General features: G+C 64.7%; 47 protein-coding genes, 1 tRNA gene, 1 rRNA gene and 1 riboswitch. Of the genes, 33 read left to right on the top strand and 16 right to left on the bottom strand.

The genetic code is table 11. The features are described from left to right. The 8 genes from rrf to cbl form a co-directional block, all read left to right on the top strand. Positions 1-111: ribosomal RNA gene (rrf, locus tag AC1IN8_RS20055) — 5S ribosomal RNA — on the top strand; the annotation flags it as partial. Between the two features lie 95 nt (positions 112-206). Beyond that, positions 207-283: transfer RNA gene (locus AC1IN8_RS20060), tRNA-Asp, on the top strand. Positions 284-570: 287 nt separating this feature from the next. After that, positions 571-1,572, top strand: coding sequence for a sulfate ABC transporter substrate-binding protein (locus AC1IN8_RS20065; protein ID WP_429110455.1), 1,002 nt, complete (start codon positions 571-573; stop codon positions 1,570-1,572). Between the two features lie 38 nt (positions 1,573-1,610). Further along, positions 1,611-2,186 carry an RBBP9/YdeN family alpha/beta hydrolase gene (locus tag AC1IN8_RS20070; RefSeq protein WP_479760341.1) on the top strand — a complete coding sequence of 192 codons (576 nt, stop codon included), beginning with the start codon at positions 1,611-1,613 and terminating at the stop codon, positions 2,184-2,186. A 279-nt stretch (positions 2,187-2,465) separates the two neighbouring features. Next, positions 2,466-3,305: a sulfate ABC transporter permease subunit CysT gene (cysT, locus tag AC1IN8_RS20075; protein ID WP_265437018.1), complete on the top strand. Its 840-nt coding sequence runs from the start codon at positions 2,466-2,468 to the stop codon at positions 3,303-3,305. Beyond that, positions 3,302-4,195: a sulfate ABC transporter permease subunit CysW gene (gene cysW / locus AC1IN8_RS20080; protein WP_139439618.1), complete on the top strand. Its 894-nt coding sequence runs from the start codon at positions 3,302-3,304 to the stop codon at positions 4,193-4,195. The genes cysT and cysW overlap by 4 nt, the downstream gene beginning before the upstream one ends. 74 nt (positions 4,196-4,269) lie before the next feature. After that, a complete protein-coding gene (locus tag AC1IN8_RS20085; protein WP_202047812.1) occupies positions 4,270-5,337 on the top strand; it encodes a sulfate/molybdate ABC transporter ATP-binding protein in 1,068 nt (355 codons plus the stop codon). Positions 5,338-5,453: 116 nt separating this feature from the next. After that, a complete protein-coding gene (cbl, locus tag AC1IN8_RS20090; RefSeq protein ID WP_025325756.1) occupies positions 5,454-6,401 on the top strand; it encodes an HTH-type transcriptional regulator Cbl in 948 nt (315 codons plus the stop codon). Between the two features lie 90 nt (positions 6,402-6,491). Here cbl and AC1IN8_RS20095 read toward each other — a convergent pair whose 3' ends face one another. The 3 genes from AC1IN8_RS20095 to AC1IN8_RS20105 form a co-directional block, all read right to left on the bottom strand. After that, positions 6,492-7,022 (bottom strand): cytochrome b, encoded by a 531-nt coding sequence (locus AC1IN8_RS20095; RefSeq protein WP_479760343.1) that lies wholly within the window; start codon positions 7,020-7,022, stop codon positions 6,492-6,494. Positions 7,023-7,122: 100 nt separating this feature from the next. Next, positions 7,123-8,547: an N-acetylglucosamine-binding protein GbpA gene (gene gbpA / locus AC1IN8_RS20100; protein ID WP_247627879.1), complete on the bottom strand. Its 1,425-nt coding sequence runs from the start codon at positions 8,545-8,547 to the stop codon at positions 7,123-7,125. A 65-nt stretch (positions 8,548-8,612) separates the two neighbouring features. Then, positions 8,613-8,698, bottom strand: a riboswitch (cyclic di-GMP riboswitch). A 262-nt stretch (positions 8,699-8,960) separates the two neighbouring features. Continuing rightward, complete coding sequence (locus tag AC1IN8_RS20105) at positions 8,961-10,646, bottom strand: methyl-accepting chemotaxis protein (protein WP_479760345.1); 1,686 nt, start codon at positions 10,644-10,646, stop codon at positions 8,961-8,963. 293 nt (positions 10,647-10,939) lie between these two features. Between AC1IN8_RS20105 and AC1IN8_RS20110 the strand changes: the two genes are divergently transcribed. From AC1IN8_RS20110 to AC1IN8_RS20140, 7 genes are all read left to right on the top strand, one after another. Continuing rightward, positions 10,940-12,790 carry a M3 family metallopeptidase gene (locus AC1IN8_RS20110; RefSeq protein ID WP_479760347.1) on the top strand — a complete coding sequence of 617 codons (1,851 nt, stop codon included), beginning with the start codon at positions 10,940-10,942 and terminating at the stop codon, positions 12,788-12,790. 352 nt (positions 12,791-13,142) lie between these two features. Further along, entirely contained in the window at positions 13,143-13,598 is a 456-nt protein-coding gene (locus AC1IN8_RS20115) for a L,D-transpeptidase family protein (RefSeq protein ID WP_049828098.1), read from the top strand. Positions 13,599-13,718: 120 nt separating this feature from the next. Further along, positions 13,719-14,432, top strand: coding sequence for an AzlC family ABC transporter permease (locus tag AC1IN8_RS20120; protein WP_479760349.1), 714 nt, complete (start codon positions 13,719-13,721; stop codon positions 14,430-14,432). 2 nt (positions 14,433-14,434) lie between these two features. Next, positions 14,435-14,776 (top strand): AzlD domain-containing protein, encoded by a 342-nt coding sequence (locus tag AC1IN8_RS20125; protein ID WP_139439610.1) that lies wholly within the window; start codon positions 14,435-14,437, stop codon positions 14,774-14,776. 115 nt (positions 14,777-14,891) lie between these two features. Beyond that, positions 14,892-16,418: a YjjI family glycine radical enzyme gene (locus AC1IN8_RS20130; protein WP_479760351.1), complete on the top strand. Its 1,527-nt coding sequence runs from the start codon at positions 14,892-14,894 to the stop codon at positions 16,416-16,418. Further along, the gene (locus tag AC1IN8_RS20135; protein WP_479760352.1) at positions 16,408-17,310 is read left to right on the top strand and encodes a YjjW family glycine radical enzyme activase; all 903 of its coding nucleotides are present in this window, start codon (positions 16,408-16,410) and stop codon (positions 17,308-17,310) included. The genes AC1IN8_RS20130 and AC1IN8_RS20135 overlap by 11 nt, the downstream gene beginning before the upstream one ends. A gap of 118 nt (positions 17,311-17,428) precedes the next feature. Further along, positions 17,429-17,752, top strand: coding sequence for a DUF1820 family protein (locus AC1IN8_RS20140; RefSeq protein WP_139439607.1), 324 nt, complete (start codon positions 17,429-17,431; stop codon positions 17,750-17,752). Positions 17,753-17,766: 14 nt separating this feature from the next. Here the strand turns inward: AC1IN8_RS20140 and AC1IN8_RS20145 are convergent, their stop codons facing one another. After that, positions 17,767-18,693 carry a LysR family transcriptional regulator gene (locus AC1IN8_RS20145; RefSeq protein WP_479760353.1) on the bottom strand — a complete coding sequence of 309 codons (927 nt, stop codon included), beginning with the start codon at positions 18,691-18,693 and terminating at the stop codon, positions 17,767-17,769. 100 nt (positions 18,694-18,793) lie between these two features. Next, a complete protein-coding gene (locus AC1IN8_RS20150) occupies positions 18,794-19,990 on the bottom strand; it encodes an amino acid aminotransferase (protein WP_479760355.1) in 1,197 nt (398 codons plus the stop codon). Positions 19,991-20,386: 396 nt separating this feature from the next. Here AC1IN8_RS20150 and bcsG point away from each other — a divergent pair, with 396 nt between their 5' ends. From bcsG to bcsC, 7 genes are read left to right on the top strand one after another with little or no spacing between them, the layout of a single operon-like run. Continuing rightward, entirely contained in the window at positions 20,387-22,039 is a 1,653-nt protein-coding gene (gene bcsG / locus AC1IN8_RS20155) for a cellulose biosynthesis protein BcsG (RefSeq protein ID WP_479760357.1), read from the top strand. A 14-nt stretch (positions 22,040-22,053) separates the two neighbouring features. After that, the gene (gene bcsR, locus AC1IN8_RS20160; protein ID WP_041998134.1) at positions 22,054-22,254 is read left to right on the top strand and encodes a cellulose biosynthesis protein BcsR; all 201 of its coding nucleotides are present in this window, start codon (positions 22,054-22,056) and stop codon (positions 22,252-22,254) included. After that, complete coding sequence (gene bcsQ, locus AC1IN8_RS20165; RefSeq protein ID WP_479760359.1) at positions 22,251-22,919, top strand: cellulose biosynthesis protein BcsQ; 669 nt, start codon at positions 22,251-22,253, stop codon at positions 22,917-22,919. Before bcsR ends, bcsQ begins: the two co-directional genes overlap by 4 nt. Next, positions 22,913-25,480: a UDP-forming cellulose synthase catalytic subunit gene (bcsA, locus tag AC1IN8_RS20170; protein WP_342058991.1), complete on the top strand. Its 2,568-nt coding sequence runs from the start codon at positions 22,913-22,915 to the stop codon at positions 25,478-25,480. Before bcsQ ends, bcsA begins: the two co-directional genes overlap by 7 nt. Next, positions 25,480-27,702, top strand: a complete 2,223-nt coding sequence (gene bcsB / locus AC1IN8_RS20175) for a cellulose biosynthesis cyclic di-GMP-binding regulatory protein BcsB (protein WP_479760361.1) — start codon at positions 25,480-25,482, stop codon at positions 27,700-27,702. Before bcsA ends, bcsB begins: the two co-directional genes overlap by 1 nt. Positions 27,703-27,705: 3 nt before the next feature. Then, positions 27,706-28,815, top strand: coding sequence for a cellulose synthase complex periplasmic endoglucanase BcsZ (gene bcsZ / locus AC1IN8_RS20180; protein WP_479760363.1), 1,110 nt, complete (start codon positions 27,706-27,708; stop codon positions 28,813-28,815). Next, a complete protein-coding gene (gene bcsC, locus AC1IN8_RS20185) occupies positions 28,800-32,243 on the top strand; it encodes a cellulose synthase complex outer membrane protein BcsC (RefSeq protein WP_479760365.1) in 3,444 nt (1,147 codons plus the stop codon). Before bcsZ ends, bcsC begins: the two co-directional genes overlap by 16 nt. 28 nt (positions 32,244-32,271) lie before the next feature. Here bcsC and AC1IN8_RS20190 read toward each other — a convergent pair whose 3' ends face one another. Further along, entirely contained in the window at positions 32,272-32,547 is a 276-nt protein-coding gene (locus tag AC1IN8_RS20190; RefSeq protein ID WP_106884936.1) for a metal/formaldehyde-sensitive transcriptional repressor, read from the bottom strand. Between the two features lie 71 nt (positions 32,548-32,618). On the opposite strand from AC1IN8_RS20190, the gene dmeF reads away from it, so the two are divergent. After that, the gene (gene dmeF, locus AC1IN8_RS20195; protein ID WP_479760367.1) at positions 32,619-33,593 is read left to right on the top strand and encodes a CDF family Co(II)/Ni(II) efflux transporter DmeF; all 975 of its coding nucleotides are present in this window, start codon (positions 32,619-32,621) and stop codon (positions 33,591-33,593) included. 22 nt (positions 33,594-33,615) lie between these two features. Here the strand turns inward: dmeF and AC1IN8_RS20200 are convergent, their stop codons facing one another. After that, entirely contained in the window at positions 33,616-34,029 is a 414-nt protein-coding gene (locus AC1IN8_RS20200) for a hypothetical protein (RefSeq protein WP_319918065.1), read from the bottom strand. A 266-nt stretch (positions 34,030-34,295) separates the two neighbouring features. On the opposite strand from AC1IN8_RS20200, the gene pulA reads away from it, so the two are divergent. Continuing rightward, the gene (pulA, locus tag AC1IN8_RS20205) at positions 34,296-38,360 is read left to right on the top strand and encodes a pullulanase-type alpha-1,6-glucosidase (protein ID WP_479760369.1); all 4,065 of its coding nucleotides are present in this window, start codon (positions 34,296-34,298) and stop codon (positions 38,358-38,360) included. Positions 38,361-38,557: 197 nt separating this feature from the next. Here pulA and AC1IN8_RS20210 read toward each other — a convergent pair whose 3' ends face one another. Continuing rightward, positions 38,558-40,954 (bottom strand): zinc/cadmium/mercury/lead-transporting ATPase, encoded by a 2,397-nt coding sequence (locus tag AC1IN8_RS20210; protein WP_479760371.1) that lies wholly within the window; start codon positions 40,952-40,954, stop codon positions 38,558-38,560. A 223-nt stretch (positions 40,955-41,177) separates the two neighbouring features. Between AC1IN8_RS20210 and tpx the strand changes: the two genes are divergently transcribed. Continuing rightward, a complete protein-coding gene (gene tpx, locus AC1IN8_RS20215; RefSeq protein WP_025325781.1) occupies positions 41,178-41,678 on the top strand; it encodes a thiol peroxidase in 501 nt (166 codons plus the stop codon). A 188-nt stretch (positions 41,679-41,866) separates the two neighbouring features. Then, positions 41,867-43,087: a DEAD/DEAH box helicase gene (locus AC1IN8_RS20220; RefSeq protein WP_479760373.1), complete on the top strand. Its 1,221-nt coding sequence runs from the start codon at positions 41,867-41,869 to the stop codon at positions 43,085-43,087. A gap of 60 nt (positions 43,088-43,147) precedes the next feature. Here AC1IN8_RS20220 and AC1IN8_RS20225 read toward each other — a convergent pair whose 3' ends face one another. The 4 genes from AC1IN8_RS20225 to AC1IN8_RS20240 form a co-directional block, all read right to left on the bottom strand. After that, entirely contained in the window at positions 43,148-43,486 is a 339-nt protein-coding gene (locus AC1IN8_RS20225) for a hypothetical protein (protein ID WP_479760375.1), read from the bottom strand. A 150-nt stretch (positions 43,487-43,636) separates the two neighbouring features. Then, positions 43,637-45,196 (bottom strand): methyl-accepting chemotaxis protein, encoded by a 1,560-nt coding sequence (locus AC1IN8_RS20230; RefSeq protein ID WP_479760380.1) that lies wholly within the window; start codon positions 45,194-45,196, stop codon positions 43,637-43,639. Between the two features lie 167 nt (positions 45,197-45,363). After that, the gene (locus AC1IN8_RS20235) at positions 45,364-45,663 is read right to left on the bottom strand and encodes a hypothetical protein (RefSeq protein WP_139439058.1); all 300 of its coding nucleotides are present in this window, start codon (positions 45,661-45,663) and stop codon (positions 45,364-45,366) included. Between the two features lie 108 nt (positions 45,664-45,771). Continuing rightward, positions 45,772-47,376 carry a peptide ABC transporter substrate-binding protein gene (locus tag AC1IN8_RS20240; RefSeq protein ID WP_247627861.1) on the bottom strand — a complete coding sequence of 535 codons (1,605 nt, stop codon included), beginning with the start codon at positions 47,374-47,376 and terminating at the stop codon, positions 45,772-45,774. Positions 47,377-47,550: 174 nt separating this feature from the next. Here AC1IN8_RS20240 and AC1IN8_RS20245 point away from each other — a divergent pair, with 174 nt between their 5' ends. Further along, entirely contained in the window at positions 47,551-48,258 is a 708-nt protein-coding gene (locus AC1IN8_RS20245; protein ID WP_139439063.1) for a ParB-like protein, read from the top strand. 35 nt (positions 48,259-48,293) lie between these two features. On the opposite strand, the gene AC1IN8_RS20250 is transcribed toward AC1IN8_RS20245, so the two are convergent. After that, positions 48,294-48,959 carry a CatB-related O-acetyltransferase gene (locus tag AC1IN8_RS20250; RefSeq protein WP_479760382.1) on the bottom strand — a complete coding sequence of 222 codons (666 nt, stop codon included), beginning with the start codon at positions 48,957-48,959 and terminating at the stop codon, positions 48,294-48,296. Between the two features lie 291 nt (positions 48,960-49,250). Here AC1IN8_RS20250 and AC1IN8_RS20255 point away from each other — a divergent pair, with 291 nt between their 5' ends. Further along, positions 49,251-49,679 (top strand): DUF2753 family protein, encoded by a 429-nt coding sequence (locus AC1IN8_RS20255; protein ID WP_106884927.1) that lies wholly within the window; start codon positions 49,251-49,253, stop codon positions 49,677-49,679. Here the strand turns inward: AC1IN8_RS20255 and AC1IN8_RS20260 are convergent. Beyond that, positions 49,672-50,427 carry an enoyl-CoA hydratase-related protein gene (locus AC1IN8_RS20260; RefSeq protein WP_479760384.1) on the bottom strand — a complete coding sequence of 252 codons (756 nt, stop codon included), beginning with the start codon at positions 50,425-50,427 and terminating at the stop codon, positions 49,672-49,674. The genes AC1IN8_RS20255 and AC1IN8_RS20260 overlap by 8 nt on opposite strands. Before the next feature lie 89 nt (positions 50,428-50,516). On the opposite strand from AC1IN8_RS20260, the gene AC1IN8_RS20265 reads away from it, so the two are divergent. The 3 genes from AC1IN8_RS20265 (at position 50,517) to AC1IN8_RS20275 (ending at position 52,426) form a co-directional block, all read left to right on the top strand. Further along, on the top strand, positions 50,517-50,957 hold the full coding sequence (locus tag AC1IN8_RS20265) for a copper chaperone PCu(A)C (protein WP_479760386.1): 441 nt from the start codon (positions 50,517-50,519) through the stop codon (positions 50,955-50,957). A 92-nt stretch (positions 50,958-51,049) separates the two neighbouring features. Continuing rightward, complete coding sequence (locus tag AC1IN8_RS20270; protein WP_139439071.1) at positions 51,050-51,679, top strand: TIGR04219 family outer membrane beta-barrel protein; 630 nt, start codon at positions 51,050-51,052, stop codon at positions 51,677-51,679. Positions 51,680-51,745: 66 nt separating this feature from the next. Further along, positions 51,746-52,426, top strand: a complete 681-nt coding sequence (locus AC1IN8_RS20275) for an SDR family oxidoreductase (RefSeq protein ID WP_429110383.1) — start codon at positions 51,746-51,748, stop codon at positions 52,424-52,426. A gap of 200 nt (positions 52,427-52,626) precedes the next feature. On the opposite strand, the gene AC1IN8_RS20280 is transcribed toward AC1IN8_RS20275, so the two are convergent. Both AC1IN8_RS20280 and AC1IN8_RS20285 read right to left on the bottom strand, forming a co-directional pair. Beyond that, complete coding sequence (locus tag AC1IN8_RS20280; protein ID WP_479760388.1) at positions 52,627-53,256, bottom strand: 3'-5' exonuclease; 630 nt, start codon at positions 53,254-53,256, stop codon at positions 52,627-52,629. A gap of 196 nt (positions 53,257-53,452) precedes the next feature. After that, positions 53,453-55,177 carry a proline--tRNA ligase gene (locus AC1IN8_RS20285; RefSeq protein WP_479760390.1) on the bottom strand — a complete coding sequence of 575 codons (1,725 nt, stop codon included), beginning with the start codon at positions 55,175-55,177 and terminating at the stop codon, positions 53,453-53,455. Positions 55,178-55,433: 256 nt separating this feature from the next. Between AC1IN8_RS20285 and ruvA the strand changes: the two genes are divergently transcribed. Both ruvA and ruvB read left to right on the top strand, forming a co-directional pair. After that, a complete protein-coding gene (gene ruvA / locus AC1IN8_RS20290) occupies positions 55,434-56,048 on the top strand; it encodes a Holliday junction branch migration protein RuvA (RefSeq protein ID WP_043128860.1) in 615 nt (204 codons plus the stop codon). Positions 56,049-56,123: 75 nt separating this feature from the next. Beyond that, a complete protein-coding gene (ruvB, locus tag AC1IN8_RS20295; protein ID WP_043128861.1) occupies positions 56,124-57,134 on the top strand; it encodes a Holliday junction branch migration DNA helicase RuvB in 1,011 nt (336 codons plus the stop codon). Positions 57,135-57,439: the final 305 nt, after the last annotated feature.

Consider the following 57,439-nt stretch of genomic DNA (forward strand, 5'->3'; position numbering starts at 1 on the left):
GCGGCCATAGCGCCGTGGAACCACCTGATCCCATGCCGAACTCAGAAGTGAAACGCGGTAGCGCCGATGGTAGTGTGGCATTCGCCATGCGAGAGTAGGACACTGCCAGGCACCCAATTAAACAGCGCCGTGCACATCACGACGTTGGCCGAGAGGATGACACCTCAGATAAGCGGCACAAGATTTAGCGCAAGCTAACCGAATGCGGAGCGGTAGTTCAGTCGGTTAGAATACCGGCCTGTCACGCCGGGGGTCGCGGGTTCGAGTCCCGTCCGCTCCGCCACTAATTTGAAAGGCCTTCCCTCACGGGAAGGCCTTTTTGCTATGCACCTTCAGCACGCGAGTCAGCAAGCCCAGTCAACAGACTGGGCTTTTTCGTGCCTGCGATCTGACGGTGATGAGGGGCGAGTTGGGCGAGCAGGGGCATAGAGGGGGTTGAGCGAGGCTGTTAACGTGGGTTGGTGGTTGACCTAATATGCGTAAAAGAGATAAGCAAAGCGCTTTTTCTTTCTTCCTGATATATGTGGAAGGCGGCATTCTGTACTCAACCCAACGATATGGAGTATCACCATGAAATTGCGAATGACCGCCCTGACCCTGCTCTCTCTGCTGGCACTCGGCCAGGCCAATGCGGCCGAGGTGCGCCTGCTCAACGTCTCTTATGACCCGACCCGCGAGCTGTTCCAGGAATACAACAGCGCCTTTGCCAAGGAGTGGAAGGCCAAGACGGGCGATGATGTGGTGGTGAGCCAGTCACACGGTGGCTCCGGCAAGCAGGCCCGTGCCGTGGTGGATGGCCTGGAGGCGGACGTGGTCTCCCTGGCGCTGGCCTATGATGTCGATGCCGTGGCCAAGGCGGGTCTTACTGCCAGCGATTGGGAGGGGCGCCTTGCCAACAATGCGTCTCCCTATACCTCCACCATCGTCTTCCTGGTGCGCAAGGGCAACCCCAAGCAGATCAAGGACTGGGGCGATCTGGTTCGCAAGGATGTCGCCATCGTGACCCCCAACCCCAAGACCTCCGGCGGTGCGCGCTGGAATTATCTGGCTGCCTGGGGCTATGCCCTGAAGAAGAGCGGCACTGAAGAGGGTGCCAGGCAGTTTGTCGGCGATCTGTTCAAGAACGTGAAGGTGCTGGATTCCGGCGCCCGGGGTGCCACCACCAGCTTCATCGAGCGGGGCCTCGGCGACGTCTTGCTGGCCTGGGAGAACGAAGCCCTGCTGGTGCTCAATCAGCCGGGGACCAGCGACAAGTTCGAGCTCGTGGTGCCCTCGGTCTCCATCCTGGCCGAACCCCCCGTTGCCGTGGTGGACAAGGTAGCCAAGAAGCACGGCACCGAAGCGGTCGCCAAGGGCTATCTTGACTACCTCTATTCCGACGAGGGGCAGCGGATCATCGCCAAGTACCATTATCGCCCGAGCAACCCGGCGATCCTCAAGGAGACATCGGCCCAGTTCCCCCAGCTGGCGCTCTTTACCGTCAAGGATCTGGAAGGAGATTGGGACAAGGCACAGAAGAAACACTTCGCCCAGGGCGGGCTGTTCGACCAGATTTACCAACCGGGCCGCTAACGTGACGGGTCCCTGTGACAACAGATAGGAGCACCATGATGAACAAGATCCTTCTGGTTCCCGGTCTGCACAACAGTGGGCCGGATCACTGGCAGAGTCGCTGGCATCAGCAATTTCCCCAGTGGCAGCGGATGCTGGGTCTGCCTTGGGACAAGCCGGACCTCACGGTCTGGAGCGCCAAGCTGGCGAGCAAGCTCAGAAGCCGCCGCAGCCGGGTCCACCTGGTGGCCCACTCCTTCGGCGCTTTGACGGCGATTGCCGCCGCCCGGCTGCAACCGGACAAGGTCTCCTCCATCCTGATAGTGGCACCTGCGGATCCGGCCCGCTTCGGCATCCCGGACGAGGCGCTGGCGGGCTCCATCAAGGTGTCCGCCCAGCTCATCGCCAGCCGCAACGATCCCTGGATGAGCTTCGAACGTGCCGAATATTGGAGTCGCCAGTGGCAGGTGCCGCTGTTCGACGCCGGCGAGGTGGGCCACATCAATGCCCAGTCCGGTCACGGGGAGTGGCGTCAGGGGCTCAACCTGCTGAACACCCTTCATCACAGGGCCGAGATGGTGGTGGATCCCGCCTCGACCGAATGGGGCAGGCGGGCTGCCCTCAGCTTCCGCTGACCCGCTGCCCATATGACAAGGAGAGTTCCCGCAAGATATCAGACAGGCTCGCCACCCTGATCCCATAGTGACTGTCTCCACAGTTCAGGTTTCACCGCTCCGTTTGTTAGGTCTTTTATTTATATAAAAGACCTTTTTTTCTATTTATCGCTCTAAAGGCCCTGGTTTGCCGTTGTTAGATAAAAAAGTGCTTAGCAAAGGCGTTATTGGTGTTTGTTGTCACTGGCGGTCGTGAGCAGAATCAGCGTATCGAAAGTTTTTATAACAAACGGATGTGTTATGCGATTAAGTTCTTATTCCGTCCTCCCTGGTCTGGGGCCGACCCTGGGCTTCAGTCTGCTCTACCTGAGCATACTGGTGCTGTTGCCCCTCTCGGCACTGGTGCTGTTCGCGGTCAACAACCTGACGGCCGCCGAGTTCTGGCAGGTGATAAGTTCCCCCCGGGTGCTCGCCTCCTTTCGCCTCAGCTTCGGGGCCGCCTTTGTCGCCGCCCTGCTCAACAGCCTGTTCGGGCTGATCCTGGCCTGGGTACTGGTGCGTTACAGCTTCCCCGGTCGCCGCCTGGTGGATGCGCTCATCGACCTGCCGTTCGCCATGCCGACTGCTGTCTCCGGCATTGCCCTGTGCGCCATCTTCGCCCCCAACGGCTGGATAGGTCAGTGGGTTGCCCCCTTTGGCATCGAGCTCGCCTACAACCCCATAGGGGTGGTGATCGCCCTCACCTTCATCGGGCTGCCCTTCGTGGTGCGCACCCTGCAGCCCGTGCTGCGAGAGGCGGAGACCGAACAGGAGGAGGCCGCCGCCAGCCTGGGGGCCAATCGCTGGCAGACCTTCGCGCGAGTGTTGTGGCCGACCCTGATCCCGGCGCTGCTCACCGGCTTCGCCCTGGCGTTTGCCCGCGGGGTCGGGGAGTACGGCTCCGTCATCTTTATCGCCGGAAATTTGCCGATGGTGTCGGAAATCGCGCCGCTGATGATCATGAGCCACCTGGAGGAGTATGACTATGCCGGTGCCTCGGCCATCGCCTCCGTCATGCTGCTGATCTCGTTTGTTTTGCTGTTGATCATCAACAAGTTGCAGGCCTGGAGCTGGGCACGTATCGGAGGAAGCCGGATATGAACGCATCCAACGCAAGCCTGGATCTGGCCCTCGATGGAGTGCCTGCCACTCAGGTACGCCAGCCTGCCGTGACCCGTGAGCCCGCCTGGGTGAAGTGGCTGCTGATCAGCGTCGGGCTGGGCTGGTTCGCCGCCTTGCTGCTACTGCCGCTGGCCACCGTCTTTATCCAGGCCCTGAGCCCGGGCCTCGCCTTCTTCTGGCATGCCATCAGCGAGCCGGATGCCCTGAGCGCCCTCGGCCTGACCGCCCTGGTGACCCTCTGCTCCGTGCCCCTCAACCTGCTGTTCGGGCTGGCGGCCGCCTGGGCCATCGCCCGCTTCCGCTTCCCGGGCCGGCAACTGCTCATCACCCTCATCGATCTGCCGTTCTCGGTCTCGCCCGTGATAGCGGGCCTGATGTTCGTGCTGATGTTTGGCAGCCGCGGCTGGTTCGGCGACTGGCTGAGCGAGCACGACATCAAGATCATCTTCGCCACCCCGGGGATCATATTGGCGACCACCTTCATTACCGTGCCCTTCGTGGTGCGCGAGCTGCTGCCCCAGATGGAGGCCCGTGGTCCGGAAGAGGAGGAAGCCGCCATCATGCTGGGGGCGAGCGGCTTGCAGATGTTCTGGCGGGTCACCCTGCCCGGCATCCGCTGGAGCCTGATGTACGGCCTGCTGCTCTGTACCGCCCGGGCGGTGGGGGAGTTTGGCGCCGTCTCCGTGGTCTCCGGCCACATTCGCGGCCAGACCAACACCCTGCCGCTGCACATCGAGATCCTCTACAACGAGTACCAGACCGGCGCCGCCTTCGCGGTGGCGAGCCTGCTGGCCCTGTTCGGGATCTTCACCCTGCTGGGGGAGACCCTGCTGGCCCGGCTGCGCGCTCAGCCCACCCAGTCCCATTGATATGGCCTGGTCTGCCTGTTGGCAGGCCAGCCCGTATAACCATGAATCCGGTTTAACGGTTTAGAGAGGCAGCCATGAGCATTCAGGTACAAGGACTCAACAAGCATTTCAATCAGTACGCGGCCCTGGCCGACATCAACCTCGATTTTCACGACGGCGAGCTGGTCGCCCTGCTCGGCCCCTCCGGCTGCGGCAAGACCACGCTGCTGCGGATCATCGCCGGGCTGGAGCAGGCCGACAGTGGCAACGTCATCATCCGCGGCGAGGATGCCTCGGATCTCCACGTGCGCGAGCGCAACGTCGGCTTCGTGTTCCAGCACTATGCCCTGTTCAGGCACATGACGGTGTTCGAGAACGTGGCGTTTGGCCTGCGGGTCAAGCCACGTTCCGATCGGCCGAATGAAGCCAGCATCCGCGCCCGGGTCAAGGAGCTGCTGGATCTGGTGCAGCTCAGCCACGTGGCCGAGCGCTATCCGACCCAGCTCTCCGGTGGCCAGCGCCAGCGGGTCGCCCTGGCGCGCGCCCTGGCGGTGCAGCCCAAGGTACTGCTGCTGGACGAGCCGTTCGGCGCCCTCGATGCCCAGGTGCGCAAGGAGCTGCGCCGCTGGCTGCGGGAGCTGCACGACGAACTGCACGTCACCAGCCTGTTCGTAACCCACGATCAGGAGGAGGCGCTGGAGGTGGCGGATCGGGTGGTGCTGATGAACGCAGGGCGGGTCGAGCAGATCGGCACCCCGGCCGAGGTCTATGACCAGCCCGCCACCGCCTTCGTGCACAGCTTCCTCGGCAGCGTGAACCTGTTCCGCGGCCGGGTGGCCGGGCAGGGGCTTGGCATAGGTGAGCAGCAGCTGGGCGGCCCCATCAGCTCCCAGCTGGCACAGGGCAGTGCGGCCATCGCCTATGTGCGCCCCCACGAGCTGGAGATACTGCCGGCGGATGCACCGGGTGGCATCAGCGCCACCATCACCCGTCTGCTGCCCATGGGGCCGCGGATCCGGGTGGAGTTGCGCGGGGATGGCGAGACCAGGGGGGCTCACTACGAGGCCGAGCTGAGCAAGGAGGCGGCCCGTGCCTTCGCCCCCGGCCAGGGGGTGCGTCTGGTGGCCCGACATGCGCAGCTCTATCCCGACTACCAGATTTGAGGGCGAGCGCCCAAGACGAGACTCTTTTCAGGCTTGCAGCCGGACTCTGATCCGGCCACCCAATAACAAGAGGACGGTGGCAGCATCCACCGCCACTCAGCGCAGGAGGCGATGAGGTGAATTTTCAGCAATTACGCATTATCCGGGAAGCGGCGCGGCGGGATTACAACCTGACCGAGGTGGCCAATGCCCTCTTTACCTCCCAGTCCGGGGTCAGCCGCCATATCCGCGAGCTGGAGGAGGAGCTGGGGCTCGCGCTCTTCATCCGTTACGGCAAGCGGCTGCTCGGCATGACGGAGCCGGGCAAGGAGCTGCTGGTGATCGCCGAGCGCATCCTGGGGGACGCCGACAATATCCGCAAACTGGCCAGCACCTTCGCCAACCGGGATTCGGGGCGGCTGCTGGTAGCGACCACTCACACCCAGGCGCGCTATGCCCTGCCCCGTGTGGTGAAGGCGTTTCGCGAGCAGTTCCCCCTGGTGCAGCTGGAGCTGCGTCAGGGCAGCCCGGAGGAGATAGTGCGGCTGGTGCAGACCGGCGAAGTGGACATCGGCATCAGCAGCGAGCAGCTCGACAAGAGCGAAGGGGTGGTGGCGTTTCCCTACTACCGCTGGCACCACAACATAGTGGTGCCGGAGCAGCACCCCCTCACCGCCGAGCGGGAACTCACCCTGGCGGCCCTGGCCCATTGGCCCATAGTGACCTATCAGGCGGGCCTGACGGGGCGGGTGCGGGTGGATGAGGCCTTTGCCGAGGCTGGGATACATCCGCAGATCCTGCTGACCGCCCAGGACTCCGACGTCATCAAGACCTATGTCGAGCTGGAGATGGGGGTGGGCATACTGGCGGACATGGCGTTCGATCCCCAGCGGGACAAGGGGCTGGTGCAGCTCGACGGCAGCCGGCTGTTTGCGCCGCACACCGCCTGGATCGGCCTCAAGCAGGGGCAGTTCCAGCACAACTTCACCTGGCAGTTCATCCAGCTCTGCAACCCCGAGCTGGCGCTGGCGGAGATCCAGGCCAGGGCCATGAGCAACGAGCCCCTGCTCGACTACCAGATCTGAATGGGGCGCATGGTCTGAGAAAGCAGGGAGCCCTTGGCTCCCTGCTTGCTTATTCGATGCTTCAGCCAGGCCCAGAGCCTCGCTCATTGGTTAGCGCTCGCTCTGGGGGCCCAGCATGCGATACAGGGTGCGATCCCCCTTGATCCTGTGATGGTAGAGGGCGGCGGCCACGTGCAGCAGGACCAGCGCAGCCAGCGCCAGGCAGCCGAGGCGGTGGACGCCAAAGAAGAAGGCGTTGATCTCCGGTGAGCCGATCGGGTTGGCGACCGGGTAGAGCCAGAACAGGGAGTAGCCCTGCTCCAGCATCAGGAAGCCGCTCAGCAGCACCACAAACATCAGGCCGTAGAGCAGGGCGTGCGCCAGTCTGGCGGCGGGATGGTGAGGCTGGGACTGATCTTCGGGCAGGGGTGCGCGCCAGTGCCGCCAGCCCCAGCGCAGCAGGAAGAGCGGGGTGATCAGGGTCGCCATCGACATGTTCAACACCGACAGAAACTGAAACAGCCTGGGGTGGCTGTCGATCACCAGGTGCATCAGGTAGCCCGCCAGGGTGGCGTAGAGGATGACGGCGGCCATCAGCCAGTGCAGCAGGCGGCTCAGGGGGTCATAGTAGTGTTTCGTCATGGGATTTTTCCGACTGGGGCCCAGGGTGCAGAGAGGCACCGGGAGCCCGGATGACAGGCACAAAAAAGAGGCCGCTCGGGCCTCTTCTGCTTGCGGGGGATCAGTTCACCAGGGTCCAGGCATCCTGCCAGTTGGTGCCCACGCCGGGCTCATACTGGGTCGCCGTGCTGGTCCAGATGGTGCACCAGCCGCTGTAGGGGTAGGGCTTGCACTGATAGATCTTGCCATCTTTCGGCTGCAGCACCTTGGTGCCCGCAGCATAGGATTTGAGTCCCTCCGGGAAGCTGTACTGGTAGTCACCGCCGCTGGCGGGATCCTTGAACATCAGGTCCAGGGTCTGCTGCAGGGGGGCACCGCCCGCCTTCGGCTTGCCCTCGATCACCAGCTGGTGGTGGCCGGCGCTCAGACCGCCGACCGCCATGGTGAAGCTCTGGCTGCTGTCCTTGATGTCGGCGCCGGTCTGGCCCTTGGCGGCGCCGCCATGGTCATACAGGGTGTTGGTGACCGCGAGATCCCCCTCGGCCGTGACGGTGAAGTTGAGGGTGACCTTGCCGTTGTCGAGCAGGTATTCGCTCTCCAGCCCGCTTACGCTGATGCTGTTGCCCACCGGGGGTTGCTGCTGCTCGAGCTGGACCTCGACCCGCTGCAGGTTGCTGCCCGCCTTCAGGTAGACGGGGTTCTGGCCGTAGACCGGGTTGAACTGGCCATCGGTGCCCTGCTGGCCTGCGCGGATCTGGCTCTGCTCGGCGTTGATCCTGGCGGCCAGATCATGGGCCCAGTTGTTCTTCTGACCCTGCTCGGCGGAGCCTATGGTCAGCACTGTCTGCAGATCGGTGCGCTCGCCGTTGGCGTCGAATACCCGGGTCCTGGCCTTGTCGCCGACCACCAGATCGGTGGAGGGGTAGATGGTCCCGCCCTGGCTCCAGGTCAGCGGCGGCTGGGTGCCACCATCGAACTGGGCGTCGATGAGGTTGTAGAAGCTGTTGGCGGTATCGCCCACCTCCCAGACCCCGAGGATGACCTGGTAGCCGGTGCGCGCCGGCAGGGTGCACTGATGGGTGACCTGCTTGGGCGGTTGCACCATGCCCCCGTCGATGACGCAGAACGGATTGAGATCGAAGGAGTCCCTGGTCAGGGGCTGGTTCGGGTTCCACTCCTGCTTGGTGAGGTAGTAGCGCCAGTTGCGGGTCACGTGGTTGGCGGTGAAGGTCCAGCCGATGGCGAAGGGACCGGCCTGCACCTGGCGCTTGGTCCAGCGATCGCTGGTCTGGGCATTGAGTTCACCGAATTGCGGATGCCCGGCCGAGGCGATCTGGCCGTCGGCGGGGCCGCCATCGGGGAAGCCGGACGGCGCCTCCAGGCTCTGGGGCTCCCATTGAATGGCGCCACACTGGCTGTTGCCGCCGGTCTTGCACAGATAGTTGCGCCCTTCCGGCTGGCTGATGTAACCGTGGGCGAGCACGCCGCCGCTGGCCAGCAGCGCCAGCGCCGCGGCCACATGATTGAGTTGGATTTTTGCTGCCATACATTCCTCTGTTCGGTGATGTGGGCAGTCAAGTTGGCAGGGGAATTCCCCGTGACACACCTGGGTGTGGCAACCCCGCTATCCTGGACGACATGTCTTTAGACCGGAGGCTTTGCGTCCTGGCCTTTCAACCAGTTTGCCAAATGACTACATAAAGGGTCAGGGTGCCGCCCTTGAGGACGGCGCCACCATGATGGCTTCTTTTGATTAAATTATTAAGTGTAAATCTTTACAGCTTGACCTCATCGGAGTAGAGCAATCACTTAACACTCTGTTTTTAAAATTATATTTAATTCATCAAGTTGGGTTTTGCTTCGCCAGCTCTGTCAAAAGATGCAAAATCGCGACATTTTTCATCAATGAAAAAATCCCCTGCCGGCGAGGCCGGCAGGGGATGGGACTGTGTCAGACGGTCAGTGGTACGGGTACTGGTCTGGGCGGTGGGAGGGCGAGGGGCGCGGGGCCTGACCGGGCGCCAGATCCCGGGGGAGGCCATTGCCGAGCCTGAACACCGCCAGCCGCTCGTCCAGGCTGCGCGACAGCCCGGCCAGCAGCTCGCTCTCCTGGGCCAGCTGGGAGGCGGCCTGGGACATCTCGAGCGCCGAGTCATTGATGCCGTTGACGTTGCGGTTCATGTCTTCCGCCACCATGCTCTGCTGCTCCGCCGCCGTGGCTATCTGGGTCGCCATGTCGCTCACGTGCTGGATGTGGTTGACGATGAGGGAGAGATCCTGCCCCGCCTTCTCGGACTGGCCGACGCTGCTCTCCGCCAGCTTGCGGCTGGCATCCATGGCGCTGGCGGCGGTAACCGCCCGCTGCTGCAACTGGGTGATGGTGCTCTGGATCTCCTCGGTGGAGTGGCGGGTGCGGCTGGCCAGCTGGCGCACCTCGTCGGCCACCACGGCGAAGCCGCGACCCTGCTCGCCGGCCCGGGCCGCCTCTATGGCGGCGTTGAGGGCCAGCAGATTGGTCTGATCCGAGATGGCGCTGATGACGGCGGTCACCTCCCCTATCTGCATCACCCCCTCCTTGAGTCGATTGACCTGATGGGTGGCCTGCTCCACCTCGGTGGCGAGCGCCTGGATGCCGTGCACGCTGGCGTGGACGTCTTCGTTGCCGAGCCCGGCCTCGCTGGTGGCGTCCCGGGTGTCGCGGGCCGTGTTCTCGGCGTGGCCCGCCACATCCGAGATGGTGGCGCTCATCTCGTTCATGGCGGTGGCGAGCTGGGCCAGCTGATCCCGCTGGCTGTTGACCGCCTGGTTGGTCTGCTCGGCGGAGGCGGCGATGCGCAGGGCGGCATCCGCCACGTTGCGGGCCCCCTGGCTGGCTTCCAGCAGGGCGCGGCGAATGGCGTCCAGTCCCTGATTGGTGCTGGTGGCGACGGCCCCCAGCTCATCCTTGCCATGCACCGGGATGCTCACCACCAGATCCCCGGCCGCCACCTGGGCCATGGCCCCCTTGATCTCGGCGAGAGGCCTGACGATGGAGCGGCTGATGGCCACTCCAAGCCACCCCATCAGCAGGATCACCAGCAGGGTGGCCCCTCCCATCAGCTCATACTGGGACCAGATGGTGGCCTCTATGTCCTGCAGCAGCACGCCCGAGCCCAGGATCCAGCCCCAGGGCTGGTAGCCGGCCACCAGGGACATCTTCTGGGCCGCCTCGCCGGAGGGGGAGAGCCACTGGTACTCCAGGCGGCCCTGATGGCCGCCCTTGCCGAGATCCACCATGCGCTGCCAGTGGGATTCGGCGGGCGTCCCGCCCATCTGCTGGCCGACCAGCTCGGGCTTGGCAGGGTGCACCACCACCCTGCGATCCTCGTCCAGCACGAACAGATAGTTGTCCCCATCGAAGCGCATGCTGTCGAGCATGGCCTTGGCTTGTGCCTGGGCCTCTGGGGCGGGCAGGGTGGCGGCCAGGGTCTGGATCCGGCTCATGGCGAGATCCAGCACCGCCTGCAATCTGGCTTCCCGCTCACTCATCAGGTTGCGATGCAGGGCACTGGCGGAGATGAGCAGCAGTGCGATGAAGCCGACCAGCGCCACCGAGAGCAGCAGCATCAGTTTGCGACTCACGGCGATATCACCGAGCTTGAACATAGTCTTTTCCTTCTTTCCCGTGCGGATCTGGTGAGGGCCAGTCAGCTGGCTGGCCTTGATTGTTTTGTGTTTAACATTTATTTAACTTTCAAGAGGTTGTGATGGTTGATTGCCAATTGAGTGTGTTGGCAACCAGTATAGCCAGCAGACAGAAACCCTCGCTTTTGGTAGCGTGGTCTGGCGCATCCCGGCGCACCATTTGCCGGCTCTATTTGCAGGAAGTGTGAATGAGTTGGCATTTCACCAAAAAGGAGTGGGCGCCCCCGTGGCCGCCCCATAACAAGAGGGAATTTATGAGTTCCATTGCCAGGAATTACTTGAACCAGCTCAACGCCGACTACCTGCGAGTACACAGGCGCAAGGAGGATCTATTCTGGTCCACCTACATGGGCATCAGCGACGATCAGGCCGGCTTCACCGCCGCCGAGCAGGCCTACAAGGCGTTCTGCGCCGATCCTGCTCGTCTGCCGGTGCTGCGGGAGATGCTGCCCCAGGCCGAGGAAGAAGAGCTCAAGCGCGGTCTGGGAGGCTGGATAGCCTTCTTCGAATGCAACGTCATCGAAGATCCGGCCGCCGCCGCCCTGATGGACGAGCTGGTGGCCGCCGAGGCGGATCTGTTCGCCCGCCGCAAGGGGCTCAAGCTCACCCTGCTGGACGAACAGGGCCAACAAGTGGCCGGCAGCCTGCCCGCCGCCAGCACGGCGCTGGCCGCAAGTAGCGACGAGGCGGTGCGCCAGAGTGCGCTCGCCATGTTCCACACCCTGGAGCAGTGGGTGGTCGGCAACGGCTTTCTCGAGGTGGTGGCCCTGCGCAACCGCTTCGCCCGGGCCATGGGCTATCGGGACTACTTCGACTACAAGGTGCACAAGAACGAGCAGATGAGCCCGGAGCAGCTGTTCGCCGTGCTCGACGACTTCATCGCCCGCACCGAGCAGCGGGTGCACCAGAGCCTGGCGGAGCTGAAAGCCGCCAAGGGGGAGGCGGCGCTGCTGCCCCACAACCTGCGCTACAGCGTGAGCGGAGACGTGACCCGTCAGCTCGACCCCTATGTGCCCTTCTCCCGGGCGCTGAAGGATTGGGTCCAGAGCTTCCGCCGCCTCGGCATCCAGTATCGCGGCGCCACCCTGACCCTGGATCTGCTGACCCGGGAGGGAAAATACGAGAACGGCTTCTGCCATGGCCCGGTGCCAAGCTTCTGGCAGGAGGGGGAGTGGGTCCCGGCGGTGGTCAACTTCACCAGCCTGGCGGATCCGGCCCAGGTGGGCAGCGGCTGGAGCGGCCTCAACACCCTGTTCCACGAGGGGGGCCATGCGGCGCACTTTGCCAACGTCACCGGCAACGCCCCCTGCTTCTCCCAGGAGTTTCCGCCTACCTCCATGGCCTATGCCGAGACCCAGTCCATGTTCTGCGACAGCCTGCTGGACGACGCCGACTGGCTCAAGGGCTACGCCAGGAACGCGGTGGGGGAGGCGATCCCCGACGAGCTCATCAAGGGGATGATCGAGGCGCGCCAGCCGTTTCGGGCCTTCAACGAGCGCCAGATAGCGCTGGTGGCCTACTTCGAGCGGGATCTCTATGCCATGGCCGAGAGCGAGCGCACTCCAGAGGCTGTGCTGGCGCTGGCCCGCCGCTGGGAGCGCCAGATCCTGGGGGTGGAGAGTCCGCGTCCGCTGCTGGCCATTCCGCACCTGCTGAATCAGGAGTCGGCCTGCGCCTATCACGGCTACCTGCTGGCGCTGATGGCGGTGGAGCAGACCCGTGCCTACTTCCTCAAGCGCGACGGCTACCTCACCGACAACCCGCGCATAGGGCCGGATCTGGCCGCCCACTACTGGGGGCCGGGCAACGGCATGACCCACGATGAGACGCTCAGGAGCCTCACTGGGGAAGGCTTCAGCGCCGCTCCCCTGGCCAAGGCGTGCAACCAGAGCGTGGCGCAGGCGTGGGCGACGGCCGCAGCCTGCATGACGGCGGCGAGCCAGCGCCCGCCGGCAGGGGAGGGGACGCCCCTCGACGCCCATATCCGGGTGATGCACGGCGCCGAGCTGATAGCCGACAACCTCGAGTCGGAGACCCATATGCTGGCCGACTTCGAGGCCTGGATCCGCCAGCATCATCAGGGCGAGCCCGCTGCCGCCCGGTGAGGCGCGCCTCGACCAGCAAGCCCTGCCCATCGGCAGGGCTTGTTCATTTCAGCGGGAAGCAAGTTAGTTGAGGCGAGATCTTTGCCGCGGTTGTGGGCGGTGCGCAAGATGCGTCTGTTTTTTGCGCCATCTATCTGTTTTGGCTATTAATTATGGTGATGCGCAGAGGCTTTGGCTGAGCGCTGGCGAGGCGGGCCACAGATATGTTTCTCTGGATATATTGAGTATTCACGGCGATCCCATATCATGGCGCTCGCTCGCCGCCAGAGAGTGGCGACATTCAGATGATTAGCTAAATACAAAGCCCTGAAGGCTTGTCGAGGGATGGAAATTGAGAGCCGTATTGTTGTGTTTGCTGGGGCTGTGGCCCGCATTGAGTTTTGCCACCCTGTCCGCCGACATGGTGGTGGTCAAGAAGTCGAGCTATAGCCTGACCCTGATGAAGGATGGCAAGCCGGTCAAGCGCTATTGGGTCGCCCTGGGTCCTGCTCCCAAGGGGCACAAGCAGCAGGAAGGGGATCAGCGTACCCCGGAAGGGCGCTACACCCTCGACTACAAGAAGAGCAATTCCGGCTTCTACAAGGCTATCCACATCAACTACCCGAATCTGGACGACATCAAGCGTGCCAACGAGCTGGGCGTGCGCCCGGGCGGCATGATCATGATCCATGGTCAGCTCAACCGCATGGGGGATCGCAGGGTACAGCCGTCCAACTGGACCAATGGCTGCATCGCCGTGCTCAACCACGAGATGGACGAGATCTGGAACGCCGTCGAGCCTGGCACCCCCATCATCATCGAGCCCTGATCCTCGCCCCTCACGCCCGCTGCCCAGCGGGCGTTTTATTTCCGCCCTGGATGGCGTGACAGCCCATCCCGCGCCGTGCTAGTTTTTCCGGCTCGCGTTGGAAGTCACAAGGATGATCCCATGATGTCAGGAACGAGCCTCCCCGCGCCCGAGCGCACGGGTGTGCTCTGGTGGCGCGCCACCCTGGATATTCTCCCCCTCTCCATTTCCGTCATCCCCTGGGGGATATTGTGCGGCGCCCTGGCGTTGCAGGCGGGCCTGAGCCCGGTGCAGGCCCAGCTGATGTCGCTGCTGGTCTATGCCGGCGCCGCCCAGCTCTCGGCCACCACATTGTTCGGGGCGGGCACCCCCTTGCTGTCCATCATGGGTTCCACCATGGTCATTACCTCCCAGCATCTGCTCTACGGCTTCACCTTCCGCCGGGACGTGCTGCCGCTCTCCCTGCGCTGGCGTGCCAGCCTCGCCTTCTTCCTGACCGACGAGATGTTCGCGGTGGCACTCAAGGACAGGGAGCGCCACGGCGTCTTCAACCCCGCCTATGCCCTGATCGCGGGCTTCGTGTTCTACCTGTTCTGGAACCTGGCGACCCTGCTCGGCATCGCCGCCGGCCAGTACATCGAGGGGCTGGACAAGATGGGGCTGGACTTTGCCATCGCCGCCACCTTCATCGCCATGACCATACCCGCCATGAAGAACCTGCCCATGGTGGCGGCAACTGTGGTGAGCGGCGGCACTGCGCTGCTCACCAAGCCGCTGCTGGCGGAGATCCACATCATCATCTCGGCCCTGGCCGGCATGGTGGTGGGCTATGTATTGCACCGGATGAGGAGATGACCATGGGCTGGCTGATGATAGGCCTGCTGGCCCTGATCACCTTCTTCAACCGCTTCGCCTTCTTCTCGCGGCTGACCCGCTATCAGCCCGGTGCCGAGATGGGGGCCTTCCTCAGCTTCTCGGCCCAGTCGGTGCTGACCGCCATCTGGCTACCCATCGTCTTCAGCTATGAGCCGGGCAAGGGACTGGAGTGGGATCCGGACTACCTGGCCGCTACCCTGCTGGTGACGGTGCTGACCCTGCTGCGACTGCCGACCCTAGTGGTGGTGGTGGTCGGCATGGGGGGCTTCTTCCTGCTGCGCTGGCAGGGGGGGCTGGCGGCGCTGCTGCCCTGGTTGGGTTGAGCCGTGATCCCGCCTAACGGATGTCTCTATGAGACATCCGTTATGTTATGAATGTCACTTCAAAAAAGGCCTCTCGAGTGTGAGGATTTAGGAATCATCCGCCAAGGAGTTTCCTATGTCCCTCACCGCCAGCTGCCAGCGCATAGTGCGCGACCCCCTGCTCTCACCCGCTCAGAAGAGCCATGCCCTGGCGCTCGCCGCCGAGAATGCGCTGCCCTATCCCGCGCTCCCTGCCGAGGTGAGCGAGGCGATGGCGCAAGGGGTGCTGTGCGACATGTTCGAGGGACATGCCCCCTACAAGCCGCGCTATGTGCTGCCGGACTACCAGAAGTTCCTGCGCCAGGGCTCGGCCTGGCTGGAGCTGGCACCGCCGCAGGATTTCGACGAGGCGCTCGATGCCCTGCGCATCCTCTATCACCATGTGCCCTCGGTCACCGGCATGCCGGTCTGGCTGGGGCGCCTCGATCACCTGCTGCTGCCCTTCGTCGGGGAGCTGGATGACGAGACGCTGTATCGCAAGCTGAAAGGCTTCTGGATCTACCTGGACAGGGTGCTGCCGGATGCCTTCATGCACGTTAACATAGGCCCGGATGACAACAGGATCTGCCGCCTGATCCTGCGCATCGACGGCGAACTCAAGCAGGTGGCGCCGAACCTCAGCCTGTTTCACGATCCCGCATCGACCCCTGACAGCCTGCTGATGCAGGGGGTGCAGAACATAGCCCTGTGCGGCAAGCCCCACATAGTCAACTACCCGATCCACAGGGAGACCTTCGACGAGCGCGGCTTTGGCATCGTCAGCTGCTACAACGCCCTGCCGCTCGGGGGCGGCGCCAATACCCTGGTGCGCCTCTCCCTCAAGGGGATGGCCGAACAGAGCGCCGACCTCGAGGAGTTCATGACGCGCTGGCTCCCCCACTACTGCGAGCAGGCCTCCCGGCTCATCGAGGCAAGGGCCGCCTTCCTGCACGAAGAGTCCGGCTTCTTCGCCAGCTTCCTGGTGGAGGAGGGCTTGATCGAGGAGGCACGTTTCGTCCCCATGTTCGGCATCTTTGGCATGGCGGAGGCGGTGAACCTGCTGATGGGTAAAGAGGGGCTGCCCGGGCGCTATGGCCACGACGAGGGGGCCAACCAGCTCGGCCATCGCATCTCGGCCCGGCTCTCGGCCTGGGTGACGGCCCGGCCCCAGCCCCACGCCTGGGGCGGGCGTGCCCTGCTGCACTCCCAGGGCGGGCTCAGCCTGGACAAGGGGGTCACCCCCGGGGTGCGCATCCCTTATGGGGAGGAGCCGGATCCCGCCAGCCACCTGCTGGCCCTGGCCCCGCACCACGGTTTTTATCACTCCGGGATCAGCGAGATCCTGACCCTGGATCCTACCATACGCCAGAACCCGCAGGCGCTGCTGCAGCTCTGCAAGGGGGCCTTCGCCCTCGGCATGCGCGAATTCAGTGCCAACGTGGCGGACAGCGATTTGGTGCGGGTGACCGGCTACATGATCCGCAAGAGCGACCTGGCCCGCTTCGCCGCCGAAGGGTCGCGGTTGCAGACCACCTGCCTCGGCGCCGAGGCGAGCGAGCTGACCGGGATCCGCCAGCGGGCGCCGAGGGTGCTGGGCCTTGAGGCAAGCCTGTGTGACTACTGAGGATGACAAGGGGGCGCGCACCGCGAGGGTCAGCCGCTGGTTGCCCTTCTCCTGCGTGGACGGCCCGGGCAACCGGCTGGTGCTCTTCCTGCAAGGGTGCAACTTTCGCTGCCCTGGCTGCCACAACCCCCACACCATAGGGCTGTGCGATCACTGTGGCGACTGCGTGCCCGGCTGCCCGAGCGGCGCCCTGACGCTGGTCGAGGGCCGCCCTGGCGAGAGCCGAGTACGCTGGCAGGCGTCGCTCTGCACCCATTGCGATCGCTGCCTGGATGCCTGTCCCCGCAGCGCCAGCCCCAAGACCCACCCGATGTCGGTGGCCGAGGTGCTGGTCCTGCTGCGTCGCTACGGCCCGCTGCTCACCGGCATCACAGTCTCCGGCGGCGAGGCGACCACCCAGCTACCGTTCGTGATCGACCTGTTTGCGGCCATCAAGGGGGCGCCGGATCTGGCCCACCTGAGCTGCCTGCTCGACAGCAACGGATCCCTTGGCGAAACGGGCTGGCAGCGGCTGCTGCCGGTGCTGGACGGCGCCATGATCGATCTCAAGGGGTGGCGCGAGTCGGCGCACCAGGCGCTCACCGGTCAGGGCCGCGAGCGGGTGCTGGCGTCGCTGCAACTGCTTGCGCGGGCGGGCAAGCTGGCGGAAGTGCGGCTGCTCCAGGTGCCGGGGCGCACTGATTTCATCGATGCCGATGGCAAGCTGGAGGCGGGCCTGGCCAGCTTTCTGCAAAGCCTGGGGACCGTCCCCATTCGTCTCAACGGCTTTCGCCATCACGGGGTGCGCGGAGAGGCGACGCTCTGGCAGGAGGCCGCCATGGAGGAGCTTGAAAGGTTGTCCAACGCATTGAAGGTGAAAGGATTTGGCCCTGTTTCCCTGCCGCCGCTGTGACGGGCGCCGAATGTTCTGCCTCCTGAGACCCGATATGACGCAACTGTGAAGTCTGTCTATTTGGTGCGCGCAACGTGGCGGCTAGAATGGGAAAACCGCCCACCATCAACAGATACCCATGAGTGAAGCCAACGCCATATATCGAGTGCAGTTTATTTGTCACAACGAGCGTTACGAGGTCTATGTCAGGGACGTGAATCAGGGCCAGCTGTTTGGCTTCATCGAGATCGCGAACTTCGTGTGGGACAACCACACGGCGCTCATCGTCGATCCCAGCCACGAGAAGCTCAAGAGTGAGTTTGCCGACGTCAACCGCACCCTGATCCCCATGCACCAGGTGCTGCGCATCGATCAGGTGCGCAAGCAGGGGGCAGCCCGCATCACTGAGCTGGGCAACAACGTCGCCTCCTTCCCGAGCCCCATCTACACCAAGAAGCCCTGAGCCGCCCGGCACTCTCAGGCATCCAGCTCCCGTGCGAGCTGCAGGATCCGCTGGCGGAACCAGTGCAGGGCGGGATCTTCCCCCAGGGGGCCGTACCACACCAGGCTGTGGGTCACGGCGCCGTAATCGAAGGGGACGGGCCGGCTCACCAGCCCGGACGGCCTGGCCTGCCCGGCCCAGCCGTCGATGGCGGTGAGGATGAGATCGCTCTGGCGCAGCAGGGCGGCGGCACTGCCAAAGTCCGGCAGGGTGGCACCAATCTGGCGCCTTACCTGGCGCTGGGCCAGGCTCTGCTCGAAGAAGGGGTCGGCCAGCTCGCTGTCGCGAATGACGATATGGCGCCAGCTTAAGTAAGCATCCAGATCCCAGGGCTGATCCTGCGCCGGATGATCCGCGCGCAGTAGGCAGACCAGCTTGTCTTCCCGCAGCGTCTCCCATACCAGGCCAGGCTGGCTGGGCAGGGGCTGGCTCTGATCGTGGGGCAGGATCACGAAGTCGAGCTTGCCCGCCGCCAGCGCCGCCAGTCCCTGCTGATCCTTGTTCCAGATGACGGGCACCAGCCCGGGCACCTCCCGCATCAATTTCCCCAGCACGGGCCCCATGGGCCAGATCATGCTGCTTTCCCGCATCGCCAGATTCAGCTCCCCCTGCCAGCTGGCGGGGTTGAAGCCCTCCGGACTGGTGAGGCCGTTCAGCTCGCTCAGCAGCCGACGCAGGCTGGGGCCGAGCCGCTCGGCAAAGGGGGTCAGCAACAGCTGGTTGCCCTGGCGGTAGAGCAGCTGATCCCCCAGCAGCTCCCGCAGCTGGTTGAGGGTCTTGCTGACGGTGGAGGGGGTGGTGCAGAGGCGCTCGGCGCTGCGGGTGACGCTCTGGGTGTCCAGCAGCAGGTGCAGGGTCACCAGATGGCGTCCGCCGAGGCGTGAGAGCGCGATGAGATCCATGAAACCTCCCGGGATGAAGCCCGTGCGGGCGAGGATGAGGGGGGCGTCTGCCCCTCCAGCCGGAGCAAACAAAAAGCCCCGCCGAAGCGGGGCATGGGGCTTACCCCTTGAGCACGGCGGCCATGGCGTCCGCCACGTAGTCGACGTTGCGGCTGTTGAGGCCCGCCACGCACATGCGGCCTGAGCGCACCAGATAGACGGCGAACTCTTCGCGCAGGCGGTCCACCTGCTCCGGCGTGAAGCCGGTGTAGCTGAACATGCCGCGCTGGCTGATGAAGTAGCCGAAGTCGCGGCCCGGCACCTTGGCGCTCAGCACCTCGAACAGCTTCTGGCGCATGGCCTTGATGCGGGTGCGCATCTCGGTCACCTCGCCGACCCACATGGCGTGCAGCTCGGGCTGGCTCATCACGGCCGCGGCTACCTGGCCACCGTGAGTGGGGGGGCTGGAGTAGTTGCGGCGCACCGTGGCCTTCATCTGGCCCAGGACCCGGCTCGCCTCTTCGGCATCCTGGCAGATGACCGACAGGCCGCCGCAGCGCTCGCCGTAGAAGGAGAGGTTCTTGGAGAAGGAGTTGCTGACGAAGAAGCTGACGCCGGCGGCCACCATGGCGCGGATGGCGTAGGCATCCTCTTCCAGCCCGTCGCCGAAGCCCTGATAGGCGATATCCATAAAGGGGATCAGGCTCTTCTCGACCACCAGGGCGATCACCTGGTCCCACTGGGCGCGGGAGAGATCCACCCCGGTCGGGTTGTGACAGCAGGGGTGCAGCAGGACGATGCTTTTCGCCGGCAGGGTGCCGAGGCAGTCGATCATGGCGTCGAACTGCACGCCGCCAGTGGCCGCGTCGTAGTAGGGGTAGTCGTGCACCTTGATGCCGGCCCCCTCGAACATGGCCTTGTGGTTGTCCCAGGTCGGATTGCTGACCCACACCTCTGAGGTCGGGAAGTAGCGCTTGAGCAGATCGGCGCCGATCTTCAGGGCGCCGGAGCCGCCTATGGTCTGGATGGTGGCGATGCGACCCGCCTTGACAGCCTCGTGATCGGTGCCAAACAGCAGGTGCTGTACCGCGGTGCGGTAGTTGGCGGCCCCTTCCATCGGCTGATAGGGGCGCGGCGCCGGCGCGGCTGCGCGCTGGGCTTCGGCCTGCTGCACCGAGGGCAGCAGCGGAATGCGGCCCTGCTCGTCGTAATAGAGGCCGATCCCCAGGTTCACCTTCTGCTCGCGGGTGTCTTTGTGGAAGGTCTCGACGAGCGTGAGTATGGGGTCGCCAGCATAGGCATCGACGTGTTCAAACATGGGGGGTCCTTGAAGTTGACTGTCCAATTTTCGCCGGCCCTGGGCCGGGGCCGTTATCATGGCGTAATCTGGAAGTGGCCTCAAGTTGTTCGGCATGGCGGCAAGGATGACAGCTGTTGTCGTAGCAAGCGGGCGGTGTGGTTCCTGCAGAAAAGGCCAGCCATAAAATTAATCCCCCCATTTTGGTCGTTGAGGATGCCTTTTATAGTGTCACTTGGATAACATTATCCTGTATCTGGCGCTCAATCATGACGGTCACCCGGTTGCCCGCATCTTATGCAGGGCAACCTGAGACAAGTGATTAGTTGCATAATAAACCGAGAATTTTCTGACAACACATTGCAGTGTGCCTGGGTCCCGTTGCGGGGCCCCACCATAACGGGTGACCCATCGCCGATGACTCGACACGTTTCTAATGCCTCTTCCCCTTGGCTGGACTGGCACGGCCTGGGTGGCTGGAATATCTATTTCCTTGCCAAGTTTGCCCTGCTCTGGGCGGGCTACCTCAATTTCCATCCCCTGATCAATCTGGTGTTTGCCGCCTTCCTGATCTTCCCCCTGCCCCGGGCTGGGCTGCGGCGCATCCGGCACTGGCTGGCACTGCCTGTCGGGGTGGGGATCTTCTATCACGACACCTGGCTGCCGGGCATGGAGAGCATTCGCGCCCAGGGGGCGCAGGTCTTCTCCTTCACCCTGGATTACTGGCTTGAGCTGCTCGGCCGTTTCATCAACTGGGAGATGGTCGGCGCCGGCTTCGTGATGCTGACCCTCTATCTGTTCATCGCCCAGTGGCTGCGCTTTACCCCCTGGATCCTGCTGGCCCTGCTCTGGCTGTGGCTCTCGCCCCTGGTGGGGGATCCCTTTGCGTCGCAAGCAACCCAGGTCGCCAGCACCGACAAGGGCCGCGAGCCGACGGCTGAGCCTGTGGACAAGCAGGTATCCATGGCGGAGCAGCTGGATCAGAGCGCCCCGCCGACCAACCAGAATCTCAATGCCTACCTCGACAGCTTCTACGCGCAGGAGCGGGACAGGGTCGTGCATTTCCCGCAGCAGTTGCCGGCGGATGCGGCCCCCTTCGACGTGCTCATCATCAACATCTGCTCCCTGGCCTGGAGCGACGTGACGGCCAGCGATCTGATGGCTCACCCCATAGGTCGCCACCTGGACCTGATGTTCAAGCACTTCAACTCGGCCACCTCCTACAGCGGCCCGAGCTCCATCCGGCTGCTGCGGGCCAGTTGCGGACAGACCAGCCACCAGGGGCTCTACACGACAGCGCCCAGCCAGTGCCTGCTGTTCGACAACCTGGCCCAGCTCGGGTTTGAGAAGCAGGTCGCCATGGATCACTCGGGGGCATTCGGCAACTACCTCAAGGATCTGCAGCAGTATGCCAGCCTGGATGTCCCCCTCATGAGCAAGGAGGGGATGCCCCACGATCTCGCCTCCTTCGATGGGGAACCCATCTATCGGGATGATGCCCTGTTCGCCCGCTGGCTGAGTGAGCGGCAGAAGAGCAAGGCGGAACGCAATGTGACCTTCTTCAACCTCATCGCCCTGCACGACGGCAACCGCTACGCGGCCACCCGCCAGATTGCCCCCTACAAGGCGCGACTGCAGACCCTGCTCGATCAACTGGATCAGTTCCTCACCTCGCTGGAGCAGTCTGGTCGCAAGGTGGCGGTGATCCTGGTGCCGGAGCACGGGGCGGCCATAGCCGGCGACAAGATGCAGATGGCCGGTCTGCGGGACATCCCCAGTCCCAGCATCACCCAGGTGCCGGTCGGGGTTGCCCTGATCGGTGCCAAGGGCGGCCATGGAGCGACCAAGGCCATAGATACCCCCAGCAGCTTCCTGGCCATCTCTGAGCTCATCTCGCGCCTGGTCGGCGGCAACACCTTCGGCAGTGCCACCATAGATTGGGACGGGCTGCTCAAGGGATTGCCCGAGACGCCAGCGGTCTCGGAGAACCAGGGCTCGGTCGTGCTCGAATATCAGGGCAAGTACCACATCAAGCTGGGGGAGGGGGACTGGGTCCCCTATCCCCTATGACACCGGAGGCTGAGATGCAGAGTGAACGGCGACCCGTGACGCCCACCCCCTTCGGTGTGCCGGTCGAAGGCGGCATGATGAGCGATGTGGCCATGGTGCAGCAGGCCTTCGGCGTGAGCCTCTCCTATCAGGACATCGCCTTCAGGGAGCGGCTCGTCGCCTTGCGCGAGCGCTTCCCCCTGCTGGCGGAACTGGAGATGAGGGGGCCTGAATGAATTGCGTTGCCCTGCAAGGGATCCGTGGCGGCGTGGGCACCAGCTCCCTCGTCGCCGGCCTGGCGCTGGCGGCCCGGGAGCAGGGGGCCAGGGTGCTGGCGGTGGATCTGTGCCATGACAACCTGCTTGGCATCCATCTGGGGTTGCCCCATGCCGATGCCAGGGGCTGGAGCCGGATGGCGGATCCGGCCCGGGAGTGGCGCTCGGCACTCTATCACTATGAGGAGGGGCTGGATCTGCTGCCCCATGGCGGCCAGCCGGGGGCATCCGCAGGGGGGTGGCTGCAGGCCCTCGACGGTTATGATCTGGTGCTGCTGGATCTGCCCCTGGGCCCGGTTCCCGCGCTCCCTTGCCGGCTGCTGACCATAGTCAATGCCGATGCCAACTGCCATGTGCGACTCCATCGCCATGCCTGGGCGGCGGGGGAGCGATTGCTGGTGACCCAGTTCAGCAGCCGCCGGGCCCTGCAGCAGGATCTGCTGGATCTCTGGCAGGCGGCCGGCCTGCCCCTGCTCGGCCTGCGGCTGCACCGGGACGAGGCGATGGCCGAAGCCATGGCCGCCAAGCAGCCGGTGGGCCGCTATGCCCCCACCAGCCTGATCGCCCACGAGCTGGCCTCCCTGGCCAGCTGGTGCCTGGGCGCCGGGGGCGACGACCCATGCTAGCCCGGCTGTTGACGCCGACGGCGAGCCTCTGGTGCTCCCAGCGTTACCAGGGGCTGCGCCGCCAGGGCGGCTCCCGGCTGGGATCCGCCGGTCTGACCCTGGTGTGGCTGCTGGCCTGGACCCTGTTCCCCCTGGAGCGCCATGGCTGGCAGTGGGTGCTGAGCCATGCAGAGGGGCTCTATCCCCAGCTGGCTCGGCCCCGGGTCGGGGATCCCCTGCGCATCCTGTTGCAGAGTCTCTGGATCATAGTGCGCCGTCCCAGGCCGATTCCCCTGCGCTGGCCCGCCTCCTGGCAGCGCGCCTGGCAGTGGGGCACCCAGGCCCTCGGCCGCTTCCTGATCCGGCAGGAAGAGAAGGGGCTGGCGGCGGCCAGGGCCACCCCCAGGGAGGCGCGCTGGAAGAGCGTGCTGCTGTGCGCAGTGGCCGGCACCCTCTCCCTGCTCTGCATCACCCAGCCATTCACCCTCGAGGCCCAGCTGGTGTTCGTCATCATGCTGATGGGGATGGCCTTCATCCTGCGCGCCGTGCCGGGCCGCTACCCCATGCTGATGATGATGGTGCTCTCCCTCACCGTCTCCTGCCGCTACATCTGGTGGCGCTACACCTCCACCCTGGACTGGTTCGATCCCGTCAGCCTCACCTGCGGCCTCTTGCTGCTGGCCGCCGAGACCTATGCCTGGATAGTGCTGCTGCTCGGCTACTGGCAGACTGCCTGGCCGCTGAATCGCCCCCCGGCGCCCTTGCCGGCGGATCCGGCACAGTGGCCCAGCGTGGATCTGATGATCCCCACCTACAACGAGGATCTCGCCATCGTCAAGGGTACAGTCTATGCGGCCCTGGCCCTCGACTGGCCCGCCGACAAGCTGACCGTCTGGCTGCTCGATGACGGGGACAGAGCGTCGTTTCGCGCCTTCGCCGAAGAGGCGGGGATCCGCTATGTGGCGCGGCCGACCCACGAGCACGCCAAGGCCGGCAACATCAACTACGCGCTCAGGCAGGCGAGCGGGGATCTGGTCGCCATCTTCGACTGCGATCACCTGCCGACCCGCTCCTTCCTGCAGATGACGGTGGGCTGGTTCTACCGGGATCCCAGGCTGGGGGTGGTGCAGACTCCCCATCACTTCTTCTCCGCCGATCCGTTCGAGCACAACCTGCAGCGGTTTCGCAAGATGCCGAACGAGGGGGCGCTGTTCTACGGCCTGGTACAGGATGGCAACGACATGTGGGACGCCAGCTTCTTCTGCGGCTCCTGCGCCGTCATCAAGCGCTCTGCCCTGGACGAGATCGGCGGCATCGCGGTGGAGACGGTCACCGAGGATGCCCACACCTCGCTGCGGCTGCACCGCCTTGGCTACACCTCCGCCTATATCCGCATCCCCCTGGCGGCGGGGCTGGCTACCGAGAGCCTCTCCGCCCACATAGGGCAGCGTATCCGCTGGGCGCGCGGCATGGTGCAGATCCTGCGGCTGGACAACCCCCTGTTTGGCAAGGGGCTCAACCTGGGGCAGCGGCTCTGCTACTTCAACGCCATGCTGCACTTCCTGTCGGGCATACCGCGCCTCATCTTCCTGACGGCGCCACTCGCCTTCCTGATCCTGCACGCCTACATCATCTATGCCCCGGCGGCGGCCATCGCCCTCTACATGCTGCCGCACATCTTCCACAGCGCCCTGACCAACTCCCGGCTGCAGGGCAAGGTGCGCCACTCCTTCTGGGGGGAGGTCTACGAGACAGTGCTGGCCTGGTACATAGCCAGGCCGACCACGGTGGCGCTGTTTGCCCCCCACAAGGGCAAGTTCAACGTCACCGCCAAGGGGGGCATGACGGAGGAGGTGTATCTGGATCTGTCGGTCTCCAGGCCCTATCTGATCCTGATCCTGCTCAACCTGTGCGGGCTGGGCTTCGGCATCTGGCGCATCTGCACCGGCCCGGCCGACGAGGTGCTGACCCTGATCCTCAGCATGCTGTGGACCCTCTACAACATGACCATACTGGGCGGGGCGCTGGCGGTTGCGTTCGAGTCGCGCCAGGTGCGCACCAACCCCAGGGTGGAGATGGTGATGCCGGCGGCCATCAAGCTGGCCAACGGCCACCTCTACCCCTGCACCGTCAAGGACTACTCCAATGGCGGGGTCGGCGTCCTGCTCGAGGACGCCCTGCCCCTGGCCGACAAGGAGAGGGTCTGGCTGCTGCTGCGCCACGGCCAGCGGGAGCAGGCCTTCGCCGCCAAGGTACAGCGGGTGTTCGGCCGCAAGCTGGGGCTGGAGCTGGAGCCCATGGAGCAGGCCCAGCACATCGCCTTCATCCAGTGCACCTTCGCCCGGGCCGACACCTGGTCCCTGTGGCAGCAGCGCCTGGGCAAGGATCGCCCGCTCCACAGCCTGCTCGACATCACGCTGCTCGGCTGGGGAGCCTACTGGCGCCTGGCGCGCACCTCACCCATCGGCTTTGTTTGTATCCTGCTTGAGAAGCTGGCTCGCTGGCTGCTCTCTTTCGTTCCACGTCGCGTCTCGCCGGATTTCCGGTCCGGGGCTCCGACCACACAGACAGTGAAAGGATGATGAAACCACAACGCTACCTTATCCCTCTCCTGCTGATGACGCAGAGTGCGCTGGCCGCCGAGGCCAGCGGCCCCTTGCCGCCGGTGCCCGCACCGGTGCGCAGTCAGGACCTGAGTTTCGAACAGATGTCCTCCTCTCCGGGCACCCTCTCCCTGCGTGGCAATGCCCCTGACGGTCAGGCGGACTTCACGGTGCGGCGGGACGAGGTGGTCACCCGGGCCAGCCTGGATCTCGACTTCACTCCGTCCCCCTCCTTGCTGCCGCTGCTCTCCCAGATCAAGGTCTACCTCAATGACGAGCTGATGGGGGTCACCGCCCTCACCAAGGAGCAGATGGGGGAGCGTACCCATGCCCGCATCGAGCTGGATCCCCGCTACGCCAAGGACTTCAACCGGATCAAGGTGAGCTTCGTCGGCCACTACCAGAAGGTGTGCGAGAACCCGGCGAGCGATACCCTGTGGCTCAACGTCAACCGGGACAGCAAGCTGAGCCTGCAACTGCAGACCCTGCCGGTGCGCAACGAGCTCTCCTTCTTCCCCATGCCGTTCCTCGACGTGCGGGACAATGGCAAGCTGATCCTGCCCATGGTGTTCAGCGGCGCAGTTCCGCTCCTGCAACAGCAGGCGGCGGCCGTGCTGGCCTCCTGGTTCGGCACCAAGGCCCAGTGGCGGGGCCAGCACTTCCCGGTCCTCATCAACCAGCTGCCGGATCGCAACGGGGTGATCTTCGCCACCAACGACGCCCGTCCCGACTTCCTGGTCGACTACCCCAAGGTGAAGGGGCCCACCATCGACATGATCAGCTCTCCCGACAACCCCTATGTGAAGCTGCTGCTGATCCTGGGACGGGATCAGCAGGATCTGCTGACCGCGGCCAAGGGGCTGGCCCAGGGGGAGGTGCTGCTGCGCGGCCAGAGCGTGCTGGTGGACGAGGTGAAACCCCTGGCCCCGCGCCAGCCTTATGATGCTCCCAACTGGGTGCGGCTCGATCGCAAGATGCGGTTCGACGAGCTGACGGACTATCCGGGCCAGCTGCAGGCGACGGGCAGCCGGCTCTGGCCCATGAGCCTGACGCTGCGGCTGCCGCCGGATCTCTATCTGCTGGGCGCCAATGGCATCAAGGCGGATCTCAAGTACCACAACACGGCACCGATCCAGCGGGATGGCTCCCGCCTGGACGTGGCGGTCAACGGCCAGTTCATGAAGTCGTTCCCGCTCGAGCCGGGTGAGGCCAAGAGCGAGCAGTTGCTCACCCTGCCGCTCTGGTTCGCCGCCGATGACGACGCCACTGTGCTGCGCATGCCCGGGCTCAAGACTACCCAGTCCAACAGCCTGAGCTTCTCGTTTGAATATGCCAGGGAGATGAAGGGGGGCAATGAGAACGGTCGCTGCGATCTGGTGCTGCCCCCCGCCCATCAGGTGCGCATCGACGAGGGCTCCACCATCGACTTCAGCGGCTATCGCCACTTCATCGAGATGCCGAACCTCAAGGCGTTCGCCTATGCGGGCTTCCCGTTCAGCCGGATGGCGGATCTTGCCGACAGTCAGGTGGTCATGCCCGCCAGGGCGCACCCGGCGCAGATCACCACATTGCTCGATGCGGCGGGGGCCATCGGGGCCGAGACCGGTTATCCGGCCCTCTCCCTGCGAGTCCTGGATGACTGGGAGCAGGCCCGCACCGCCGATCTGGATACCCTGCTCATCGGCACCCTGCCCGAGGAGTTTCAGGGGGATCTGGCGCCAGACGCCCTGCTGCAGGCCACCCGCAGCTGGGTCAACGAGCCGACCCGCCAGCATCAGGGGGATCTGCTGCACAGCATGGCCGATCGCCAGCCCCAGGCCAGGGTCGGCATGACGGGCAACCGCGCCATCGCCGTCATCCTGGGCCTGCAGTCACCGACCCACGAACAGCGCAGCCTGGTGGCCCTGCTGGCCGACGGTCCGGCCGGGGTCAGGCTGCTCAACGACACCCTGCAAAACGCCACCCTGCGCGGCCAGGTCGCGGGCTCTGTGGCCATCATCCGTGAGTCCGGGGTGAAGAGCCTGGAGGTCGGGGAGCGTTATGAGGTGGGCTATCTGCCCTGGTGGGAGCGAGTCTGGCAGCTGTTTGCCGAGTACCCGCTGCGCCTCGCCGGACTGACGCTGCTCTGCATGCTGGTGCTGGGCTGGGGCCTGCGGGTGCTGCTGGCCGGTGCCAGCCGTAGCCGCCTGAAGGAAGATTAAGAGATGACTCAGATGAAAAAAGCCTGTGGTGCCCTGCTGCTCTGGGCCCTGTGTACCCTGCCTGCCCTGGCGGCCTGTGACTGGCCGGCGTGGCAGCATTTTCGCCAGCACTACATCAGCGAGGAGGGGAGGGTCATAGACCCGGCCGACGGTCGGCGGATCACCACCTCCGAGGGCCAGAGCTACGGCCTCTTCTTCGCCCTGGTCAACAACGACAGGGAGACCTTCGCCCGCCTGCTCGACTGGACCGAGCGGCGGCTCGCCCGGGGGGATCTGACCGGCTTCCTGCCATCCTGGCTGTGGGGCCTGAAGGAGGATGGCAGCTGGGGCGTGCTGGATGAGAACAGCGCGTCCGACTCGGATCTCTGGATAGCCTACAGCCTGCTCGAGGCGGGGCGCCTGTGGGACAACCACAGCTACGAGTCCATCGGCACCCTGCTGTTGCGGCGCATCGCCCGGGAAGAGGTCGCCACCGTCCCCGGTCTGGGCCCGGTGCTGCTGCCCGGCGCCCACGGCTATACGGGGGAGGGGCGCTGGACCCTGAACCCGAGCTACCTGCCGCCCCAGCTGCTGGCCCGTTTCGCGGCGCTGCAGGGGCCCTGGCGCGAGATGCGCGCACAACTGCCGAGGCTGCTGCAGGAGAGCGCTCCCCGTGGCTTTGCCCCCGACTGGGTGGACTGGCAGGGGGAAAAGGGGTGGCAGGTGACGGCCGACAAGGGGCCCCAGGGCAGCTACGACGCCATCCGCGTCTACCTCTGGCTCGGCATGCTGAACGACGAGGATCCCGCCAAGGGGCCCCTGGTGGCGCACTTCGCCCCCATGCTGGAGAGCACGGCGGCCCTTGGCGTCGTCCCCGAGCGGGTCGACACCCAGAGTGGCCAGACCCAGGGACGGGGACCGGTCGGCTTTGCCGCCGCCCTGCTGCCCCTCTCCCAGGGGCAGCCGATGCTGGCCAGCCTGCGTGAGCAGGTGAAACAGCATGGCGAGCAGGCCGACGCCTATTACGGCAGCGTCCTGACCCTGTTTGGCGCAGGCTGGGATCAGGGCCGCTATCGCTTCGCAGCGGACGGCACCCTGCAGCCAGGCTGGAGCGAGTCATGCCAAGCAGATTGACCCTGGCTTGCCTGCTCGCCTGCCTGATGAGCGGCAACCTGGCGCTGGGGGCGGTGCAGCCGGTGGACTGGCTGCTCGAGCAGGTCAGGATAGGGGAGGCCAGCGGGCGTGAGGATCTCGTCAGCAACAGCCTCTACTCCCTCTCCCTGGTGGAGCCCAATCACCCGGAGCTGCTGGCGGCCCAGGCGCGCCAGGCCCTGCGTCAGGGCAAGATCAGGGAGGCAAAGGCGCTGCTGGCCCGGCTCGGCAAGCTGGCGCCGGACTCCCCGATTTACCGCCAGGGCATGGCCAATCTCGCCCTGAGCGACTCGGCCCAGCGCCAGCAACTGCAACAGGCGCGGCTGCTGACCAATGCCGGCCGGCTGGAGGAGGCCGAGCGCCTCTATCGCTCCCTGTTCGTGGGGGATCTGCCCCCGAATCTCGACGTGGCGGTGGAATATGCCCTGCTGCAGATGCGCATGCCCGCCATGAAGGCGAAGGGCATGGCCTCGCTGGAGAGCCTGAACCGGCAATATCCGGGTGAGCCACGGGTGCGCAGCGGGCTGGCCCGCCACTACCTGGCCGACGGTCGGCGCCAGCAGGCCCTGGGGCTGCTGCGGGAGATGGCGAAGGATGACAACAGCCGCGGGGAGGCGGCGGAGATCTGGCTGGCGGACATCGAGGCCATGCCGGTCGGGCCCCGGAGCATCGACGAGTTGAAGCAATACATAGTCCTCTTCGGTACCGAGATGGAGGCCGACAAGGCCGAGGCGCTGCTCGCCACCCAGGAGGCGCAGTGGGCCTCTCCTGCCTATCGCTCCCGACAGCTGGCACTGGCCCGTACCGCCAGCGGCGGAGCCTCCATAGCCGAACTGCAGCGGGCCCTCGCCGCCAATCCCGGGGATCCCGAACTTATGGGGGCCCTGGGTCAGGCCTATTCCCGCAACGATCAGCGCGCGCTCGCCATCGCCCAGTTCGAGCGGGTGCTGCGCCATCCCGATGTGACCGACAAGGAGAAGTGGGCCAGCCTGCTGGCCACCAACCGCTACTGGCTGCTGGTCAACCAGGGCTCCCAGGCCCTGGAGCAGCAGCAATGGGAGGTGGCGGCGACCCGCTATCGCAGCGCCATCGCCCTGGATGGCAAGGAGCCGGAGGCCTGGCTCGGATTGGGGGACAGCGAGCGGGGTCGTCATCGCGACGGCGAGGCCGAGCTTGCCTATCAGAAGGCCTTCGCCATGCCGGGAGCTCGTGATCGGGCCCTGGCCCGGTTGTTCGATCTCTACAAGGGGCAGGATCCGGCGCGGGCGCTGGCCCTGCTGGATCAACACGGCACCCCGGCCATGCAGGCCGAGGGCAAGCGGCTCAAGGCCGAGCTGTTGCAGGAGCAGGCCGATCAGCTCGACCAGGCCGGCAAGCTGCCCCAGGCCCTGGCCCAGCGCCAGGAGGCGCTGCGGCTGATGCCGGATGATGTCTGGCTGGCCTACCGGGTGGCCACCACCCAGGCCCGACTCGGGGATGTTGCAGGCGGGGAGCGGCTGCTGCGGGGGCGGTTGGCGGCGCAGCCACAGAACGACAGCCTGCGCTACGCCACTGCCCTCTACCTGTCGGGGCAGGATCAGTCGCCCCAGGCCCGCGCCGTGCTGGCCGAGGTGCCGGCCACGCGCTGGTCGGCGGACATGCAGGCGCTGGATCGCCGCCTCGCCCGTGGTGAGCTGCTGGCCAACGCCAGGCAATTGCACCAGCAGGGGGATGAGGCGGGCGCCGAACGCCTGCTGCAGCCGTTACAGCCCGATGACGAGGTGACCCTGATGCTGGCCGAATGGGCCGCGGAGCGCGGGGACGTCACCGGGGCCGAGCGCCATTACCGCGCTGTGCTGGCGCACGCCCCCCAGCACCCCGAGGCCAGGCTCGGCATGGCAGAACTGGCGCAGGCCAGAGGCGATCCGGCAGAGGCTCGCCACTGGCTGCCGGCCTGGCCGGTCAGCCCCTTGCCCCCGGAGGAGTTCAACTACTACCGCCGGGTGGCAAACCTCTATCAGGCGCTGGGAGAGGGGGAGACGGCCCGGGCCATCTTCACCGGCTACGAGCCCCTGGTGTCGACACAGCCAGCCTCCCAGCAGACGGCCCTGTTCTGGCGGGATGCCGCCCGTCAGCGTTTCGCCAACGGCGACGCCGAGGGCGCCCTGGCGCGGGATCGCAAGGGACTGGTGGCGGCGGGCCTGGCCCCCGGGGAGGATCTGGATGGGGGCGCCCTGACCGCGCTTGCCCGCAGCCGCGACGGCGAGGAGTGGCTGGCCTCCGGGCTGCGCGGTGATCTGGACAGTCACTATCGGCAGAGCCAGACCACTGTCTCCCTCGACAGCGACTACTGGGGATCCAGCGGCACCGGCGGCGTCTCCGATCTGCGGGCCCTGACCCAGATGATGCAACTGGACACCCCCCTGGCCGGCGGCACCGCCTTTGGCCGCCTCGAGCTGGTGGACATGGATGCGGGCCAGCTGCCGGCCTCCCCCTATCGGGAGGAGTTCGGCACCTGCGCCGCCCGCGACTGCCGGGGAGGGGAGCACCAGCAGAGCCGGGGCACCACACTGGCGGCGGGCTGGCACAAGGGGGCCTGGGCCTTCGATCTCGGTACCACGCCCCTCGGTTTCGAGGTGGTGGACTGGGTCGGCGGCGCGACGGTCACGGGAGACTGGCGCGAGCTGGGGTGGGGGCTCACCCTCTCCCGGCGGCCCGTCAGCAGCTCGCTGCTCTCCTATGCGGGCACTGTGGATCCGGGGACCGGCATCAGCTGGGGCGGGGTGCGGGCGAACGGGGTTCGCCTCGATCTCAGCCATGATCTGGGAGGGGCCGTCGGCTTCTGGGGCAGTGCCCAGCAACACCTGCTGACGGGCAAGAACGTGCCGGACAACTGGCGCACCCGGCTCATGGGGGGCGGCTACTACAAGCTCATCAACGAGACGAACCGCCGGGCCAGCGTGGGGCTGAGCAGCATGTTGTGGCATTACCAGCAGGATCTGAGCGGCTATACCCTGGGGCAGGGGGGCTATTACAGCCCGCAAGGGTACTTCTCGATCTCGGTGCCGGTCAGCTACCGGCAGCGCACCCCCGACTGGTCATGGGAGCTGGGAGGCTCGGGATCCTGGTCCCGCTCCCGCACCGACGACAGCCGTCGCTACCCCCTGGAAGGCCTGCTGCCCGCCGGTTTGCCGGACAGGAACGAACCGGTGCAGGGGGGCAGCAGCAGCGGCTTCGGCTATACCCTGAATGCCGTGGTGGAGCACCGCCTGACCGAGCACTGGCGCATCGGGGGGCGGATCGACATCCAGCAGGCGGATGACTATGCCCCCAGTCATGCCACCCTCTTCCTGCGCTACACCTTCAAGCCCTGGCAGGGGGATCTCGACATGCCGCCCCGGCCGTTGACCCCCTACGCGGACTTCGACTGACTCCTGCGCCCGGCTTGCCCGGGCGCCCTTATTTCAGGTAGGAGCGCAGCACCCTCACCACCTGATCCAGATCCTCCAGCCGCTCGGCCGGGGTCGCCTCCGGTGCCCCCAGGTGCTCGCGCATATGGCCTTCCAGCACCTCCAGCATCAGGCCGTTGACGGCGCCGCGGATGGCGGCAATCTGCTGCAGGATGGCGGCGCAGTCGGTCTCCTGCTCCAGGGCACTCTCCAGGGCACCGGTCTGTCCCTTGATGCGTCTGACCCTGGCCAGCAGCTTCTTCTTGTCGTGAACCGTGTGTGACATGCAGGATCCTCTCGCACGATAAAACTATACTGGGGTATAGTATATTGCATTGTCGCTCTCAGGAGAAATCCATGTCATCCCTCGCTTCATCCCACTGCCAGCAACCCGTCGTTCATGAAGGGAATCCGCTGGCGGAACAGAAGACCCGCTGGGCTGTGCTGCTCACCCTCGTCATGATGGTAGCGGAGATAGGTGGCGGCTGGTTCTACAACTCCATGGCGCTGCTGGCGGATGGCTGGCACATGAGCTCCCATGCCCTGGCCCTCGGTCTCTCCGTCGTGGCCTATCGCGCCGCCCGCCACTTCGCCCGGGATCACAGATTCAGCTTCGGCACCTGGAAGATAGAGGTGCTGGGAGGCTTCAGCAGCGCCCTGCTGCTGGTGGGGGTGGCGGGCCTGATGCTGTTCGAGTCGGTGGCCCGGCTGCTGGATCCCAGCCCTATCCATTATCAGCAGGCGATCGGCATCGCCACAGTCGGCCTGCTGGTGAACCTGGCCTGCGCCTGGCTGCTCAAGGACGATCACGGCCATCACCACGGTCATGCTCATCATCACGATCATCACGATCATCACCACGGTCACGACCATGATGCTCACTCCCATGCTCACACCCAGGGTCACGGCCATCAGGATCTCAACCTGCGTGCCGCCTACCTCCATGTGCTGGCGGATGCGGCGACCTCTGTGCTGGCCATCCTGGCGCTGGTGGGGGGCATGCTGTGGGGCGCCGACTGGCTGGATCCCCTGATGGGCATGGTGGGGGCCGTGCTGGTGGCGGTCTGGGCCCGGGGGTTGCTGCGGGACACGGGGCGGGTGTTGCTGGATGCGGAGATGGACGCTCCCCTGGTGGCGGAGATCCGCGAGGTGATAGCCGAGCTGCCTGACGCCGAGATCCGCGATCTGCACGTCTGGCGGGTGGGGCAGGTGCAGTATGCGGCCGTGCTCTCCCTGCGGATGGCGGTTCCCATCCCGGCACAGGCGATCCGCGAGCGCCTCGCCATCCACGAGGAGCTGGTGCATCTGACCATAGAGATAGCGCAGGGATGAGGCCGGGCCCCGGGGCCCGGCCTCAGTGTGGCGGGCGCTCGTGTTCCCCCTTGGCCTGATCCTGCCAGAGGGAGCCCAGCATCAACTTGAGCAGCAACCCCGGGGGGTCATCCAGCAGTCGACCGGGTTCCAGCAGCAAGTGACCATCGGCGCGAAAACCCAGGCTGGCGTGGGTCTCTCCCTCGTCATCCAGGATCTGGATGATGCCGACCAGGGTTCCCCGCTCACCGGGCTGACAGCGCAGGCGCAGCTCGCGGGGCTCGCCCAGCAGGGTGAAGGCCCGGCAGAGGGGCGGCGTCTCTTCATAATCGGGCCAGCTGAAGAAGTGATACTGCTCGGCGAGTCCCCCGGCCTGCTGGCAGAACTGGTGGAACAGCTGGGCAATTCCCTGATACTCCTGATCCAGCCGCTTTGCCTGCTCCTCGATCCGTTTCATAGGCCATGGCTCCTTGCTATCCATTTGATCGGAAATTGATTTTTCCGGCATGAACCCCTCTCTTTGCTGGTATGGGCCCAAAGCGGGGGCGAGTCTGTGAGCGCGATCCAATTTTCGTTATGAAAACGTTATCTTGTTGAATCGGGTTGGTTTTTTTTGCCCAGTCGCTCACATTTACAACAATCTCCGCTGATTAATATGGCATCGCTCGGCTACGACCGGGTACCTCGAGTATCGAGACCAACTACAGCGGGAATTATAAAAAAATGGATATGAAAAAGACCAAGGTGGCGCTGGTAACAGCCTCACTGCTCGCGCTTTTGTCAGGCTGTAACGACAACAGTTCTTCACCCTCCACCCCTCCCACCCCCCAGGATGAGCCCGTCGCGCGCCTTCCCAATGTCCAGCCCCCGGCCGAGCTGCTGGTGGCCGGTCCCGACCAGGCCGTGGTCGCCCTGGTGGATACCCAGAGCAGCGCGGCGCGCGGGATCACAGGTCCCTTCGCCAGCCACAGCCTGCACCTGTGGAACAACGACGCCTGCGGCGCAACGTCGGAGGGCGGACTCAACACAGGCTGGGATGACGTCAGCAAGACCCCGGCGGCGGCGGACAGCTTCGGCCCGGCCTGGGTGGTGCCGCTGGCCAAGATGGAGGGCTGCATCAACTTCATCGCCCGCAACGGCGATCTGGCGAACCTGACCGGCAGCGACATGAAGGTGATCTTCAGCGATCACCCGGATCGCACCGTGGCCATAGTCGCGGGCAAGAACGAGATCTTCGGCAGCCGTGCCGAGGCCTTCACCGCCGCCTTCGGCGTGGCGGGGGCCAGTGCCCACCTCATCGACGGCAACACCCTGATCTGGCAAGGGGGCAAGGACAAGCCCTATGTGCGCCTCTACTACACAGAGTCCGGCACCATCACCGCCAACAGCGATGGGGTATTCGATTTCCCCTACCTCAAGCTGACCCCGACCAGCCTCAGTGCCGAGCAGCAGGCCAAGTACCCGCACCTCAAGGATGCGGCCGCCTTCGCCCTGCCCGCCGGTAAAGATCTCAAGCCCCTGCTCAAGGGTGAGCTGGTGGCCATCGGCACCGATGCGGACGGCATCCTGCAGGGGGCCACCCTGGTGCAGAGCGCCGGGGCCCTCGATGCCCTCTACGCCGAGGCTGCCACCAAGCTGGCCTACGGCGCCGTGGTGGAGGGGGGCAATGTCACCTTCCGGCTCTGGGCACCGACCGCAAGGTCGGTCAAGCTGGCACTGTTTGACGAGCAGCACAACTCCCTCGGCGAGCGCGCCATGACACAGGATGAGGCCAGCGGCAGCTGGAGCCTGCAGGGGGGCGGCGACCTGGTGGGCAAGTACTATCGCTATGCCGTCGAGGTCTATCACCCGGTCAGTCGCAAGCTGGAATCCTACCAGGTGACCGATCCCTACTCCCTGAGCCTGGCCATGAACTCCGAGTTCAGTCAGGTGGTGGATCTCGATGATCCTGCCCTCAAGCCCGAGGGCTGGGACAGCCTCAAGGCCCCCCACAGCCAGGCCAATCCCGCCGACATCACCATCTATGAGGCCCATGTCCGGGATCTGACCGGCAACGACGACTCCACCCCGGCCGAGCACCGCGGCAAGTTCCTGGGGCTGACCGACACGGACAGCGTCCCCGTCACCCACCTGAAATCCCTGGCCAAGAGCGGCGTCAGCCACCTGCACCTGCTGCCGGTGTTCGACATCGCCACCGTCAACGAGGATCCGGCCAAGGTGGCCAACATAAGCGACGACTTCAGCAAGCTGTGCGAGGTCAATGCCGAGGTCAAGAACTCCAGGTTTGCCAGCCACTGCGGCGGCGGCCAGACCATAGCGTCCGTGCTGGAAGATCTGCAGGCCAGCGACAGCAAGGAGAACCCGGTAGTGCAGGAGCTGTACGGCTATCTGCGCGGCGTCGACTCCTTCAACTGGGGCTACGACCCCTACCACTACACAGCGCCGGAAGGCTCCTACGCCACCAATGCGGAGGGGACGGTCCGGATCAAGGAGTTCCGCGAGATGGTCAAGGCCATCAAGCAGAACATCGGCATGAACGTGGTGATGGACGTGGTCTACAACCACACCAACGAGGCGGGTCTCGGCCCCAAATCCGTGCTCGACAAGATAGTGCCCTGGTACTACCAGCGCCTCAATCCGGAGACCGGCTCGGTGGAGAACTCCACCTGCTGCTCCAACACGGCGCCGGAACACGCCATGTTCGCCAAGCTGATGGATGACTCCCTGGTCACCTGGGCGCGGGACTACAAGATCGATGCCTTCCGCTTCGATCTCATGGGCCACCACCCGAAAGATCAGATGGTGCAGGCCCTGGCCGAGGTGAAGAAGGTCAATCCGGACATGTACTTCTACGGCGAGGGGTGGAACTTCGGCGAAGTGCAGGATGACAAGCGCTTCGTGCAGGCGACCCAGAAGCACCTGGCCGGCACCGGCATCGGCTCCTTCTCCGACCGGCTGCGGGATGCGGTGCGCGGCGGCAGCCCGTTCGACGGCGGCGACGCCATCCGCAAGACCCAGGGCTTCGGCAACGGCGCCTTCGTGGATGTCAACGAGGTGGACGGCGTCGATCTCGCCACCGCCCTGCATCAGTCCGACCTGGTGCGCCTCGGCATGGCGGGCAACCTCAAGGAGTTCGTGCTGACCGACAAGGACGGCGTGCCGAAGAAGGGGGCCGACATCGACTACAACGGTCAACCGGCGGGCTATGCCCAGGATCCGACCGAAGTGCAGAACTACGTCGACAAGCACGACAACCAGACCCTGTTCGACAACCTGGTCTACAAGGCGCCAGCAGGAGCCGATCTGGTGCGGATGCAGGGGGTGTCGCTGGCCACCGCCATGCTGGGGCAGGGGATCCCCTTCACCCACGCCGGGGTCGAACTGCTGCGCTCCAAGTCCATGGAGCGGGACAGCTACGACTCGGGTGACTGGTATAACCGCGTCGACTACAGCCTGGGGGACAACAACTTCGACAAGGGCTTGCCGCGCAAGGACAAGGACGAGGCCAACTACGCGCTGATCGAGCAGGTGCTCGGCCAGCACGCCAAGCCGGGCTCGGCCGAGATGGTGCAGATGGTGAGCTTCTACCAGGAGCTCTCCGAGCTGCGTCAATCCTCCCGTCTGCTGCGCCTTGGCAGCGGGTCCGAGGTGATCAAGCGGGTCGACTTCCGCAACACCGGGCCTGAGCAGATCCCGGGCCTCATCGTGATGAGCGTGGATGATGGCAGCAAGGCCGGTGCGGATCTGGATCCCGCCATCGACGGTCTGGTGGTGATGATCAACGCCACCAATGCCCCCCAGAGCATCGGCGACTTCCGTGACGGCGACGATCAGCCCATCGATCTCTCCGGCATGGTGCTGAGCGGGAAACATCGCGGGGTCGACAGCATCGCCAGTGGCGCCGCCTACGACAACGGCCAGCTGACGCTGGGAGCCTGGTCTGCCGCCGTCTTCGTCAAGCCGCAGAGTGGCGCCCAGGGCGCGGGCCTGCCGGTGGGCAAGAAGACGGATCTGAGCACATTGCCACCCTTCGGTGACACCGCGCTCTTCATGAAGGGCTTCCTGGACACCAGCTTCGGGGACAAGAACCCGCTGACCTTCACCAGCAACTTCATGTACGAGTTCAGCGCCGACGTGACGACGGATCAGCTTGGCAACACAGAGCTGAAGGTGGCCGACGCAGGCTGGACCATCAACTACGGCAGCTGCAACGCCGGTGACAAGCTCGTGGTGGGCACGCCGCTGACCCTTTGCAAGGGTGGGGATACCGGCAATATCGGGCTGGATCTGGCCAAGGCGGGCACCTACAAGTTCGTGTTTACCGCCATGAACAAGGAGAAGCCCACCCTGAGCGTCAGCTACACCGAGCCGGTGCAGAGCTGCAAGGTGCTGGATACGGTGGCGGGCAACCCGCTGGGCTTCCCGCTCTATGTTCGCGGCAGCCTGAGCGACTGGAACGCGCAACCGGCTTACCAGCTGAGCTACAAGGGGATGGAGGGCAACCTCGCCATCTATCAGGCCGCCTTCAACTACGCGGGCAGCTTTGACTTCAAGTTTGCCAACGATGACGGCAACTGGAGCAAGCAGTTCTTCGTCAAGGATGCCGGTGGCACCCTGATTGCCCTGGAGCCAGAGCAGTCCTATCCGCTGCAGCACGGCGATGGCGGCATGGGCAACAACAGCATGACCCTGTCCCAGGGTCTGTGGAGCTTCCTGGTCAAGGTCGATCCGACCAAGGCCTCGGGCGAGGTGGGCACCGTCATAGTCCAGGAGTGCACACCCAAGTAAGCCTTCCTATCGAGCCCGGGACTGACTCGGCAGCCCAGGGTTGAATTCCACCTCGCCAAGGGTGGGATAAGCCGAGAGAGTAAGCAAAGCGCGACTGCCGACCGGCAGCTGCGCTTTTTCTCTGTCGCCGTTGGGGGGCGGGCAATAAAAAGCCGTCCCGCTGGGGACGGCCGTTTGCTGTGCCGTTAACGGCTGGCTTAGCGCTTGCGCAGCAGGCGCAGGGCGTTGGCGGTGACCAGGGCGGTGGCGCCGGTGTCCGCCAGCACGGCAATCCACAGGCCCGTGATGCCGAGCAGGCTGGTGACCAGGAAGATGGCCTTCAGTCCCAGCGCCAGGGCGATATTCTGGTGGATGTTGGCGAGCGCCGCGCGGGAGAGCCGGATCATGGCGGCGACCCCGCCGAGCTGGTTGTGGGTCAGGGCCGCGTCGGCTGTCTCCAGCGCCACGTCGGTGCCGCCCCCCATGGCGATGCCGATGCTGGCCCGCTTCATGGCGGGGGCGTCGTTGATGCCATCCCCTATCATGGCCACCTTGCGGCTGCTGGCGAGCAGGCTTATCTCCTCCACCTTGCCTTCCGGCAGCAGGCCGGCGCGCCAGCCCATGCCGAGTTCGTTGGCAATCGCCTCGGCGGCACGGGGGTTGTCCCCGGTCAGCATGATGCTCTGCAGTCCGAGCTGGTTGAGCTCTTGCAGTGCCGCAGCCGCGTCCGGCCGGATCTGATCCCGCAGCGCCAGCAGGGCACTGGGCGTCTCCCCCATCCGGCAGAGCAGGATCACCGTCTTGCCCTGGCGCTCCAGGGCGGCGATCTGTGCCTCGAGCGCCTCGTCCACAGAGGAGACCCGACTCGGGGCCAGCAGTTGCCAGAGGGCGCCGTCGATGCGCCCCTCCACTCCCATGCCGGGGTGGGCACGCAGATCCCGGGCGTTGGCCAGGGTCAGCCCCTGCTCGCTCGCGGCAGCTACCACGGCGCGGGCCAGGGGGTGGTGGGAACCCTGCTCTATGGCGGCGGCCAGCGCCAGCAGTTCGCCTTCCGGTCGGCCATTGAGGCTGACAAGCTCGGTCAGCTGCGGCTTGCCCAGGGTCAGGGTGCCTGTCTTGTCAAAGGCCACGGTATCGATCTGGGCCAGCCGCTCCAGGGCCGCCCCGCCCTTGATCAGGGCCCCCTGCCGGGTGGCAGCGGCCAGCGCCGAGGTGACCGCCGCCGGGGTGGAGATGACCAAAGCGCAGGGGCAGCCGATGAGCAGCAGCGCCAGGGCGCGGTAGATCCACTCGTCCCAGCCCTGGCCGAAGGCGAGCGGCGGGACCAGCATCACCAGCAGGGCGACCAGCATCATGGCCGGGGTGTACCAGCGGCTGAAGCGGTCGATGAAGCGCTCTATGGGGGCGCGCTGGCTCTCGGCCTCCTCGATGAGGTGCAGGATGCGGTCGATGGCGTTGTTGCCGGGCTCGGAGACCACCTCGAGGCGCAGCACCCGATCCGCCGCCAGACTGCCGGCCGGCACCTTGTCCCCCTGACGGCGCTCCACCGGGATGGACTCGCCGGTCAGGGCGCTCTCGTCAAAGGCGCCGAGGGGGTCGAGCAGGCGGGCATCTGCGGGCAGGCGGGCGCCCGGGGCGATTTCGATGATGTCGCCGGGGCGCAGCATCTCGGCGGCCACCTCTTCCCGTACGTCACCTTCTACTGTGGTACGAATGCGCAGCGCCTGGTCGGGCACCAGGGCCATCAGGGCGGTGACCCCGGCGCGGGCACGGCCGGCGGCATAGGCTTCCAGGTGTTCCCCCAGCATGAAGAGCAGCAGCACCATGGCCGCCTCGGCGGTCTCCCCGAGGAAGAGGGCGCCGAGCGCCGCCACCGTCATCAGGGTCTCGATGGCGAAGGGAGAGCCGCTCTTGGTCAATGCCCAGGCCTTGCGGGCGACGGGCCAGAGCCCCCAGAGGGTGGCCAGGGTAAAGAGCGGCTGGCCGAGCTGGGCCGGCAGCAGGGCGGCCACCCCCATCAGGGCGGCCAAGGAGAGGGGCTGCCAATACTTGCCAAGGAGCGTCATCAGGGGGCTGAGCCGTTTGTCATCGCGCTCTGTCGCCTGAGTGCTGCCCTTGAGCCGGAAGCCTGCGGCCAGCACGGCGGCGGTGACGGGGTCGGGGGAGAGGCCGGGGGCGAGATCCACCACCAGCTTCTCGGTGGCAAACAGCACGCGAGCCTGGGTAACACCCTCGACACGGTTGACGGCCGTCTCTATCTTGCGAGCGCAGCTGGGGCAGTCCATCCCCAGCACCTGCCAGCTGTGGCGGCGACTGTCGCGGGTCGGGGCGGGCAGGGGGCCCTCGGCCGCCGCGCCATGGGCGCGGTGTTCATGGTCGTGCGAATGGGAGGGCTTGGCTCCGGCGTCATGGCCCCTGGGGGGGTCTTCATCCCCGGGCCCCTCGTCGACCCCGTGCGCCTGGTGATCCTGGGGCGCCGGGCTGGCGCAACAACTGGCAGAGGCGACCTTGTCGCAGCAGTGGCTGTCGTGCCCGTGCTCGTGTTGATGGGGGGCGGCCTTGCCGATGGCCTTGATGGGGGCGGCATGGGAATGGCTGCAGCAGGATTTGCTCATGATGAGTCCCTCTTGAGTGGATCCCGCCCCTGCGGGATCGCCTATGTCTGAACCCAGTGTAAACCTTGGTGTTAAGTCCAAGGTCAAGACCTTCTCTTTCCCGCCTCGGCGGGGCGGACGAGACAGGATGGCAACAAATCCCTCTTGTTAGCGGGTGTTTGTCCCCTGCCGCTGGGCCTATACTGGGAACCCTGGATCCCCCATCGATAATCAAGGACCTAACATGAGCAATACCGTCACCCTGCAAGGCAACCCCGTCTCCGTCTCCGGCCACTTCCCCGTTGCCGGTGAGCAGGCCAAGCCCTTCTCCCTGGTTGCTGGCGATCTGTCCGATGCGACCCTGGCGACCTTCGCCGGCAAGCGCAAGATCCTGAACATCTTCCCGAGCGTCGACACCCCGACCTGCGCCACCTCGGTGCGCAAGTTCAACGAGCAGGCCAGCGCCCTGAACAACACTGTGGTGCTGTGCATCTCCGCGGATCTGCCGTTCGCCCAGGCCCGTTTCTGCGGCGCCGAGGGTCTGGACAAGGTGGTGAACCTCTCCACCCTGCGTGGCGTCTCCTTCCTGCAGGACTACGGCGTGGCCTTCTCCTCCGGCCCCCTGGTAGGCCTGGCTGCCCGTGCCATCGTGGTGTTGGATGAGCACGACAAGGTGCTGCACAGCGAACTGGTGGCCGAAGTGGCCGACGAGCCGAACTACGCCGCCGCCCTGGCCGCCCTGTAAGTTTCGTCTTGCACTGATTGCCGACGGCCTGCCGATGCAGGCCGTTTTTATTGCGGGCGCAGTGACCCCCAAGGTTGAGGTGATCAGACTCGCCGGCCCATATCCCCCTGCTTCTTCTCACCGGCCTTTTACTTATGGGGTCAGGCTGGCTAGACTTCGCCTCCCACTTCTTCCTGCCGCGTAGCCCCATGACCTTTAACGAACTCCACCTCGATCCCGCTCTGCTGGCCGCCTTGCCTGCCGAGCTGCACACCCCGACCCGCATCCAGCAACTCGCCATTCCGGCGGCATTGGCGGGCCAGGATCTGCTGGCCCTGGCCCGGACCGGCAGCGGCAAGACACTGGCATTCGGCCTGCCACTGCTGCAGGGGCTGGACGCGGCATCCGACCGGGTGCAGGGGCTGGTGCTGGTGCCGACCCGGGAGCTGGCGACCCAGGTGAGCGCGGCGCTGCAAGGGATGGCCGAGGCGCTGGGGTCGCGTGTCCTGACCCTGTGCGGCGGGGTGGCCCAGGAGCAGCAACAGGCCGAGCTGGCCCTGGGGCCGCAACTGCTGGTGGCGACCCCGGGGCGACTGCGGGACTTGCTGGCCCAGCGGCTGCTGGGACTGAGCCACCTGCGCACCCTGGTGCTGGATGAGGCGGATCGCCTGCTTGAGATGGGCTTCTGGCCCGATATCCAGTGGCTGATGAATGCCATGCCGACCGAGCGGCAGACCCTGCTCTTCTCCGCCACCCTGCCCCCCGAGCTCGAGACCCTGGCCATCGGCCTGCTGAACGCGCCGGTGCGGGTGGAGGCGGATCCTCGCAACAGCGTGGCCGACGACATCGAGGAGCGGCTCCATCTGGTCAACAAGAGCAGCAAGGTGCCTGCGCTCATCAGCCTGCTCAAGGGGCAGGCGTGGTCCCAGGTGCTGGTGTTTATCAGCGCCAGGGACGATGCCGACGCCGTGGCCAGAAAACTCGCCAAGGCGGGGATCGCGGTGGCGGCCCTGCACGGCGAGAAGGATCAAGGGGCGCGGGAGCAGGCGCTTGCCGATTTCAAGGGGGGCAAGGTGCGGGTGCTGGTGGCCACGGATCTGATGGCGCGGGGCATCCACGTGGAGGCGCTGCCGGTGGTGATCAACCTGGATCTGCCTGCCAATGCCCCCGTCTATGTGCACCGCATCGGTCGCACCGCCCGTGCCGGGCAGAAAGGCCTCGCCCTCTCCCTGGTCTGCCACGGGGAGGCCGAGACGCTTGCGGCGATCCGTACCCTGACCGGTCGCGCGCTGCCGCTGGAGGAGCTTGAGGGCTTCCCGGTCACCGACCAGCCTGCGAGCGGGGAGGGCAAGCGGGCCCCCCGGGACAAGCAGGCCAACCGCCGCACCCAGGCCAAGCGCAGCGTCAAGCAGTTCAAGGGTAAGGCCTGACGCAACCTCTCCTCTTCCATGACTCCTGAGCCGACAATGAACCCGGCTCATGGGGGTCACTCAGCGCTGGGCCTGCTCCTGGCCGAAGAAGTCGCGTCGCCACTGACCGAGCACCGTCGCCCTGTGCTGCTGCCAGCGTGCGGCGCCCATGGTGTCCCGGCTTGCCGCCAACTGCTGCTCCAGCTCGGCCAACTGCTGCTGATATCGGGCCCCCTGCTCCGCTGGCAGCCACAGCGCCAGGTTCATGCTGGCCTCGGCCCGCGCAAGGTGGCGGCTCAGGCTGCCCCGCAACGCATCTTCCCACCCTTGCCCTGGCCCGCCGGAAGAGGGCTCCTGCCAGGTCAGATGGAGCAGCAGCAACAGGCTCAGCAGGGCGGCATAACCGAGAGGCTTGGGCATCATGGGATCCTTGTCGAGGCTCGCCGGGAGCTGGGGAACGGGATCCATTTACCTGGGTTTTCGTGACAAGAAGATGAAGGGGGTCTGCGGCGCGTCGGGAGGGGAAAGGGCAGCGCGTCCGCAGACGCGCCTTGCTACACGGGGGCAAGCTCAGTCGTGGAACTGATTGATCAGGCGGGAGAGGTTTTGCAGCCGCTCCACCAGCAGGGTGATGCCATCGAGGGCCTGCCTGCTGTTGTCGGCGGTGTGGCTGGCCAACTGGTGGATCTGGTGAATGCCCTGATCCAGGGTGCTGGTCACGTCCGCCTGCTGGCTGACGGCCTGGGCTATCTCGTCGCTGGTGTGGGTCACCTGGGTCAGCATCTGGTTGATCTGGTCGAGCACCTCGGCGGTGGCGCCCATGTGCTGCTGGCAGAGGGCGGAGGTCTGGGCCCCCTGGGTCATGCCATCTGAGAGTTGCCGGGTGCTCTGCTGCAGCGCCCCTATCATGTCGCTGATCTCGCCGGTGGAGCTGCGGGTCTTCTGGGCCAGCGCCCGGATCTCGTCGGCCACCACAGCAAAGCCGCGCCCCTGCTCGCCGGCCCGGGCCGCCTCTATGGCCGCATTGAGGGAAAGCAGGTTGGTCTGATCCGCAATCTGCCCGATCACCTCCAGGATGCCGCTGATCTTCTGGCTGTCCTGGGTCAGGCGCGCCAACACCCCCTGACTGGCGTCCAGCTCCTGGTGGAGTCGGTTGACCGAGGCGCGGGTGGTCGCCAGCGCCTGCTGGCCGCTGGCTGACACCTGCTGCACCTCGCTCACCAGGGCGTTGGCCTGGTGGGCGTTGTCGGCCACATCGCGGATTGACTGGCTCATCTGGGTGATGGCGGCGGCCAGCTGTTCGCTCTGGGCCCGCTGCTGCTGCAGGTGGGTGTCTATGGTCTGGATATGCCCCCTGTCATCCTCCGCCGCCTGCAGTATCTGCTGGTTGGTGTCGGCGCTGCGCCCCACCACGGCCCTGAGCTCGGCCTTCTTCATGCGCAGCAAGAGCTCGATGGCCGCCAGGCTGTCCTGACGTCTGGCATAAAGCACCTGACAGAGGGGCGTGCCCAGCTCCTCCCCCGCCATGGCCAGCAGCCGGGCCAGCCGCCGTTGCAGATGCCAGCCATGCCCCATCTGGGCCAGCAGGCAGAGCAGGGTGAGGCCACCCCAGGCGGCCTGACCCGTCATCAGGCTGGCCCCCATGCCGACCAGGGCGGTGCCCGAGAGCAGCAGGCCGAGTTGCCCCGGCTCCAGGGTGAAGCGACTCTGCCAGGGCAGCGCCTTGCCCGCCCGGATCCGGGCATAGAGCCGCTCCGCCCAGGCGATGTCATGATCCTGCGGGCGGGTGCGCACCGACTGGTATTCGATGATCTGCTGCCGTTCGTTGAGGATGGGGGTGACATAGGCATTGACCCAGTAGAACTGGCCGCTCTTGGCACGGTTCTTCACCAGTCCCATCCAGCTCTTGCCTTGCTGCAGCCGCTGCCACATGTCGGCGAAGGCGGCCCTGGGCATGTCCGGATGGCGTACCAGGTTGTGGGGAACCCCTTCCATCTCGGTGGCGCTGTAGCCGGCCACGTCGCAGAAGTGCTGGTTGGCATAGGTGATGTGGCTGCTGGGGTCCGTGGTCGAAATCAATGATATGTGATCGGGGAAACGGATCTCCCCTTCTTGCCGGGTAGTGGTCATGTGCGCATCCTGAATGAGCCAAGTAACTGATAAATTTGTTTTTATTGTGTGTTGTCGTTACGGCTTCATTGTAGGGGCGACCCAAGTGGTTATCTTGGCTTGGGTCAATAAATCAACACTATGACGACTGAAAAAAGGAGTAGATGAAGGGCGACGTCGGGGCGGGGTCAACTGCGGGGGGTGAAGTCGTGGATCTCCCCCGTCCGGGGCTTGAAGCGGGGATCCTGGCTCTGGTCGCGGGAGACCCAGGCCATGGCCTGGCAGAAGCTCTCCTGTTTGGCGAACTCGTCACGGGCCTGATCGATGGCTCGCTCGGCGTTGCGCCGCTCCATCTTGCTGGCCTTGCGATCGCTGAACTGTTTCTGCTGGCTCAGCATCCATTCGAGGAAGGCCTGGCGGCATTGGCTTTCATCGGCGGCCTTGGCGGGGAGAGCAAACAACAGGGCAAGCAGGAGCAGACAAGGCATAGGGAGATCTATCTAACGGGCTGATGGACGAAGAGAGGCGGCATTTTATGCCGGGAACTTGAATGGGTACAGCGGGAAGAGGGGGCCAGCCGGGCTGGCCCCGAGGGATCAGTGCTTGACGAGGTAGAGCTGGCGGCTGTAGGCCACGTCTTCCGGGTTGTTGATGGGATAGCCCCTGAGCCAGGGCTTGATCAGACGGGCGTTGGTGTACTGGTAGATGGGGGCGATGGGCGCCTCCTCCTGCAATATGGTCTCGGCCTCATCGAACAGGCGTGCCCGCTCGGCGGGATCCTGGCTGCTGGCCGCCCGGGTCAGCAGGGCGTCGTAACCGGGGTTGGCGAAGCGGGCCATGTTGCCGCTGTGGTGGGATCCCCACAGACCGAGGAAGGCGGAAGGATCGTTGTAATCGGCGACCCAGGAGGAGCGGATCACCTCGAACTGGCCGCTCTGGCGGCTGTCGAGGTAGGTCTTCCACTCCTGATTGGTGAGTTCGACCCGGGCCCCCAGCTTCTGCTTCCAGAGGTTGGCGATGGCCAGCGCCATCTTCTTGTGAATTTCAGCCGTGTTGTAGAGCAGGGTGAGCTTGAGGGGCTTGTCCGGGCCATAGCCCGCCTCCTTCAGCAGCGCCTTGGCCTTCTCGTCCAGCGCCTGCTGGCTGCTGGTGGAGAGCAGGTTGGGCTTGGGGACGAACCCTGCGGTCACATCCGGTGTGAAGTGGTAGGCGGGTTTTTCCCCTGTGCCCAGCACCTTGTCGGCGATGAGCGCCCGGTCGATGGTGTAGGAGAGCGCCTGACGCACCCGCACGTCGTTCAGGGGGGCCCGCTGGGTGTTGAAGGCGTAGTAATAGGTGCCGAGCTGCTCCGGGGTATAGACCTCCCCCGGGATCTGCTTCATCAGCTTGTGGTACTGCTCCTTGGGGAAGGACTCGGTGATGTGCAGATCCCCCGCCAGATAGCGGTTGGTGGCGGCACTCTCCTGATTGATGGGGACGAAGGTGACCCGGGTCAGCACCGTATGGGCGCGATCCCAGTAATAGGGGTTAGGGGTCAGCTCCAGCTTCTCGTTCACCACCCTGTGGCTCAGCACGAAGGCGCCGTTGCCCACCAGCTTGCCCGGCTGGGTCCACTGGTTGCCGTATTGCTCCATGCTGGCCCTGTGCAGGGGGGAGAGGCTGGGGTGGGTCAGCAGGCTCAGGAAGTAGGGCACCGGCTGGGAGAGGGTCACCTGCAGGGTGTGCTCATCCAGGGCTTGCACCCCGAGCGCCTCGGGAGGCAGCTTGCCCTCGACTATCTCGTCCACCTTGTCGAAATGGGCCAGCTGGGCAAACCAGGCGAAGGTGGCCGCCTCCTTGGGATCCACCAGCTTGCGCCAGCCGTAGACGAAATCGCTGGCGCGCACCGGATCCCCGTTGGACCAGCGGGCATCCGGCCTCAGGTGGAAGGTGAATCTCTGGTTCCCCTCGTTATCCCAGCTCGCGGCCACACCGGGCAGCACCTTGCCGTCCGCCCCCTGGGTCAAGAGCCCCTCATAGAGGTCTCTGAGCACTTGCAGCTCGGGCAGACCGACCAGTTTGAGCGGGCTCAGGCTGGTCGGTTCGTCCTTGAGATGACGCACGACGGCCTGTTCGGCGGCGAGTTGGGTGCCGGCCGGCACATCGGCGGCCTGGGCACAGACACAGCCCAGCAGGGCCAGCAGGGGGCTCCATCCTTTCATGGCGAATCCTTCAAATTGTGTGAAGCGAGGAGAAAACTCGGCGAGAATTCATCGCCGGCAGACGGGGAATCATGATATCCCCTTTGCTGGTCAGACCGCCAGAGTGAGTCCCATGATATCCGGGACGACAACCCTATGTACGCCCGCCCCGAGAGCGGGCAAGAGGAGCAAGCGATGAGAGTATGGATGTTATTGGCCTGTGTGCTGAGCCAGGGGGCCTGGGCACTGGCCCCTTGCGAGCAGACCAGCCAGGTGGGGAGCTGGTGCGAGGTGAGCATAGATCAACTGCATCCGACTCAGGGCGGGGTGGGGCAGTTGCAGGTCGATACCACAGTGGCAGAGCTGGCGGACAAGAGCGAGAAGCAGCTCGACAAGCTGATGAAAAAGAAAGAGATACCCGTGGTCATCGCCCCCGATGGCGGCTACTGGCTGGTGGACAGGCACCACCTGACCAAGGCGCTGTGGCAACAGGGGGTGAAGGCGGTGAGGGTCAAGGTGATCGCCCGCTTGCAGGACAGGGCCAGTTTCTGGAGCCAGATGCAGAACAACCACTGGGCCTGGCTCAAGGATGAGCGGGGTCAGCCGCTCACCCCGGAACAGCTGCCCGGCCATATCGGCGAGCTGCCGGACTATCCCTACCGCACCCTGGCGGGCCTGCTGCAGGATGCGGGCTACTTCAGCAAGCAGGATCAGGTCTACTTCGTCGAGTTCGCCTGGGCCAGCTGGCTCGGCCAGCAGATGGCCTGGCAGCCGGTCAATGCCGCCAATCTGGCGGATCGCCTCGCCGAGGCCAAGCGCCTGGCCTGCAACAGCAAGGCCAGTGCCCTGCCCGGCTATCCCGGCAAGCAGTGCCGCCTCAACCCGCCACGCAGCGGCAGCTGACGCGGGATCAGGAAGGGGCGCCCAGGCGCCCCTCGTCACTCTCCCTGACCGGCACCTTGCCAGCGGGCGGCGGCCTGTTCCAGCAGGGCCACCTCTCCTTGCTGGATCAGCGGCAGCAGGGCCTGCACCTTGTCATCCGGCCAATCCCACCAGGCGAGCGCCTGCAACCGGGCAATCTCGTCGTCGCCAAAGCGCATCCGCACCACCCTGGCCGGGGTACCCGCCACCATGGCATAGGGCGGCACATCCTGATTGACCAGGGCCCGGGCCGCTATGATGGCGCCATCCACTATGGTGACCCCCGGCATGATCATGGCCTCCATGCCGATCCAGACGTCATTGCCGATGCGGGTATCACCGGCGGGTCTGTAGCTGCGCTTGAGCACCGCCACTTCGGCAAACGGATAGGTGCTGATGAAGTCGGTGTTGTGGGTGTGGTTGCCCCCCATGATGATCTTCACCCCGGCGGCGATTTGCACATAGTCGCCGAGATGGAGCCTGTCTATGTGCCAGATGGGGCCCCAGCCGGTGTCGGCTGAGCGGCTCCAGCGGTCGCCGTGCAGGTAGCGCACGGCCTCCTCTTCGAAGGGGCCATCCCAGGCGCCCGAGTAGTAGCTGTGTCGCCCCTTGAGGCAGATGTTGGGATTGGTCACCGTCAGGTGCAGGTACTCGACCTGCGACCAATGCTGGCAGAGGGTCATGGCTGTGTTCCTCGTTGAATGGATAGGTATTGGATGCGCGGATTGGCGCAGCTAATGGATCCAGACCAGCAGGCGGGGCACGCACAGGGTGGAGCAGCCCAGCGCCTGGGATGAACGGGGTCGTTGCATGAGGAGGGGTTCCCGACAGAAGAGGTCAGATGGTAAGGGATGGGGAGGGCAATGCCAAGCAGAGGGGCTCTGCTGGTCAAAACCTGCACAAAGGGTCTGGTTGATATTTATTCTCGATTAGCCATGATACAGGCTCCACTCGTATCGGCAGGAGAGAGGACAATGACGAATCAGAACTGGCAGCGTTACATGCTGGAGGCGGAGAATGCCCTGGGCATGGGGGCACTGGGCACGGCCATCTGCCTCTATCAGCAGGCCCTGGGGGAGGTGTATGAGCTGGCGTCCGGGGATCTGGACGAACTGGCCAGCATGCGGGTCGCCACCTGTCACCGGATGGCCGACTTCTGGCGCGCCATGGAGGAGCCCGCCTATGAGCTGCGCTACCTCAAGCTCGCCTCCGAGCTGGTCACCGCCCTGGTGCCCCAGTGCCCGAACCGGGAGTGCGAGTCCCTCATCAGCGAGCTGGGCTGCTGCCGCGCCGCCCTGCTCTCCTTCTTGAAGCGTCACCCCAACCCCGAGATCGCCAGGTTGATCCAGGTGCAGGACAAGGTGCAGGGCTGCGAGTTGATAGGGCGCTTTCGCCTCAACTAGCGGTTGTGCGCCCGAGCCGCCGTGCGATGCGGCTCTGGGCTTCCTCCCCTTGCAGGGCGAGGGAGAAGGCGCGGGCCTCCAGATCGATGACGAAATGCACCGCCTGTCTGAGTTCCTGCTTGAGCAGCGCCTTGCTCTTTTGCAGTGCCTTGGGGGCTTTGGCCGCGAGCTTCAGCCCCTGCTCGCGGGCGAAGGGGAGCAATTCCTCCACCGCCAGCACCCGGTTGGCGAGCCCTAGCCGCAGCGCCTCGTCGGCATCGATGGCTTCGGCCAGCAACAGCAGCTCCGCCGCCTTGAGGTGCCCCACGGCGCGGGGCAGCAAGAGGCTTGAGGCAAACTCCGGCACCAGCCCCAGCTCGACGAAGGGCAGTTGCAGCCGGGCGTTCTCCCCCAGATAGACCAGATCGCAGTGCAGCAGCAGGGTGGTGCCTATGCCCACCGCCGGGCCGCCTACGGCGGCGATCACCGGCTTGGGGAAGTCGGCCAGGGTGTGGAGGAACTGCAGGATGGGGTCATCCGCGTCCAGACTGCTCTTGCCCATGAAGTCCGCGAGATCATTGCCCGCGGTGAAGCACTCCTGCTGCCCTTGCAGCAACACCACATGCACGCTCTCGTCCTGGGCGGCCTGCTGAAAGGCCTCGGTGAGGGCCAGGTACATCTCTGTGTTGAGGGCATTGCGCTTGTCCGGCCGGTTGAGGGTCAGGAGGAGCAAGCCATCCTGCTGCTCGGCCAGAATTGTGAGGGCCATGTCTGAATCCTTGTGTTCGGGGGCTGCCAAAAGCTTGCCATAGGGGTAAGCTTCGCTTCGTTTAACAACATCATAAAAGGATTTCAACCATGTTTAAACGTGCGTTTTATTCCAGCCTGGCCCTGCTCCTGGCCGCCCCCGCGCTGGCCAAGGTCGAGGCCGTCGACGGTTATGTGCGCCTGCTCCCCCCGGGTTCGCCCAACACGGCGGCCTTCATGGTGCTCAAGAATGACGCGGACAAGCCGGTGATCCTGACTGCTGCTACCTCCCCTGACGCGGGCCGTGCCGAGCTGCACACCCATCTGCACGAGAACGGCGTCATGAAGATGCGCCAGGTGGAGAGCATCGAAATCCCGGCCAGGGGGGAAGCCGTCCTCAAACCCGGCAGCCTCCACATCATGCTGTTCGAGGTGCGGGATCTCTCTGAGGACAGGCCCTTCCCCCTGACCCTGACCCTGGACGATGGTCAGACCCTGAGCCTGAGTCTGCCGGTGAAGCCGGTCGAGCCGATGAAGGGCATGCAGCACTGACATTAATGGACGCTTGTTCAGCTTTTTACTCTAGGTATTCCTTGCTCACCGGGTAAAATGATGGTCTTTCCAGTCCATAATGGAGCTATGTAATGAAGAAGACCCTGATTGCCGGCAGCCTGATTGCCCTGTTCAGCCATGCAGCCATGGCCGCCGATGACTGGCGTTTCGCGGCGGGTGCCGATATGTGGAACTCCCAGGGGAGCGGCCAGGTCAGCGGTGTCGGTGCCGATGGCAGCTATGACGACAACTACAACTGGAGCGGCTACCTGCAACTGGAGCACGGCATCTTCCTGCTGCCGAACGCCAAGTTCGAGATGTCCGATTTCAGCACCAGCGGCGGCTCCTTCAGCAACGATCTGCTGGCCTATGATCTGAGCCTCTACTACCGCCTGATGAACAACGACCTGTTCCAGCTCGATCTGGGTCTGACCGGTCGTCGCTACGATGGCGACTTCAACACCCAGCACTACTCCTACGACAAGGACGTGCTGATGGCTTACACCGGTGGTGAAGTGCGCATCCCGGGTACCGGCTTTGCCGCCTTTGGTGATCTGCGCGTGCAGGATGCGGACAACTATGACTACCGTCTGGGTGGTTCCTACAAGTTCTCCACAGTGCCGCTCAAGATCCGTGCCGGCTGGCGTGAGGCCGAGATGGACTTCGACCGTGTCGACCAGAGCATCGACGGCTGGTTCATCGGTGGCGAATTCACCTTCTAATCTGCCGAAGGGTGGCGATGGGCCACCCGGACGTGTTTGACGGGCAAGGGTGAGGAAGGAGAGATAATGGGCCATATCATAGTGACTGGCGCGGGTTCCGGCCTTGGGCGCGCTCTGACAATCGGACTGGTTGAGCGCGGTCATCGGGTCTCCATGATGGGGCGCCGTTATCACAAGTTGCAGGAGCAGGAACAGCGGCTCGGCAGCGCCGTGGTCGGCATCGCCGCCGATCTGTCCCACCACGAAGAGGTGGAGATGGCCTTCGGTGCCGCCGTGGCCTGGGGCGGTTTGCCTTCCCTCGTGATCCACTGTGCCGGCGTCGGGGAATTCGGCCCTGTCGGTGTCTACACCGCCGAGCAGGTGCGCCGGGTGGTGGAGAGCAATCTCGTCTCCACCATACTGGTGGCCCAGCAGACGGTACGCCTCATCGGCGAACAAGGCGGGGTGCTGGCCAATGTGCTCTCCTCCGCGGCCCAGACCGGCAAGGCCAACGAGAGCCTCTACTGCGCCTCCAAATGGGGGATGCGCGGCTTTCTGGAGTCCCTGCGAGCCGAGCTGAAAGGCTCGCCCCTGCGGCTGGTGAACCTCTACCCGAGCGGGATCCGCAGCGAATTCTGGGACAACTCGGATCATGTGGACCCGAGCGGCTTCATGACTCCGGAAGATGCGGCGGCCTACATGCTCGACGCGCTGGAGGCGAGAAGCAGCTGCCACGTGACCGATCTCTTTATCGGTCGCAACGCCTGAGGCGGGCTTCTTCATCCGGTTGCCATCGTCGGGGCACACAGAAATAAAAAGCGCGCCATCAGGCGCGCTTTTTTCATTGATGTGCAGTGCTAAATTATCTTCTTGCCTGCCTGTCTTTACGCCGGGCCATCATGGATTTGAAGGCGGGTAAATTTAATGCCGACATGGCATGAATGAGTGATGATGCATGTCGGCACATATTATTTCCGAGCCGCATATTCCCGCAGGAAGGATGGGATCACCTGTTTTGGCTTCTTGCCAAGGGTCAGCAGCAATTCAAAATCCGGGTCGATAATGCCATATCGACACGCCAGCTCTTCCAACAAAGCAAGCCAGAGGTGGGCCGTCACCTCGGCATCCGCCAGGGCGCGGTGAAACACCCCGTCATTGGGCAGGCACCGGTATTGCACCAGGGTACCTAGCTTGTGATCCGGGGCATCGGGAAACAGGCGCCTCGACAGCAGCAGGGAACAGGCGAACTGCCCGCAGTATTGCGCCGGCAATCGCTCTATTTCCGCATCCAGAAAGCGCTTGTCGAAGGAGGCGTTGTGGGCGACCAGATTGTCATCACCGATAAAGTCGACGAAATCCGCCATCACCTCGTTGCAGGGGGGAGCCTGTTTCAGCATGGCATTGCTGATCCCGGTATATTGCTCGATGAAGCTGCTCACGTTGAAGCCCGGATTCATCAATGCCGAGAAACGCTCACTGATATGGCCATCCTTGATTCTGACGGCACCGATCTCGATGGCTCTATCCCCTTGTCCGGGTGAAAGCCCTGTGGTCTCGAAGTCGAGCACGACAACGGTATTGGCTGAGGCGATGGACATAACTTCTCGGGCAAGCTGGGTAAAGAGCGTCAGTCTAGGAAATCAGCCGTGCCGTGTACAGGGCAATACAGTTATCTCATTGGTTCACGCTGGAGACGCATTTTTGTGCATCATGGCTGAAAGCCATATAAAAAGCCCCGAGTGCCGTGGCACTCGGGGCTTTCTTATGAAAAGCGAAAGGTGGTGTCGGCGGTTATCAGCGACCCAGCTTGGCCTTGAGCATGGCGATGATGTCTTTGATCGCCACTTCCTGCTTCTCGCCGGTGCGGCGGCACTTGTACTCCACCACGCCGTTGTCCAGACCGCGATCGCCGATGACGATGGCGTGCGGCACACCGATCAGCTCCATGTCGGCGAACATCACGCCCGGACGCTCCTTGCGGTCGTCGAACAGGACGTCCACACCGGCGGCCTTCAGCTCGGCGTAGAACTGCTGCGCCTGCTCGGCCACGCGCTCGGACTTGTGCATGTTCATCGGCACGATTGCCACTTCGAACGGGGCTATGGCCTCCGGCCAGATGATGCCGTACTGGTCGTTGTTCTGCTCGATGGCGGCGGCCACCAGGCGGGAAACCCCGATACCGTAGCAACCCATCTCCATGGTGACGGACTTGCCGCCCTCGTTCAGCACGCTCGCCTTCATGGCTTCGGAGTACTTGGTACCCAGCTGGAAGATGTGGCCCACTTCGATGCCGCGCTTGAGCAGCAGCTTGCCCTGGCCGCAGGGGCTGGGGTCGCCTTCCACCACGTTGCGCAGGTCGGCAACTTCATAGGTAGCGATATCGCGATCCCAGTTGGCACCGGTCAGGTGGAAGCCGGTCTCGTTGGCGCCGCAAACAAAATCGCTCAGATGGGCGGCGCTGCGATCGACGATGATGCGACCGGCAAAGCCGACCGGGCCTATGGAGCCTGCATCGCAACCGGCGGCAGCTTTAATCTGCTCGTCGTTGGCGAAGGTGAGCGGGTTGGCAACACCCGGCAGCTTCTCGGCCTTGATTTCGTTCAGCTCGTGGTCGCCACGCAGTACCAGGGCGATGACCGCCTGCTTGCCGTGCTCGTCCGCTTCGGCCAGTACCAGCAGGGTCTTGGCGATGGCGGTCGGCGCCACGGCCAGGAAAGCGGCAACCTCGTCGATGGTGTGAACGGCCGGGGTGGCAACCTTGGTCAGGGCTGCGGTGGCGGCGGCGCGCTCACCGGCTGGTGCCAACGCTTCGGCCATCTCGATGTTGGCGGCGTAATCTGATGTATCGGAGAAGGCGATCAGGTCTTCACCGCTCTCGGCCAGCACCTGGAATTCGTGGGAGCCGGTGCCACCGATGGAGCCGGTGTCGGCCTGCACCGGGCGGAAGTTCAGCCCCATGCGGGTGAAGGCGGCGCAGTAGGCTGCGTGCATCTTCTCGTAGGTCTCGATCAGCGAGGCCTTGTCGATGTGGAAGGAGTAGGCATCCTTCATCAGGAACTCGCGGCCGCGCATCACGCCGAAACGGGGACGCACCTCGTCGCGGAACTTGGTCTGGATCTGGTACAGATTCAGCGGCAGCTGCTTGTAGCTGTTCACTTCGTAACGGACCAGGGCGGTGATCACCTCTTCGTGGGTCGGGCCCAGCACGAAGGGACGGTTGTGACGGTCGGTCAGGCGGCACAGCTCGGGGCCGTAGTCATCCCAGCGGCCGGACTCCTGCCACAGCTCGGCGGGTTGCACCACCGGCATGGAAACTTCGATGGCACCAGCATTGTTCATCTCTTCGCGAACAATGTTCTCGATCTTTTTCAGTACCCGCAGACCGGTTGGCAGCCAGGCATACATGCCGGAGGCCAGTTTACGGATCATGCCGGCGCGCAGCATCAGCTGGTGGCTGATGACTTCAGCGTCGGAGGGGGTTTCCTTGAGAGTGGAAAGCAGATATTGGCTGGTACGCATCGCGGTAGACCTTCGCTAGTTCGGGCCCTTGGCCCTGGAAAATTTCAAGTGCGGAATTTTAACAGGCCGAGCCCCGTGGCCCAAGGGCTAAATTCAGCCAGGCAGGGGGGAAGGGCCGCGCTGGCGCAGGCCTTGTCCCCCCGGGCAGGGGAGGGGGAGCGGCAGATCGCGGGACAAGGCCTATGCTGGATACTTATCCAGTTATTCTTTATGCTATGACCCAATTTGCAAGAGTCTGCGTGGCGAGGAAGAGAACATGATCGGTCGCTTGAGAGGCGTCATCATCGAGAAACAACCCCCTGAGGTGCTGATCGAAGTGGGGGGCCTGGGCTATGAAGTGCACATGCCCATGAGCTGCTTCTATGATCTGCCGGAACTGGGGAAGGAAGCTGTCATTCACACCCACTTCGTGGTGCGCGAAGATGCCCAGCTGCTCTATGGCTTCAACCACAAGCAGGAGCGGGCGCTGTTTCGCGAGCTGATCAAGACCAACGGGGTCGGCCCCAAGCTGGCGCTGGCCATCCTCTCCGGCATGACGGCCACCCAGTTCGTGATGAGCGTCGAGCGCGAGGAGATAAGCTCCCTGGTCAAGTTGCCCGGTGTGGGCAAGAAGACCGCCGAGCGGCTGGTGGTGGAGATGAAAGACCGCCTCAAGGGCTGGGTCAGCCACGATCTCTTCTCCCCTGCCGCCATCAGCCTGCCCGCCCAGGAGAGCCAGCTGCGCGCCCCCGATGCCAGCGAAGAGGCGGCCAGCGCCCTGGTGGCGCTCGGTTACAAGCCGCAGCAGGCGAGCCAGATCGTGGCCAAGGTGGCCAGCGAGGGCATGTCGGTGGAAGCCATCATCCGTGAATCCCTGCGCAGCCTGGTGTGAGGATGACAATGAAGCAAGCGGACCATCCCGGGTCACTGGACTGTGACCGCGGGGATGCAGAGCGTGAGGTAGTGCATGATTGAAGCGGATCGTCTCATCTCGGCCGGTGCCGCCCGCGAGGACGAGGTCATCGATAGGGCCATCCGGCCCAGGAAGCTGGCGGATTACACCGGGCAGGATCACGTCTGCGACCAGATGGAGATCTTCATCGAGGCCGCCCGCCAGCGCGGGGAGGCCCTCGATCATCTGCTGATCTTCGGCCCGCCCGGGCTTGGCAAGACCACGCTCGCGAATATCGTGGCCAACGAGATGGGGGTCAACATCAAGACCACCTCGGGCCCGGTGCTGGAGAAGGCCGGCGATCTCGCCGCCCTGCTCACCAACCTCGAACCGAACGATGTATTGTTCATCGACGAAATCCACCGCCTCAGCCCCGTGGTGGAGGAGGTGCTCTATCCGGCCATGGAGGATTACCAGCTCGACATCATGATAGGAGAGGGGCCTGCCGCCCGCTCCATCAAGCTCGATCTCCCTCCCTTCACCCTGATCGGGGCCACCACCCGGGCGGGCTCCCTGACCAGCCCGTTGCGTGACCGCTTCGGGATAGTCCAGCGCCTAGAGTTCTACAACGTCAAGGATCTCACCGACATCGTCTCCCGCAGCGCCCGCTGCCTCGGGCTCGACATGTCGGGGGACGGGGCGCTGGAGGTGGCTCGCCGCTCCCGGGGAACCCCGCGGATTGCTAACCGTCTGTTAAGACGGGTGCGGGATTTCGCCCAGGTGAAATCCGATGGTCGCATTGATGGACCCATAGCGGCCCGCGCCATGGACATGCTGGATGTGGACAACGAGGGGTTCGACTTCATGGACCGCAAGCTATTGTTGGCCGTCATCGACAAGTTTATGGGGGGGCCCGTGGGGCTCGACAACCTGGCCGCCGCCATAGGGGAAGAGAAGGACACCATAGAGGACGTGCTGGAGCCTTATCTGATCCAGCAAGGCTATCTGCAACGTACACCCAGAGGGCGGATCGCGACACCGAGAGCTTATGCGCACTTTGGCCTGCAACGGCCAGATGAGCAGTAAAAGCAGCCTTTTGAACGACAAACCGCCCCAAGGGCGGTTTTTTATTATCCGGGCAAAAAAAAGCCCACGGCGGATGCGGTGGGCAAAGACAATTCAGGATGGATGTTCACAGACAGTGAGTGCGTCTGCAGACCGGTCGGGAAAAAACAAAGGAGCCGTCGCGAGGCCTCAGAGTCGGTTCATTTGATAGAGTTGAACGAACGAAAGCTTGTAGTAACGGATGGTCTTGGCAACAAACTTTTTCATCATTAATCCCAACAAACAGGTTCGAAATGTTCATCGAATACGTACCGGGAACCCGGAAT

Source organism: Aeromonas sp. 130281, assembly GCF_056642115.1.

Coding starts and splice junctions, on each gene's coding strand:
- AC1IN8_RS20280 (WP_479760388.1), bottom strand. CDS start 53,256: ATGTCCATCGCCTCAGCCAATACCGTTGTCGTGCTCGACTTCGAGACC.
- pulA (WP_479760369.1), top strand. CDS start 34,296: ATGGATATGAAAAAGACCAAGGTGGCGCTGGTAACAGCCTCACTGCTC.
- AC1IN8_RS20200 (WP_319918065.1), bottom strand. CDS start 34,029: ATGAAACGGATCGAGGAGCAGGCAAAGCGGCTGGATCAGGAGTATCAG.
- AC1IN8_RS20190 (WP_106884936.1), bottom strand. CDS start 32,547: ATGTCACACACGGTTCACGACAAGAAGAAGCTGCTGGCCAGGGTCAGA.
- AC1IN8_RS20240 (WP_247627861.1), bottom strand. CDS start 47,376: ATGAAAGGATGGAGCCCCCTGCTGGCCCTGCTGGGCTGTGTCTGTGCC.
- AC1IN8_RS20130 (WP_479760351.1), top strand. CDS start 14,892: ATGTCCCTCACCGCCAGCTGCCAGCGCATAGTGCGCGACCCCCTGCTC.
- AC1IN8_RS20125 (WP_139439610.1), top strand. CDS start 14,435: ATGGGCTGGCTGATGATAGGCCTGCTGGCCCTGATCACCTTCTTCAAC.
- AC1IN8_RS20265 (WP_479760386.1), top strand. CDS start 50,517: ATGTTTAAACGTGCGTTTTATTCCAGCCTGGCCCTGCTCCTGGCCGCC.
- AC1IN8_RS20260 (WP_479760384.1), bottom strand. CDS start 50,427: ATGGCCCTCACAATTCTGGCCGAGCAGCAGGATGGCTTGCTCCTCCTG.
- bcsZ (WP_479760363.1), top strand. CDS start 27,706: ATGACTCAGATGAAAAAAGCCTGTGGTGCCCTGCTGCTCTGGGCCCTG.
- AC1IN8_RS20275 (WP_429110383.1), top strand. CDS start 51,746: ATGGGCCATATCATAGTGACTGGCGCGGGTTCCGGCCTTGGGCGCGCT.
- gbpA (WP_247627879.1), bottom strand. CDS start 8,547: ATGGCAGCAAAAATCCAACTCAATCATGTGGCCGCGGCGCTGGCGCTG.
- AC1IN8_RS20095 (WP_479760343.1), bottom strand. CDS start 7,022: ATGACGAAACACTACTATGACCCCCTGAGCCGCCTGCTGCACTGGCTG.
- AC1IN8_RS20250 (WP_479760382.1), bottom strand. CDS start 48,959: ATGACCCTCTGCCAGCATTGGTCGCAGGTCGAGTACCTGCACCTGACG.
- AC1IN8_RS20065 (WP_429110455.1), top strand. CDS start 571: ATGAAATTGCGAATGACCGCCCTGACCCTGCTCTCTCTGCTGGCACTC.
- AC1IN8_RS20140 (WP_139439607.1), top strand. CDS start 17,429: ATGAGTGAAGCCAACGCCATATATCGAGTGCAGTTTATTTGTCACAAC.
- dmeF (WP_479760367.1), top strand. CDS start 32,619: ATGTCATCCCTCGCTTCATCCCACTGCCAGCAACCCGTCGTTCATGAA.
- AC1IN8_RS20255 (WP_106884927.1), top strand. CDS start 49,251: ATGACGAATCAGAACTGGCAGCGTTACATGCTGGAGGCGGAGAATGCC.
- AC1IN8_RS20150 (WP_479760355.1), bottom strand. CDS start 19,990: ATGTTTGAACACGTCGATGCCTATGCTGGCGACCCCATACTCACGCTC.
- bcsB (WP_479760361.1), top strand. CDS start 25,480: ATGAAACCACAACGCTACCTTATCCCTCTCCTGCTGATGACGCAGAGT.
- AC1IN8_RS20145 (WP_479760353.1), bottom strand. CDS start 18,693: ATGGATCTCATCGCGCTCTCACGCCTCGGCGGACGCCATCTGGTGACC.
- AC1IN8_RS20220 (WP_479760373.1), top strand. CDS start 41,867: ATGACCTTTAACGAACTCCACCTCGATCCCGCTCTGCTGGCCGCCTTG.
- AC1IN8_RS20245 (WP_139439063.1), top strand. CDS start 47,551: ATGAGAGTATGGATGTTATTGGCCTGTGTGCTGAGCCAGGGGGCCTGG.
- AC1IN8_RS20285 (WP_479760390.1), bottom strand. CDS start 55,177: ATGCGTACCAGCCAATATCTGCTTTCCACTCTCAAGGAAACCCCCTCC.
- cysW (WP_139439618.1), top strand. CDS start 3,302: ATGAACGCATCCAACGCAAGCCTGGATCTGGCCCTCGATGGAGTGCCT.
- AC1IN8_RS20270 (WP_139439071.1), top strand. CDS start 51,050: ATGAAGAAGACCCTGATTGCCGGCAGCCTGATTGCCCTGTTCAGCCAT.
- AC1IN8_RS20230 (WP_479760380.1), bottom strand. CDS start 45,196: ATGACCACTACCCGGCAAGAAGGGGAGATCCGTTTCCCCGATCACATA.
- AC1IN8_RS20225 (WP_479760375.1), bottom strand. CDS start 43,486: ATGCCCAAGCCTCTCGGTTATGCCGCCCTGCTGAGCCTGTTGCTGCTG.
- bcsR (WP_041998134.1), top strand. CDS start 22,054: ATGCAGAGTGAACGGCGACCCGTGACGCCCACCCCCTTCGGTGTGCCG.
- AC1IN8_RS20210 (WP_479760371.1), bottom strand. CDS start 40,954: ATGAGCAAATCCTGCTGCAGCCATTCCCATGCCGCCCCCATCAAGGCC.
- ruvB (WP_043128861.1), top strand. CDS start 56,124: ATGATTGAAGCGGATCGTCTCATCTCGGCCGGTGCCGCCCGCGAGGAC.
- bcsQ (WP_479760359.1), top strand. CDS start 22,251: ATGAATTGCGTTGCCCTGCAAGGGATCCGTGGCGGCGTGGGCACCAGC.
- AC1IN8_RS20085 (WP_202047812.1), top strand. CDS start 4,270: ATGAGCATTCAGGTACAAGGACTCAACAAGCATTTCAATCAGTACGCG.
- bcsC (WP_479760365.1), top strand. CDS start 28,800: ATGCCAAGCAGATTGACCCTGGCTTGCCTGCTCGCCTGCCTGATGAGC.
- AC1IN8_RS20235 (WP_139439058.1), bottom strand. CDS start 45,663: ATGCCTTGTCTGCTCCTGCTTGCCCTGTTGTTTGCTCTCCCCGCCAAG.
- bcsG (WP_479760357.1), top strand. CDS start 20,387: ATGACTCGACACGTTTCTAATGCCTCTTCCCCTTGGCTGGACTGGCAC.
- tpx (WP_025325781.1), top strand. CDS start 41,178: ATGAGCAATACCGTCACCCTGCAAGGCAACCCCGTCTCCGTCTCCGGC.
- AC1IN8_RS20120 (WP_479760349.1), top strand. CDS start 13,719: ATGATGTCAGGAACGAGCCTCCCCGCGCCCGAGCGCACGGGTGTGCTC.
- AC1IN8_RS20070 (WP_479760341.1), top strand. CDS start 1,611: ATGAACAAGATCCTTCTGGTTCCCGGTCTGCACAACAGTGGGCCGGAT.
- cysT (WP_265437018.1), top strand. CDS start 2,466: ATGCGATTAAGTTCTTATTCCGTCCTCCCTGGTCTGGGGCCGACCCTG.
- AC1IN8_RS20110 (WP_479760347.1), top strand. CDS start 10,940: ATGAGTTCCATTGCCAGGAATTACTTGAACCAGCTCAACGCCGACTAC.
- bcsA (WP_342058991.1), top strand. CDS start 22,913: ATGCTAGCCCGGCTGTTGACGCCGACGGCGAGCCTCTGGTGCTCCCAG.
- ruvA (WP_043128860.1), top strand. CDS start 55,434: ATGATCGGTCGCTTGAGAGGCGTCATCATCGAGAAACAACCCCCTGAG.
- AC1IN8_RS20105 (WP_479760345.1), bottom strand. CDS start 10,646: ATGTTCAAGCTCGGTGATATCGCCGTGAGTCGCAAACTGATGCTGCTG.